At 32.2% G+C, this 40,578-nt stretch carries 36 protein-coding genes; 23 read left to right on the top strand and 13 right to left on the bottom strand.

Annotation, left to right across the window (positions count from 1 at the left end; translation table 11 throughout):
* Positions 1–603: 603 nt before the first annotated feature.
* The gene (locus tag RH82_RS05890) at positions 604–3,582 is read right to left on the bottom strand and encodes a TonB-dependent receptor (RefSeq protein ID WP_034059014.1); all 2,979 of its coding nucleotides are present in this window, start codon (positions 3,580–3,582) and stop codon (positions 604–606) included.
* A gap of 216 nt (positions 3,583–3,798) precedes the next feature.
* On the opposite strand from RH82_RS05890, the gene ychF reads away from it, so the two are divergent.
* The 5 genes from ychF to RH82_RS05865 all read left to right on the top strand — a co-directional run bounded on the left by ychF (position 3,799) and on the right by RH82_RS05865 (position 11,348).
* Positions 3,799–4,893 carry a redox-regulated ATPase YchF gene (ychF, locus tag RH82_RS05885; protein WP_034059013.1) on the top strand — a complete coding sequence of 365 codons (1,095 nt, stop codon included), beginning with the start codon at positions 3,799–3,801 and terminating at the stop codon, positions 4,891–4,893.
* A 55-nt stretch (positions 4,894–4,948) separates the two neighbouring features.
* Entirely contained in the window at positions 4,949–5,440 is a 492-nt protein-coding gene (locus RH82_RS05880; RefSeq protein ID WP_316930898.1) for an SRPBCC family protein, read from the top strand.
* 322 nt (positions 5,441–5,762) lie between these two features.
* The gene (locus RH82_RS05875) at positions 5,763–7,622 is read left to right on the top strand and encodes a DNA topoisomerase IV subunit B (RefSeq protein WP_034059009.1); all 1,860 of its coding nucleotides are present in this window, start codon (positions 5,763–5,765) and stop codon (positions 7,620–7,622) included.
* Positions 7,623–10,346: a DNA gyrase/topoisomerase IV subunit A gene (locus RH82_RS05870; protein ID WP_034059007.1), complete on the top strand. Its 2,724-nt coding sequence runs from the start codon at positions 7,623–7,625 to the stop codon at positions 10,344–10,346.
* A 339-nt stretch (positions 10,347–10,685) separates the two neighbouring features.
* The gene (locus RH82_RS05865) at positions 10,686–11,348 is read left to right on the top strand and encodes an ATP-binding cassette domain-containing protein (RefSeq protein ID WP_034059006.1); all 663 of its coding nucleotides are present in this window, start codon (positions 10,686–10,688) and stop codon (positions 11,346–11,348) included.
* A 41-nt stretch (positions 11,349–11,389) separates the two neighbouring features.
* Here RH82_RS05865 and RH82_RS05860 read toward each other — a convergent pair whose 3' ends face one another.
* The 4 genes from RH82_RS05860 to RH82_RS05845 form a co-directional block, all read right to left on the bottom strand.
* Entirely contained in the window at positions 11,390–12,274 is an 885-nt protein-coding gene (locus tag RH82_RS05860; RefSeq protein WP_034059005.1) for a methyltransferase domain-containing protein, read from the bottom strand.
* Between the two features lie 14 nt (positions 12,275–12,288).
* The gene (locus tag RH82_RS05855) at positions 12,289–13,080 is read right to left on the bottom strand and encodes a TerC family protein (protein WP_034059004.1); all 792 of its coding nucleotides are present in this window, start codon (positions 13,078–13,080) and stop codon (positions 12,289–12,291) included.
* A 16-nt stretch (positions 13,081–13,096) separates the two neighbouring features.
* Positions 13,097–13,501 (bottom strand): hypothetical protein, encoded by a 405-nt coding sequence (locus RH82_RS05850; RefSeq protein ID WP_034059002.1) that lies wholly within the window; start codon positions 13,499–13,501, stop codon positions 13,097–13,099.
* Between the two features lie 109 nt (positions 13,502–13,610).
* The gene (locus RH82_RS05845) at positions 13,611–14,027 is read right to left on the bottom strand and encodes a helix-turn-helix domain-containing protein (protein WP_034059000.1); all 417 of its coding nucleotides are present in this window, start codon (positions 14,025–14,027) and stop codon (positions 13,611–13,613) included.
* Positions 14,028–14,341: 314 nt separating this feature from the next.
* On the opposite strand from RH82_RS05845, the gene RH82_RS05840 reads away from it, so the two are divergent.
* The 3 genes from RH82_RS05840 (at position 14,342) to RH82_RS05830 (ending at position 16,723) form a co-directional block, all read left to right on the top strand.
* Positions 14,342–15,484, top strand: a complete 1,143-nt coding sequence (locus tag RH82_RS05840) for a M14 family zinc carboxypeptidase (RefSeq protein ID WP_034058998.1) — start codon at positions 14,342–14,344, stop codon at positions 15,482–15,484.
* 71 nt (positions 15,485–15,555) lie between these two features.
* Positions 15,556–16,035 (top strand): Lrp/AsnC family transcriptional regulator, encoded by a 480-nt coding sequence (locus tag RH82_RS05835; protein ID WP_034058996.1) that lies wholly within the window; start codon positions 15,556–15,558, stop codon positions 16,033–16,035.
* A gap of 166 nt (positions 16,036–16,201) precedes the next feature.
* Positions 16,202–16,723 (top strand): DinB family protein, encoded by a 522-nt coding sequence (locus RH82_RS05830; RefSeq protein WP_034058995.1) that lies wholly within the window; start codon positions 16,202–16,204, stop codon positions 16,721–16,723.
* 9 nt (positions 16,724–16,732) lie between these two features.
* Here the strand turns inward: RH82_RS05830 and RH82_RS05825 are convergent, their stop codons facing one another.
* Positions 16,733–17,047 (bottom strand): hypothetical protein, encoded by a 315-nt coding sequence (locus RH82_RS05825; protein ID WP_034058993.1) that lies wholly within the window; start codon positions 17,045–17,047, stop codon positions 16,733–16,735.
* A gap of 87 nt (positions 17,048–17,134) precedes the next feature.
* On the bottom strand, positions 17,135–18,202 hold the full coding sequence (gene aroB / locus RH82_RS05820) for a 3-dehydroquinate synthase (RefSeq protein ID WP_034058992.1): 1,068 nt from the start codon (positions 18,200–18,202) through the stop codon (positions 17,135–17,137).
* Positions 18,203–18,295: 93 nt separating this feature from the next.
* Between aroB and RH82_RS05815 the strand changes: the two genes are divergently transcribed.
* Positions 18,296–19,468: a proline dehydrogenase family protein gene (locus RH82_RS05815; protein WP_034058990.1), complete on the top strand. Its 1,173-nt coding sequence runs from the start codon at positions 18,296–18,298 to the stop codon at positions 19,466–19,468.
* 160 nt (positions 19,469–19,628) lie between these two features.
* On the opposite strand, the gene RH82_RS05810 is transcribed toward RH82_RS05815, so the two are convergent.
* From RH82_RS05810 to RH82_RS18775, 3 genes are all read right to left on the bottom strand, one after another.
* Positions 19,629–20,003: a hypothetical protein gene (locus RH82_RS05810; protein ID WP_034059016.1), complete on the bottom strand. Its 375-nt coding sequence runs from the start codon at positions 20,001–20,003 to the stop codon at positions 19,629–19,631.
* A gap of 126 nt (positions 20,004–20,129) precedes the next feature.
* Positions 20,130–21,329 (bottom strand): alanine dehydrogenase, encoded by a 1,200-nt coding sequence (locus RH82_RS05805; RefSeq protein ID WP_034058989.1) that lies wholly within the window; start codon positions 21,327–21,329, stop codon positions 20,130–20,132.
* Between the two features lie 81 nt (positions 21,330–21,410).
* On the bottom strand, positions 21,411–21,623 hold the full coding sequence (locus tag RH82_RS18775; RefSeq protein ID WP_241148011.1) for a hypothetical protein: 213 nt from the start codon (positions 21,621–21,623) through the stop codon (positions 21,411–21,413).
* A gap of 73 nt (positions 21,624–21,696) precedes the next feature.
* Between RH82_RS18775 and RH82_RS19000 the strand changes: the two genes are divergently transcribed.
* On the top strand, positions 21,697–21,828 hold the full coding sequence (locus tag RH82_RS19000; RefSeq protein WP_262494852.1) for a hypothetical protein: 132 nt from the start codon (positions 21,697–21,699) through the stop codon (positions 21,826–21,828).
* A gap of 65 nt (positions 21,829–21,893) precedes the next feature.
* On the opposite strand, the gene RH82_RS18610 is transcribed toward RH82_RS19000, so the two are convergent.
* The 3 genes from RH82_RS18610 to porX all read right to left on the bottom strand — a co-directional run bounded on the left by RH82_RS18610 (position 21,894) and on the right by porX (position 24,517).
* Positions 21,894–22,037: a hypothetical protein gene (locus RH82_RS18610; RefSeq protein ID WP_164483828.1), complete on the bottom strand. Its 144-nt coding sequence runs from the start codon at positions 22,035–22,037 to the stop codon at positions 21,894–21,896.
* A 169-nt stretch (positions 22,038–22,206) separates the two neighbouring features.
* Entirely contained in the window at positions 22,207–22,617 is a 411-nt protein-coding gene (tsaE, locus tag RH82_RS05795) for a tRNA (adenosine(37)-N6)-threonylcarbamoyltransferase complex ATPase subunit type 1 TsaE (RefSeq protein WP_034058987.1), read from the bottom strand.
* Positions 22,618–22,963: 346 nt separating this feature from the next.
* Positions 22,964–24,517, bottom strand: coding sequence for a T9SS response regulator signal transducer PorX (porX, locus tag RH82_RS05790; RefSeq protein WP_034058985.1), 1,554 nt, complete (start codon positions 24,515–24,517; stop codon positions 22,964–22,966).
* A 38-nt stretch (positions 24,518–24,555) separates the two neighbouring features.
* Here porX and RH82_RS05785 point away from each other — a divergent pair, with 38 nt between their 5' ends.
* The 13 genes from RH82_RS05785 (at position 24,556) to RH82_RS05725 (ending at position 40,547) form a co-directional block, all read left to right on the top strand.
* Positions 24,556–25,779, top strand: coding sequence for an HD domain-containing protein (locus tag RH82_RS05785; RefSeq protein WP_034058984.1), 1,224 nt, complete (start codon positions 24,556–24,558; stop codon positions 25,777–25,779).
* A gap of 165 nt (positions 25,780–25,944) precedes the next feature.
* Positions 25,945–26,973, top strand: coding sequence for a UDP-3-O-(3-hydroxymyristoyl)glucosamine N-acyltransferase (lpxD, locus tag RH82_RS05780; protein WP_034058982.1), 1,029 nt, complete (start codon positions 25,945–25,947; stop codon positions 26,971–26,973).
* Positions 26,960–28,366 (top strand): bifunctional UDP-3-O-[3-hydroxymyristoyl] N-acetylglucosamine deacetylase/3-hydroxyacyl-ACP dehydratase, encoded by a 1,407-nt coding sequence (locus tag RH82_RS05775; RefSeq protein ID WP_034058981.1) that lies wholly within the window; start codon positions 26,960–26,962, stop codon positions 28,364–28,366. Before lpxD ends, RH82_RS05775 begins: the two co-directional genes overlap by 14 nt.
* A gap of 188 nt (positions 28,367–28,554) precedes the next feature.
* Positions 28,555–29,340: an acyl-ACP--UDP-N-acetylglucosamine O-acyltransferase gene (lpxA, locus tag RH82_RS05770; protein WP_034058980.1), complete on the top strand. Its 786-nt coding sequence runs from the start codon at positions 28,555–28,557 to the stop codon at positions 29,338–29,340.
* 19 nt (positions 29,341–29,359) lie between these two features.
* Positions 29,360–29,926 carry an elongation factor P gene (efp, locus tag RH82_RS05765; protein WP_034058978.1) on the top strand — a complete coding sequence of 189 codons (567 nt, stop codon included), beginning with the start codon at positions 29,360–29,362 and terminating at the stop codon, positions 29,924–29,926.
* 104 nt (positions 29,927–30,030) lie between these two features.
* Positions 30,031–30,966, top strand: coding sequence for a UDP-3-O-(3-hydroxymyristoyl)glucosamine N-acyltransferase (locus tag RH82_RS05760; protein WP_034058977.1), 936 nt, complete (start codon positions 30,031–30,033; stop codon positions 30,964–30,966).
* The gene (locus tag RH82_RS05755; RefSeq protein WP_034058975.1) at positions 30,967–31,374 is read left to right on the top strand and encodes a nuclear transport factor 2 family protein; all 408 of its coding nucleotides are present in this window, start codon (positions 30,967–30,969) and stop codon (positions 31,372–31,374) included.
* A gap of 117 nt (positions 31,375–31,491) precedes the next feature.
* The gene (sucD, locus tag RH82_RS05750) at positions 31,492–32,364 is read left to right on the top strand and encodes a succinate--CoA ligase subunit alpha (protein WP_034058974.1); all 873 of its coding nucleotides are present in this window, start codon (positions 31,492–31,494) and stop codon (positions 32,362–32,364) included.
* Between the two features lie 189 nt (positions 32,365–32,553).
* Complete coding sequence (locus tag RH82_RS05745; protein WP_034058973.1) at positions 32,554–35,523, top strand: M16 family metallopeptidase; 2,970 nt, start codon at positions 32,554–32,556, stop codon at positions 35,521–35,523.
* A gap of 279 nt (positions 35,524–35,802) precedes the next feature.
* Entirely contained in the window at positions 35,803–36,549 is a 747-nt protein-coding gene (gene fabG / locus RH82_RS05740) for a 3-oxoacyl-[acyl-carrier-protein] reductase (protein WP_034058972.1), read from the top strand.
* 25 nt (positions 36,550–36,574) lie between these two features.
* Positions 36,575–37,609 carry a hypothetical protein gene (locus RH82_RS05735; RefSeq protein WP_156112425.1) on the top strand — a complete coding sequence of 345 codons (1,035 nt, stop codon included), beginning with the start codon at positions 36,575–36,577 and terminating at the stop codon, positions 37,607–37,609.
* 72 nt (positions 37,610–37,681) lie between these two features.
* Complete coding sequence (locus RH82_RS05730) at positions 37,682–39,715, top strand: vWA domain-containing protein (protein WP_034058969.1); 2,034 nt, start codon at positions 37,682–37,684, stop codon at positions 39,713–39,715.
* 16 nt (positions 39,716–39,731) lie between these two features.
* The gene (locus RH82_RS05725; RefSeq protein WP_034058967.1) at positions 39,732–40,547 is read left to right on the top strand and encodes a prohibitin family protein; all 816 of its coding nucleotides are present in this window, start codon (positions 39,732–39,734) and stop codon (positions 40,545–40,547) included.
* Positions 40,548–40,578 lie beyond the last annotated feature (31 nt).

Below are 40,578 nucleotides of genomic sequence, written 5' to 3'. Positions count from 1 at the left end.
TCGGCTTTTTTGATGCTTATATGTTTGTTACGCAATATCTGTCATTTCAAAGACTACATACTCCATTACTCTATCCATTGTAGTAAAATCGAATTCATCAATTTGGAATGAAAAGAAGAATAAAATATAGCAGCTTGTTTTAATAAGAATGTAAAAGCCAAGTCTTTGTTTTCTGTAATAATTGTAGAAGTATTGTATCTATATTCAACAAATCTACTTAACCAAGAAATAGTTGTGGTAGGATTGTAAGAACCTACAACTTGCCAAGCAGATGGGAATTCATCAATCTCTAGGGTGTTATTACTAGAGGTCTCAAAATTTAATAATACCCAAGCGCTTAAATTTCTATCTAAAATTGTTGCAGTTGTTGTTAAGGATTGTCCGCTTCGTCTAGGAGTATAGAAAGACGACTAATCTGTATCATTATATTATTATTATTATTATTTGTTTTATGAACAATAACAAGTTTTAGGACATACTTGTACGTTTATCCATAAAATCGAATGCATTTTAGTGACAAGTTCTATTAACCTTGGCACTATGATCATAAAAAAAATCCCAAGCTAGTTGCTCGGGATTTTTTAAACCAATTAATTTATATGTTTATTTTAAGGTAAAGTTAAGTCTTGCAAATAAAAATCTACCATTATTACCAAATTGAGAAATACGACGTGAATATACAAATTGGTTACTTGAGTTTAAATAACTAGGTAATTCGTCTGGATAAACATCTAATAAATTATTAGCGCCAACTGTAGCTCTAAAAGCATCAGTAAAACTATAAGAGACTGTCAAGTCAGTTACAATTTCTGCTCCAATTTTGGGATGGATTCTATTTCTTCCAAATTCATCTGTCAATGCATTACCACTAGCATCTCTTAACGTGCCTGTGTCTTGAACTTCTCCAAAATATGCATTACGTAAAAATATATTCCAGTTTCCTACTTTATAATTATGTGTAAGGTTTGCTTTAACACTTGGTACAGCTAATTCTAAATATACTCTTGAAGCCTCATCAAAATAAGTATCTAAAAGACCTGCATTTGCTAAAATATCACTTCCTTTTGTAGCTCCAATTTTGTGTGTTTTAGTTATAGAACCTGCAAGGTTATTAGTTAATTGGCCTTTTCCTAAATTTGTTTTGTGTGAAACCACTAAATCTATACCTTGTGTTTCTGTGTCAATAGCATTAGAGAAAAAAGCTGCTCTACCAATACCTAAATTGGTGAAAATATTTGCTAATTGACTACCATCATTTGGGTTTGAGAAGTTACCTGTATAGGTGATTCTATCGTCTATAGCAATAAAATAGCCATCCACTGTAAGTGTTAAATTAGCGTCTGGTATTTTTGTAGTAAAACCTAAGCTTAAATTAAAAGAAGTTTCTTCTTTTAATTCTGGAATACCAAATAATTTTGCAGCATTAGAGTTGTTGGTAAATGTACCAACTTCTTGTGCTACACCTTGATCGTTAAATAAGGTATTAGATTTGCTGTAATACTGTTGGTGTAAAGAAGGAGCTCTAAAACCTGTACTTACTGCTCCTCTAATGTTAGAGTGTGCTCCAACTTTATATCTCATAGCAATTTTACCGTTTAAAGTATTTCCAAAATCACTAAAATCTTCATAGCGCAGAGCTACGCTTACTAAGAATTTTTCAGATAAATCTGCTTCAACATCTGCATAAAAACCAAAACTATTTCTTTTAGCATCTACTTCATTTTCTGGAGTAAAACCAGAAAAAACTTGTGCACCAGCCGATGCTTGTCCACCATAAAAATCTGTGACCTGTAATGTTGGATCTGTACTCGCTGCGACAGTTTCTACTTCACCATTAATATCATACCTAGCATATGAAGATTCCTCACCAGCTTCAATAAAATAATTATCAACGCGATATTCTACACCAAAAGCTAGGTTTAACCCCGAGAATATATCGTCATAGAATTTAGAGATATCAAAGTTTACGGTGTTTTGTTGAAAACCGTTTAATCCTGCGTCAAATTCCGTAGGAGACGATGCTTGCAAATAAAAATTAGTGGTATTAGTAATATTATAAGCGAATTCATTTTTACCCCAAGTATGAGATAAATCTATATTCCAATCATTAATTTTTCCAGAAATACCAAACCCTAAAGATTTGTCAATAATATCAGATTCTATATTAGGTAAAAACCCATTTATATAAGATAAAGTATTACCTCTACCAGAACCATGACCTGGTGTTCTGTAAAACCCTGAGGCGTCTCCATGTCTGTAAGACAAGCCTCCAAAAGCATATAGTTTTGCTTCGTTTACTTCATCACCAATTGGGATTTCTAAATTGCCCATAAATTGTCCTTGTTCTAAGCCAGATTGGCCAACACTCATGTTATAATCGTTCCTAGTTTGACCTCTTGCAGCTAATTCAGAATCTGTAATACCTGATACTCCTTGTAAAATACCTGATCCACTGCTTGTTCCTGTTGTAGTATTGTAACCAGATAGCTCTTCGATAGTTGAAGCACTAGCAATTTGAGATTGTAGCGCAGCATCAAAATATGATACTTGTGACGCATAGCTTTGTATAGCTCCTAAATTTGTTCTTAAATCAGACAAATTAAAACCATCTTGATTAGCTTGCCATTCGATAGCGTTATAGGCTGTAAAAATCTCACTACTGTTCGCTCTAGCCCTAGAGGTACGATTACGTGTAGTAAAAGATCCCGTAAGGTTTACAAAACCACCATCTTTCCCAATTGGAAGACCGTAGTTTAAATCTACTTGAAATTTTTCTCCATCGGTTCCGCCATCATGATCGTTAGAGTTTTTAGAAATATTAGCACCTGAAGTAACAGAAGCTGTTAACTCGTTTATACTATTGTCAAGTACAATGTTTATAACACCAGCAATAGCATCAGACCCGTATTGCGCTGCGGCACCATCGCGTAGTACTTCAATTCTTTTAATAGCTGCCGTTGGAATAGTATTAAGGTCTGTGCCGACACTGCCTCTTCCTGGAGTTCCGTTAACATTTACTAAAGAAGATGTATGTCTTCTTTTTCCATTAATTAATACCAATACTTGATCTGGACCTAGCCCTCTTAATTGAGCTGGGTCAATATGGTCTGTCCCATCAGATACCGTTTGTGTATTAGATGAAAAAGAAGGTGCTACATAATTTAAAATTTGAGTAACAGAAGTTTGAGGTCCTGCCGTAGCTAATTCTTTTATATCAATGACATCTATAGGTACAGCTGTATCTACAGCGGTTCTATTTGGGTTTCTAGAGCCAACTAAAACAATCTCGTCTAAAGCTTCACCGTCAGTCATGGTTACATTAATACTAGATTTTCCGTTGACTTCTATTTCTTGTTTAGCATAGCCCACAGAGCTATAAACTAAAATTGCATTGTCTCCAATATTAATGCTGTAGTTTCCGTCAAAATCTGTAGCAGTTCCGTTTTGTGTGCCTTTTTCAACAATGTTAATACCTGGAAGTCCAGAGCCATCGACATCTGTTACCGTTCCAGTAAGAGATTGTTGGGCAAATGTAAATGCCGAACAGAATAGTAAGGCTAATAAAAAGTTTGATTTTTTCATATGATATGGATTTAGTTGATTAAGGCTAAGCTATGTTAAAGAATTCATAAAATTACTATGTGTCTGTAATAATTATTAAATAGTTATCATTTAAATAGTATTTGTATTGCGTAAATATTAAATAAAATGTTAAAAATGTAAATTTAATTTAATACTATTTTAAATGAATACTTTAGTATATTGTATGTTATATTTGCAGCTTTAAAAATTGATAAAATGAAAGCAGGAATTGTAGGCTTACCAAACGTAGGGAAATCAACATTATTTAATTGTTTATCTAATGCAAAAGCGCAAAGTGCAAACTTTCCGTTTTGTACTATAGAACCTAATATTGGTGTAGTAAATGTGCCAGACCCAAGACTTCAAAAGTTAGAATCGCTAGTAAATCCAGAGCGTGTATTACCGGCGACAGTAGAGATTGTTGATATTGCGGGTTTAGTAAAGGGTGCCAGTAAAGGTGAAGGTTTGGGAAACCAATTCTTAGCTAACATTCGTGAAACAGATGCTATTTTACATGTATTACGTTGTTTTGATAATGATAATATTATTCATGTAGATGGAAAAGTAGATCCAATTAGTGATAAAGAAACTATTGATATAGAATTGCAATTAAAAGATTTAGATACTGTAGAGAAGAAACTTGATAAAGTTAAACGTGCGGCAAAAACTGGAAATAAAGAAGCGCAGAAAGAAGAAGCTGTACTTTTAAAACTAAAAGCAGGTCTAGAAGCAGGAATATCTGTTCGTGCTTTAGAGTTTACAGAAGATGAAGATAGAGAGTTTGTAAAACCATCTCAGTTAATTACAGACAAGCCTGTAATGTATGTTTGTAATGTAGATGAAGCTTCTGCTGTTAATGGAAACGAATATGTAGATAGAGTTAAAGAAGCTGTTAAAGATGAAGATGCTGAAGTTTTAGTACTTGCAGTAGGAACAGAAGCAGATATTACCGAATTAGATGATTACGAAGAGCGCCAAATGTTTTTAGCAGATATTGGTTTAGATGAACCAGGTTCTGCAAAACTTATTCGTTCGGCTTATAAATTGTTAAATCAGCAGACTTATTTTACAGCAGGAGTAAAAGAAGTGCGTGCTTGGACTGTTAACATAGGTGCAACGGGACCTCAAGCAGCAGGAGTAATACATACAGACTTTGAGAAAGGTTTTATTCGTGCAGAAGTTATTGGTTACGACGATTATGTTGAATTTGGTAGCGAAGCCAAAGTAAAAGAAGCAGGGAAAATGAGAGTAGAAGGTAAAGGTTATATTGTTAAGGATGGAGATGTTATGCATTTCTTATTTAATGTTTAATAAGAGCCACTAGCCGTTACCGATTATAGATACAAGAACAAAGTTTAAAAGCGAGATGAAATTTCATCTCGCTTTTATATTTAACTATATTTGGTTTATGCCTCTAATAGAATTAGAAACAAAGATAAATGCAGATATTCAAACCGTTTTTGACTTATCGCGTAATATTGATTTTCATAAAGAATCTCAAGAACATGCTAATGAAAAAGCTGTAGCAGGAAAGACTTCTGGATTAATTGAGTTAAATGAATGGGTAACTTGGGAAGCTGTTCATTTTGGTGTAAAACAACAATTAACTTCAAAAATTACAGTATTTGAATCTCCTAATTACTTTGTTGATGAAATGGTTTCTGGAACTTTTAAAAGCTTCAAGCATGAGCATATTTTTGCTTCCGATGGAGAACAAACAATAATGATAGATAAATTCTATTTTCAATCGCCTTTTGGAATTTTAGGAAAGCTAGCAAATACACTATTTTTAAAACGGTATATGACAAATTTACTTACCATTAGAAATCTGCTTTTAAAGCAAAAAGCTGAAAAGTAATTATTGAGATAAAACTCTGTAAGAACTCTTCGTAATTCTATGTGATTTTCATGAAAGCAGTTAATCATTGAAAATCAGTAAAATACGCACAAAAAACACGATAATACTCACTTAAAGATAAGTAATTAGAAGTGAGGTTTTAAGTTATAAACACATAGTTTTGAGCTAAAAAACAACGTCCGTTTTAGCTTTGTTTCCGATTTCCAATTCGGCTTCAATTTTAATTTCTAATAACTTGTTAATTACTTTATCGACGCAGTGTTTCATTTTTTAAAACGTTATATTATATTAGCTAACTATCTGAAATTTTGTACTCAAATTTATGTCTGAAGAAACTAAATATACCGAAGATAATATACGCTCCCTCGACTGGAAAGAACATATTCGTATGCGTCCAGGAATGTATATTGGTAAATTAGGTGATGGTTCTTCTCCAGACGATGGTATTTATATTCTACTTAAAGAAGTGCTCGACAACTCTATAGATGAGTTCGTTATGGGAGCAGGTAAAACCATAGAGATTTCTGTTCAAGGCACAAAAGTGATTGTTCGCGATTATGGACGTGGTATTCCTTTAGGGAAAGTTGTAGATGTTGTGTCTAAAATGAATACTGGTGGAAAGTACGATTCTAAAGCTTTTAAAAAATCGGTTGGATTAAATGGAGTTGGTACGAAAGCAGTAAACGCATTATCGTCTTATTTTAGAGTAGAATCTTCAAGAGATGGTAGAAGTGCTTCTGCAGATTTTGAACAAGGGAATCTTATAGAGCAAGAGCTTTTAGAAGAGTCAAGCCGCAGAAAAGGAACAAAAGTATCTTTTATTCCTGATGAAATCATCTTCAAAAAATATAAATACAGACCAGAGTACATCGTTAAAATGCTAAAAAACTATGTGTACCTAAATCCAGGGTTAACGATAGTTTTTAATGGCGAAAAATATTTCAGTGAAAACGGTCTAAAAGATTTATTATCTGAAAAAATAGCTGAAAGCGATTTGCTTTACCCAATCATTCATCTTCGTGGAGAAGATATTGAGGTTGCAATTACGCACAGTAAAACACAATATAGTGAAGAGTATAATAGTTTTGTAAACGGACAAAATACAACGCAAGGAGGGACACACTTAATAGCTTTTAGAGAGGCGATTGTAAAAACGGTTCGTGATTTCTTTGGTAAGCAGTATGATGCTTCAGATATTAGAAAATCTATAGTTTCAGCCATTGCTATAAAAGTAATGGAACCAATTTTCGAGAGTCAGACTAAAACAAAATTAGGGTCAACAGATATGGGAGGCGAGCTGCCAACCGTTAGAACATACATTAACGATTTTTTAAAAACACAATTAGATAATTATTTTCACAAGAACCCAGAGACTTCCGAAAAAATTCAGCGTAAAATTTTACAAGCAGAACGCGAACGTAAAGAGTTATCAGGTATTAGAAAATTAGCTAAAGACCGTGCTAAAAAATCAAATTTACATAACAAAAAACTACGCGATTGTCGTGTGCATTTTGGTGATGCTAAAAACCCAAGAAATTTAGAATCAACACTCTTTATTACTGAGGGAGATTCTGCTTCTGGAAGTATTACTAAATCTCGTGATGTTAACACGCAAGCCGTTTTTAGTTTAAAAGGAAAGCCGCTAAATTGCTATGGTTTAACAAAGAAAATTGTTTACGAAAATGAGGAGTTTAACCTATTACAAGCAGCATTAAATATAGAAGAATCACTAGCCGATTTACGTTACAACAATGTGGTCATTGCAACAGATGCAGATGTCGATGGTATGCACATTCGTTTGTTATTAATTACTTTCTTTCTTCAGTTTTTTCCGGAAGTTATAAAAGGAGGGCATTTATATATTTTACAAACGCCTTTGTTTAGAGTTCGTAATAAGAAGAAAACAATTTATTGTTATTCTGATGAAGAAAAAAGAAATGCCTTGGAAGAGTTAAAACCAAAACCAGAAATAACCCGATTTAAAGGACTTGGTGAGATTTCACCAGATGAGTTTGTCCATTTTATTGGTGACGATATTCGTTTAGATCCAGTAATGTTAGATGATAATATGTCTATTGAAGACTTGTTGTCATTCTATATGGGAAAAAACACACCAACGCGACAAGAGTTTATTATTAATAATTTGAAGGTTGAGGTTGATTTAATTGAAGAAGAAAAGTAGATGACAGAAGAAAACGACGACCTAATAAACGAAAACTTAGAAAATCAAGAACCAAAAGAAACCATTACCAGAATTACTGGAATGTATAAAGAGTGGTTTTTAGATTACGCTTCGTATGTGATTTTAGAACGTGCAGTGCCAGCCATAGAAGATGGTTTTAAGCCTGTACAACGTCGTATTATGCATTCTATGAAGGATCTAGATGATGGTCGCTACAATAAAGTAGCAAACATTGTTGGTCACACTATGCAGTATCATCCACACGGAGATGCAAGTATTGCTGATGCGATGGTTCAAATTGGCCAGAAAGATTTATTAATAGATACACAAGGAAACTGGGGAAATATATTAACAGGAGATCGTGCAGCGGCTTCACGTTATATAGAAGCACGAATTTCTAAATTTGGATTGGATGTTGTTTTTAATCCGAAAATTACAGAATGGCAACAGAGTTATGATGGTAGAAGAAAAGAGCCTACCAATCTTCCTGTAATGTTTCCGTTATTGTTAGCGCAAGGCGGTGAAGGAATAGCAGTAGGTTTATCAACTAAAATATTACCACATAATTTTATTGAATTAATAGAGGCTTCAATAAAACATTTACAAGGCAAGCGTTTTACTATTCTTCCAGATTTCCCAACTGCAGGCGTTGCAGATTTTTCTAATTATAACGATGGTTTACGAGGTGGAAAAGTACGTGTTCGTGCCAAGATCTCGCAAACCGATAAGAATACATTAGTAATAACCGAAATTCCTTTTGGTACAACCACATCGTCGCTTATCGATTCGATATTAAAAGCGAATGATAAAGGGAAGATTAAGATTAAAAAAATTGAAGATAATACTGCCGCAAACGTAGAAATATTAATTCAATTACCTTCTGGCTTATCGCCAGATAAAACCATTGATGCATTGTTTGCTTTTACTAGTTGTGAAAGCTCAATTTCACCTTTGGGTTGTGTTATTGAAGATAACAAGCCATTATTTGTTGGGGTTACAGAAATGCTTCGAAGAAGTACAGATAAGACTGTTCAGCTTTTAAAACAAGAACTGGAAATTAAACTTGGAGAGTTTGAAGAACAATGGCATTTTGCAAGTTTAGAACGTATTTTTATTGAAAATAGAATCTATCGCGATATTGAAGAAGAGGAAACCTGGGATGGTGTTATTAGTGCTATTGACAAAGGGCTCCAGCCACATATAAAACATTTAAAACGTGCGATTACTGTTGAGGATATTACACGTTTAACAGAAATACGAATCAAGCGTATTTCAAAATTCGATATTGATAAAGCGCAACAAAAAATTGATGCTTTAGAAGATCAGATTGCTGAGGTGAAAAATCATTTAGCACACTTAATTGATTATGCTATTGCATATTTTACGAGATTAAAAAAGGAATATGGAGAAGGTAGAGAGCGTAAAACGGAAATTCGTACGTTTGGAGATGTAGATGCTACAAAGGTAATAATTAGAAACACGAAACTCTATGTTAATAGGGAGGAAGGTTTTATAGGTACTTCTTTACGTAAAGACGAGTACGTTGGAGATTGTAGTGATATTGATGATATTATCGCATTTACAAATGATGGTAAAATGATGGTGACTAAAGTGGATTCCAAGACTTTTATTGGTAAAGATATAATTCACGTAGCGATCTTTAAGAAAAAGGATAAGCGTACCATTTATAACATGATTTATCGCGATGGAAGCAAAGGTGCTTCTTATATAAAGCGATTTGCTGTTACCTCAATGACTCGTGATAAAGAGTACGATTTAACTAATGGAGCCAAGAGTTCTAAATTGTGGTATTTCTCTGCAAATCCTAATGGTGAAGCCGAGGTGATTTCATTGTCCTTGCGTCAGGTTGGGAGTGTGAAAAAATTAAAATGGGATATTGATTTTACAGATATTTTAATAAAAGCACGTACAAGTAAAGGTAACCTTGTTACTAAATATCCAATTAAGAAAATTGAATTAAAAGAGAAAGGTGTTTCTACGCTTAAGCCACGTAAAATATGGTTCGACGATACTGTTCAGCGTATAAATGTTGATGGTCGTGGCGAATTGGTTGGTGAGTTTAGAGGTGAGGATAAGTTGTTGATTATCAACCAAAAAGGAGTAGTAAAAACGGTAACTCCAGAAGTTACGCTTCATTTTGATGACGATATGATTGTCTTAGAAAAATGGATTCCTAAAAAGCCTATTTCAGCAATATATTTTGATGGAGACAAAGAGAAATATTACGTTAAGCGCTTCTTAATAGAAAATGAAGACAAAGAGGAATCTTTTATTACTGAACACGAAAAGTCGCAATTGGAAATTGTGTCTATAGATTGGAAACCTATGGCAGAAATTGTATTCGCTAAAGAAAGAGGTAAAGACAGAAGAGAAGACGAAACTATTAATATCGAAGATTTTATTTCAGTTAAAGGTCTTTCTGCTTTAGGAAACCAATTAACGAAGCATAAAGTAAACCAAGTTAATTTGTTAGAGCCTTTAGCTCATGAAGTTCCTGAAGACATTCCGGCTGAAGAAATTGAAGTTAGCGATGCTATTGAGGTAGAAAATATTTTCCCTATTGATGATGTTCCTGTTGTTGAGGTTGAAAAGCCGATAAAAGAATTTAAAAGTAAAGAAGATAAAGCTGAAAAAGCTTTAGAAAGAGCGATACAAAAGAAAAAAGATGATCAAGAAGGGAAAGATCAAACTTCATTGTTTTAAATAGAATTAACTTAATTTTTTGATAGTTTAGTTTATAGATAATTAATTTTAAAAATAATCTAAAAAATTAAACCTGAGACTGCTTAAAAATATACTTATATTTCAGAAGAAAATCTTTTTCACTTCTTATATAATTTCAATTCCAATTGCTGTATTCGGGAATGTTGCGCTCTATGGCGTTTCAGTAATGTTGATAATGTTACTATTGCACTATTTTATATATGAAGTTAAAAATCAACACGAATGTTTTTACTATTATAATTTAGGTTTTTCAAAATTGCAATTATGGTTGTCAACTTTTCTTATAGGACTTATTAATGTTATAATTCTCGCCTTAATATGAGTCGTCTTTTTGTAGATAGTGTTACCAAGTCTTATAATAATAGAGTTATTTTGTCTGATGTGTTTTTATCCTGTGAAATAGGAGAGGTTAAAGGGCTTATTGGTAGAAATGGTAGTGGGAAATCTACATTACTTAAAATAATATTCGGTGTTGAAAAAGCCGAAAGCAAATTCGTAAAAGTAGAACGGAACTTAATTAGAAGTACTACAGATTGTAAAGGCTTAATAAGCTACTTACCACAAAATCATTTCTTACCTAATGGAATTAAAATTATAAAAATTATTAATCTATTTCTCGAAAAAAAATATAGAAAAAAATTACTCACAAACGAATTTGTATTACCTCTTCTTGATAAAACGAGTCAAGAACTTTCAGGAGGGCAAAGGAGAATTATTGAAATTTTATTATTAATTCATTCCAAAGCAAAATTCATATTGTTAGACGAACCTTTTAATGGGGTAGGCCCAATCTTAAAGGACTATATCGCAGAATGTATTTTAGAAGTAAAGGAACACAAAGGAGTTATTATTACGGATCATGATTATGAGAATGTGCTAAAATTATCGGATAATATTACATTCTTAAAAGAAGGTTATTTAAGAGAAATTAAGGATAGAAGTCAGTTATTAGAACTCGGTTATTTTGTAAGAATGGACTAATTAGTTTTGCATATTATTCAGGTGTAAAAAGATATTCTAAATTAATTATTTTTTTTCTTTTTAAGTAGAATATTAATTGAGCCTGCTAGAATTTCTTCTTCAGAAAACCCAGTATAATCCTCATGCAAATCTATAGCTTTAAATTTTTTGTACTTATCGCTGCTAGCATCTGTTTTATCATAATTTAAATACACGACGTCAAAACCAGCATTTTCAAAAACACTCAGATATTGCGGTAATCTTAAGCGATTATGATAATCAAACTTTGTTTGGATGCTGTTCCATTCTTTTTTAGAATACTTTAAAAAATCGTAATAAGAAAGAGAGCTATCTGAGTATGCTCTATGATCGCTAGGTGAAATAAGATGTAAAACATAAGTGTCATTAGATATTTCAGAATAAAACTTTTGATGCATCTTTAGTATATCGCTAGGTTTTACGTGTTCTAAAACAAATCTTGAATACACTAAACTTATGTCTTTTGGGAGGTCAGTATCTATTATATTAGTATTAGGGTAGTACTCGATAAATTCCGGCAAATTATATTTATCAGATTGCCTTTTCTTAAAGCTAATATTTTCTTCAGTTTTAAAATAATGATTTAAACGTGTTATATTCTCTAAATTATAATGCGAGTTTAAATCGTAGGTGTAAATAGTTTTGCAAAGTTCTTCAGCTTTCAAAAGATATGGCATTAAAGGGAGCCAGCCAGAACCAATTTCTATTATACTTTTGTTGGTTAAATTAAAATTTACAGAATTTAATATGTGTTTAATAACAGAGCGACTGTTTTTATTAGCAATAATATTTTTTGATATATTTTTAAAAGAACGTTTTTGAATTATGTGGTACAAATAATACCCTAAACTACTTGGTAAAACGTTAAGTGTTTTAAAAACTAATGATTTTTTTTTGTGAAACTTCATAAATTAAAAATAGACTATTTCTTTTTAGTCTTACTTGTTTTTTGGTTTAAAAATTCAACAAATAAAGAGAATGCTATAGCGAAGTATAGATAGCCTTTAGGGGTTGCTCCAACAGTATTTCCGAAGAATTCTGTATGAGATAAGTGTCCAGCTTCTGTTAATAGCATAAAACCAATTAATATTAAAAACGATAATCCTAATATTTGAATACTTGGGTTTTTGTCTATAAACTGTCGAATTTTATTAGCAAAAACAATCATTACTGCAATAGAAATAACTACAGCAATTATCATTAAAATCAGGTTATGGTTTTGATTGTCAGATAACCCATTAGTCATGCCAACTGCGGTAAGGATAGAGTCAATAGAGAAAATAAAATCAATAATTAGTATTTGTACAATAGCTTGTTGGAAAGATTTTATCACTTTTCCTTTTATTTCGTTCTCGTCATGATTTGGAGATTCAACCTTTTCTCTAATCTCTGAAGTCGATTTATAAATTAAAAATAAGCCACCACAAAATAATATTATGGCTTGCCAACTAATTTCAAGATGAAGCCAGCTCGTGTCAATTATTTTAAAAGGCTCAGATAAGCCAACTAAAAAAGACACAAAGAATAGTAGAATGATGCGTTGTACCATGGCGAGTATTAAACCAACGTTGGTTATTTTTCCACGTTGTTCTTCTGGAAGTTTATTTGCCGCAATAGAAATAAATACAATATTGTCAATCCTAAGAATAATTTCAAGAAAAGTTAAAGTTATCAAAGCAAAAATAGCATCCGAAGTTAAAAGGAAATCGAGCATGTTTTTTTAGTATTTATTACTGTGTTATTTTAAATTCTGGAACACGGTAGGCAATACCTTTTTCTACACGCTTTTCCTTATTCTTGTCTGGTGAAGCGTCTTGGTATTGAAAAGTATAGGAGTCTTTGGTTGTTGCAATTATTTTAAAATGAACAGCGCGCTGTTCTGCCATATTTTTAGGGTTTATTTTTTTCTGAATAAATTCACAATCATTAATCCATCGAATAGAAGCAGAGTCTATTTTGCCTTCAAATAAATCTATATTAAGGTTTTTTGTTCTTGCAAACTGTGCAGTTTTTTCTATACCATTGTCTTTAAAGGTAAATTCAAAATAGCCTGTCTTGTAATCTGTGCAATTTCGCTCGATATCTTGGCAACTTGAAAAAAGAAATAATAACAGAATAGTAGTAATAAATCTCATATAAATGATTTTATACAAATTTACTAAATGATGCATTTAAAGTTGAATTTTTGGTAATAAAATTAACGCCCTAAGAATAGCATATTTATTTTTTTATAAATTGTAACGCTTAATTCTCGAAATTTGAAAAACTACCGTCTTTATAGAATATGATGATGCGATCAATTTCTTTTTTAGAATTTGAAGTATTGCTTTTTGTTTCAGAAATTTCTGTTATAATTTTTTTAGTTTTAGTTTCCGGAAATAAATTCTGATTTCCCGGTTTTGGTTTTTCTTCTGTGTTTTGATCTTGAATTTTCTCAGAAGGAAAATTTCCTTTTCCATTCATTAACCAATACAATTCTACTTCAGGAAAAGAGGAGAGGACTTTTAGTACAAATTCTAAACTTGGCTTATTTCTACCTGAAAGGATATGTGAAATACTAGAACGTTGGACATCAATTTTTTCTGCAAAAGAAGAAGCGCTTTCGCCATAATAATCGATAACTTTTTTAAGTCTTTTGGTAAATTCTTCGTTGTTTATCATTGTTATACAAATGTAAACAATCAAACGGACTTGGAGTGTTTACATTTGTGTGTTTATCATTAGTATTTACATATAATTCTTAAATAAAAGCTATTTATTATTAAACCTAAGATTCAATATGAGTATGTTAATTACCTGAAAACAAATAAAATAAATGGTTATTATTTAATTATTACTTATGTATGCTTATCTAGTGATAGATTTAATGCAATATTTATGTTTTGTGGTTACAGTTGTAAATTACAATTGTAACAATTCGTGTTTACAAATGTAAAATAGATATTGTTTACATTTGTAACACAAACAAAACATGTATGCAGGAGAAAGCGTTTAATACTATATTTAAAACACATAAAGAAACTACGATATATGGACGTTATATCCACTCAGAACATATTGAGCCACTTTTAAAAAAACATGCTAGTAATTTCAATATTGAGGTTGTTGGAGAATCTGTTTTGGAAGAAAACATTTATTCGATTAGAGTTGGTTCTGGCGAAAAAAAGATATTAATGTGGTCTCAAATGCATGGAAACGAATCTACCACAACCAAGTCTATTTTCGATTTACTTAACTTTTTTGCGGATAATAATCTTTCAGAATCTATTTTAAAAGCCTGTACAATTGTTATTATTCCTATTTTAAATCCAGATGGCGCTAAAGTTTACACGCGATTAAATGCTAATAATGTTGATTTAAACCGAGATGCTCAAAATCTAACACAGCCAGAAAGTAAAGTGCTTAGAGATGTGTTTATGAACTTTAAGCCAGATTATTGTTTCAATTTACATGGACAGCGCACTATATTTAGCGCAGGAAAAACTAATAATTCAGCGAGTTTGTCCTTTTTATCTCCCGCTCAGGACAAAGACTGTACAATTACAGATAATAGGAAGATTGCTATGTCTATTATTGTAAAGATGAATGCTATGTTGCAAAAGGAGATCCCAAATCAAGTTGGTATTTATGATGATGCTTTTAATATTAACTGTGTAGGTGATACGTTTCAAAGTTTTAATGTGCCAACTATTTTGTTTGAAGCTGGTCACTTAGCTAACGATTACGATAGGGAGGAAGTAAGGCGTTTGGTGTTTAAGTCTTATTTAGTTGCTTTAAATACTATTGTCGATGATGCAATAGATTTAGATGACTATCAAAATTATTTAGCTATTCCAAAGAATGAAAAGCTGTTTTTTGATGTAATTATTAAAGATGTGCTTCATGATAACGAGAAATTAAACATTGCTGTTCAGTATCAAGAAAAATTAATTGATAAAAAGGTGCGTTTTATTCCAAAACTAGAAGAAATCGATAATCTTGATGCTTTTTTTTCTCATAACTGTTTGAATGCTAATGGTAACGTGGTTTTAGACGAACGAAATACGCCTGTTTCAATAGGTCACGAAAACGATTTCGTGATTGTGAATAATGTTAAATTGTCATTAAAATTTGATTAATCTGCGCTTTTGGTGAGGATAATTCAGTAAAATTGTATTATTTTTGCTTTTTATTTAAGAAAATAGACAAAATGGCGAAATTTAAATTAGACGAAATAGATCATCAAATTCTTGATATGTTGATCGATAACACAAGAGTTCCTTTTACAGATATTGCAAAAAAATTATTAATATCTGCTGGAACGGTTCATGTTAGAGTAAAGAAAATGGAAGATGCAGGAATTATTAAGGGTTCTTCTCTTACTTTAGATTATAGAAAATTAGGATATTCATTTATTGCTTATGTTGGTGTGTTCCTTAAAAACACGTCGCAAACAAAATTTGTATTAGAGCGTATTAACGAGATTCCTTTTGTTACTGTAGCACACGTTACTACTGGTAAATTTAATGTTTTTTGTAAAATTAGAGCAAAAAATACTGAGCATGCAAAAGATATTATTTTTATGCTTGATGCTATTGAAGGTGTTTATAGAACAGAGACAATGATTTCTTTAGAAGAAAGTATAAACGATAAAAAACGTTTAATGCACGATATTTTTAATTCTTTATAGAAAGAAAATTATTATAAATTAAAGTCCTTTAGTTATCTTGCTAAAGGGCTTTTTTTTATTAATAAAATTTAGTTTTATGAAATGAGCAGGTTGAAAAAAGCATCAATTAATTGGCTTATTAACAGCTAAACTGCTTTTGGCTATAGAAATCAATAAATAGAAACACATGAGAGTAACGGATTTAAATAAAGGTGAGTATTTACCTTATTTTCAGCCATATATTAACAAAATCGGAGATTTAATACTTCTTGATGGATTAGTAGAAGGTTTGGAGCAAACAATGCGTTTTTTTCAGTCTATTCCTGTCGACAAACTAGAATATAGTTACGAAGCTAATAAATGGACTATTAAAGAAATAATAAACCACCTCATGGATTCAGAGCGCGTTTTTGCCTATAGAGCCTTGCGTTTTGCTAGAAAAGATAAAACACCTGTTGCTGGCTTCGAAGAAAATCATTATGCCTTAGAGAGTAGCGCTAATAATAGAACAATAGAAGATTTGTTAGAGGAGTACGCGCTAGTAAGGCAAGCTACAATCGCGCTTTATAAAACGTTTGGTAGTGATAGCGACATCTTGAAGAGAACTGGTGTTGCAGGAGGAGGAGATGTATCTGTTCGTGCTATTGGCTTTTTAATTGCGGGTCACGAAAAACACCATTGCGAAATAATTAGAGAGCGGTATTTGTAATTTTAGTTGTTACTCTTCTTCTTCTTCTTCTTCTTCTTCTTCTTCTTCGTTATTAAAGGATTCTTCAATTAAAATGTGTCCGTCTTCATTTAAAATTAAATTATCTGAATCACCTAAACTTGCCATTGTGTAATGAAGCTTGCTGCTTATTTTTACTAGATAAATGATGTCTTCAGTTTTAACTTCGACGGCTTCTATGGTTTCGTTTTTATGGTTATCGAATACAAGAATATCGTCATCGCCATAGCCATCAGGATACTTCTGAGTTAACAAGGTCAATACTTTTGGTGTTAGTTTTTTATAATCTACAATAACTCTGTGCATAACAATAAGGGTTTAAGTTAGAGGCTTAATGTAGTTTAGAACTTGTATGTTAATTATAAAATTACAAATTTTTAATTACAAATCGTGTTATGCGTTGTAAAATTTAAAAGCTTCTAGGATAACCTCATTGTCTACTTTACAGTCTGTTTTTGGTTTGCCTATAGTTTCTAGAAGCACAAAATTAATATTGCCATGCTCGTTTTTTTTATCGTATTTTAAAAGTTCGATAATAGGCGAGTGGTCTGCTTTATTAATGTCTACATGACCATAAATAGCCTTAATAACACGTTTAATAGAGTTGTTTTTCTCTTCGGAAAAACCACAATATTTAACCGAAAGATAATTGGCTAGTATAATACCAATAGCAATAGCTTCTCCATGCAGTAGGCGTTCTTTATTAGCGTTCTCCATATAGTAAGATTCTATAGCATGACCTAAAGTATGACCATAATTTAGAGTCTTGCGCAAACCTTGTTCTGTTGGGTCTTGTTCAACAATGGTCTTTTTTATTATAATAGACTCATATATTAAAGCATCTAAATCTTCTAAAGTAGATTGTGATAAATCTTGAAGTCTATTCCAATAGTTTTCATCGTAGATTAAACCATGTTTTAGCATTTCGGCCAAACCAGAGCGCATTTCTAATTGCGGTAAGGTTTCTAAAAATGAAGTATCAACTACAATTATTTTTGGAGTATTAATAACACCAATTTGATTTTTTAAATGCCCTAAGTCTATTCCTGTTTTTCCACCAACGGAAGCGTCAACCATTGCTAATAGTGATGTTGGGATGTTTATAAAATCTATTCCACGTTTAAATGTTGAAGCAACAAAGCCGCCTAAATCTGTAACAACTCCACCGCCAATATTAATAATAACACTTTTTCTGTCTGCTCCGTATTCAGACAAAGTTTCCCAAAGACCTAAACTAATGTCTAGGTTTTTAGATTCTTCTCCTGGATCAATTTCTAAAATGTCGTAGTCAATATCAGTATCTATATTTGCTAGAAAAATAGGAACGCAATCTATATTTGTATTGGTATCACATAAAATAAAAACTTTAGAATAATTAGAATCCTTTAAGTGTTGATTTAGTGCTGTATAACCGTTATTATTAAAATGAATAGTATAACCTTGGGTTGTAATTGAAGTCATTAAAAAGTAAATTAATATCGCGTAAAAGTAAGACCTTTTTGAAGAAATATAACTTAGTTAATTTATATTTGTATAAATAATTATTTGTTTATAATGACATCAAAAAACATATTCGATAATACAGAAGTCGCTTTCTCTTTAAAAAGTGATTCTCAACTAGAGCGTGCTTATTTTTTATTTAAAATGATAGCTAATGAACCTTTGGTTCGTATTGGTACAGTGGCGACACGTTTTGCTTTAAACGCTAAATTGCCGGTGGAAGGTTTAATAAGAGCTACTGTTTTCGATCATTTTTGTGGTGGTATAAACGAGGAAGATTGTTTGCCAGCTATAGATAAGATGTTTTCCGCAGGAGTATGTTCTGTATTAGATTATTCGGTTGAAGGTAAAGCTTCAGAACAACAGTTTGATGAAGCGACAGCACGTTTAGCAAAGATTATTGAATTTTCAGATGAAAAAGAAGCCATGCCAATCGTTGTTTTTAAACCTACTGGTTTAGGGCGCTTTTCTTTATTTCAGAAGAAAGGAGAAGGAAAGACTTTTACCACTAAAGAAAATGACGAATGGAATAGGGTAGTAGTACGTTTTAATACACTTTGTAGTTTGGCAAAATCTAAAGATGTAGAAGTGTTAATTGATGGAGAAGAAAGTTGGATGCAAGATGCAGCAGATGACTTAATCGAAGAAATGATGGCTGTATATAATATAGATAAGCCTATTGTTTACAATACCTTACAAGCCTATCGTTGGGATAGATTCGATTATTTAAAGGCTTGCCATGAGCGTGCAAAAGAAAAAGGTTATACACTAGGATTTAAAATTGTTCGTGGTGCTTATATGGAAAAAGAGCGTGAAAGAGCGCAAGAAAAAGGTTATGATTCTCCAATTTGTAAAGACAAGAAAACTACCGATGATAATTTTAATAAGTGCCAACGTTATATTTTAGATAACCTTGATGCAATTTCTTTATTTATTGGAACACATAATGAAGAAAGCACGTATATGGCTTTAGAATTAATGGAAACCTTAAATATTAGTAAAGAAGATAACCGTGTCTGGTTTGGGCAGTTGTACGGTATGAGCGACCATATTAGTTTTAATCTTGCTAAAAGAGGCTATAATGTAGCAAAATATTTGCCTTTTGGACCTGTAAAAGATGTGATGCCTTACTTAATTCGTCGTGCTGAAGAAAACACGTCTGTTGCAGGACAAACAAGTCGCGAATTGTCTTTGATTAAGAAAGAACGTAAACGTAGAAAAAAATAATTTTTTTTTTTGATTCTATCCTAGAGAAAGCCTTGCTGGAGTGAATACCTTGTTTTCTTATATATAAAAAAATAAAATCCTGTAGTTTAGATTCCCATTTTCATGGGAATGACAATTTCAACGGAAACCTCAAGGTAGAGTCTAGAAGAGTTTTTTGCGATTAATCTAAAAACTCTACGGACTTTAACGTAGCAGTAGTTTCGCAGTTTTCTATGGTAAGGCCAGTATCTAAACCATCTATATTACCTTCAACAAAATAAAGCCCACAAGGTTTTTTTCTAGTATCGCTTTTAGAAAAGTTAATATCGCCCTTAAATAAAATATAATTTATTTTAGTAGTATCGATACCTTTTGAAGTCATAAATAATTCTGCATCAGCAGAATATACTAAAGATTTGTTTCTTATATTCTTTAGTACTCTAGCATCTGGACCATAATCGCAAGAGGCGTTTTTTCCATTTAAAAAAAAGGCTAAAAGTACCAAGCCTATTGCAAAACCTCCAAAATAATAACCAAACCTTTTAAGTAAACTCATTGAATATATATTCTTGCTTTCAATTTGGTACATTAAAATTATCAAAATGCATTTGAAAACCAATTATCGTACAAAATTGGTAAATAAATCTCATTTATTATAGTAAAAAACTATTTAAAGTAGAATTTAGAAAATTAGAAGATTTATATCGTTATAATTCATGTCAAACCATTCGCCAACAGCGCGATTGGTTAAAATACCATGGTAATAGTAGAGCCCGTTTTTAAGTCCATGATCCATACGTAGTGAGTGTTCTAAACCACCATCTTCGCCAATTTTAAGCAAATATGGAGTAAAAATGTTACTTATAGTAGAAGATGCTGTTCGTGAGTAACGTGCAGGAATATTAGGCACACAATAATGTATAACACCATGTTTCTCGAACACTGGATGTTTATGTGTGGTAACATCGCTAGTTTCAAAACAGCCACCCATATCTATACTCACATCTATAATTACGGCTCCTTTTTTCATTTGCTCTACCATATCTTCTGTAACAATTACTGGAGAACGGTCTTTGCCGCGAACGGCTCCAATAACTACATCACAGCGTTTTAGAGCTTTTTTTAGATGCTTTGGTTGAATAGTAGACGTATAAAGTGTTCTACCTAAGTTTGTTTGTACACAGCGCAGCTTGGTAATAGAATTATCAAATATTTTCACATTTGCACCTAGGCCAATAGCGCTTCTAGCAGCAAATTCACCAACGGTTCCTGCGCCAAGAATAACAACTTCTATTGGTGGAACACCACTAATATTACCAAACATTAAACCGTTACCATTTGTTGTATTACTTAATAATTCTGAAGCAATTAATACTGCAGCAGTTCCAGCAATTTCGCTTAATGCACGAACGGCAGGATAAGCGCCATCATCGTCGCGAATAAATTCGAAAGCTAGCGCTGTAATGCGCTTGCTTGCTAGTGTTTCAAAATATTTTTTAGATTGTGTTTTTAATTGTAAAGCTGAAATGAGTACGGTTTGCGGATTTATTAATTTCAATTCCTCGAGAGTAGGTGGTTCTACTTTTAAAATCATTGGGCAACCATAAACCTTAGCAGCATCGTTGGTTATTTCTGCACCATTTTCGCTGTAATCTTTATCGCTAAATTTCGAACCTTTTCCTGCGCCAGATTCTACAAGTACACGATGGCCATTATTTACAATAGCCGAAACAGCATCTGGAGTTAAGCAAACGCGCTTTTCTTGAAAAGCTGTTTCCTTTGGGATTCCAATAAATAGTGAGCTTTTCTGCTTTAAAATTTCTAAAGTTTCTTCTTGTGGCAAGAGTTGTGCCTTAGAAAATGGAGTAATGGATTTTGCCATGTGTTGCTATTCGTTTTTCAAACATTCAAATTACGAATAAATAATAAATTAACAATCATTAAAAGGTATTAATGAATACGATTAGAAAAACTGTTTCATTTTCCCTAAAATATTTTTAGGTTTAAACTTTAGTTCATCTTCAAAATCTTGAGCAGATTTATTAACGGTATTTATTTTGTTAAAAATACGAGCTCTTAATAAATAAATTGAAGGTATTACCATGATCATTATTGGAAGTAGGTACAAAACATTAAGCTCGTCTACATAGGTAACATCATCATTCAAAATACCCATAATTTGGTAGATGTAAAGTCCTATTGGAACTAATAGTGAATGATACCACCAATGTCTATTGGTGAAAAACCAAATGATAAGTAGTAGTAGAGGTATTATTTTACCAGATAATAACCAAATTGCAGTGTTTGCATTTTCAAAACCACTGCTGTTATATGTAAATAGAAAAGTGTCCCAGATTTTAGTTTCTGGAACACTTTTATAAAATTGGAAATAAAAAGGTGTTAAAGCTATAATGGTAGCTAAAATAGAACCTATAATTATTTTTTTTTATCCATGTGTTGGAACTTTGACTTTTGATTTATCAATTTGTGTTTCTATTTGGTCATTTAAATCAATAATATTCGTTGCGTTTGCTGTAAATAAAACGCCTCCGAAAAGTGCTAATGCGAGTAAATATTTTTTTGTTTTCATTTGGTAGGGATTTAGATTAATTACTCAAATCTAAATAAAACTCTATTCGCATTTTACGCTAAATGTTAAAATTATGTTAAAAAAAGCTTTTTTGCTCTTTTTCATTACGGTAAACACCGTAAAACCCTCGAAAAAGGACCTTTTGAAGCGAAAAAAAAGTGTTAAAATTTCACTTTTTTGTCATTTTTAGAGTTCTAGAAGTGCCATTTATTAATTCAATTTCAATACTGTGATAATTATCAAACATGCTTTTTGCTAATTCTGGCCATTCTATAAATAGATGGGCATTGGTGTTTAAATAGTCTTCAAAACCAAAATCGTAAAGCTCGCTTTCGTCTTCTAAACGGTATAAATCAAAATGATAAATAGTTTCAGTCTCAGATTGGTACTCATTGACTAAAGAAAAAGTTGGACTGTTAACAGTATCATTACAGCCTAAAGCTTTAACTAAAGCTTTTATTAGAGTTGTTTTACCAGCTCCCATTTCGGCTTTAAAGAGAAATGCTTTAGCAGTTGCATGTTCTAAAATTTGCTTTGCAACATGATCTATATCTTTTAATGTGTATTCTATTTCCAGCATAACACAAAATTAAATGTAAATTCTAAATAACAAAAACATAATTACAGAAATCTTAAATCCATAAAACTAAAAAAATCCAAAAAGCCAAAAGGATTTGTCATTGCGAGGACGCTGGACGTGGCAATCTGATTAATGGACTTATTTTAATAAATTTCAATGTCCGTAATCGGACTTTATTAATTAACTATGGTCTCTCTCTCTGTATCTCTGTCGAACGCTACGAAACTCAGTGCAATTCATGAGATTACCCATTTTTGCTATTGTTTTTTATTGGGTTTAGTAAATGCAGAGCATAAACCACAGTTATTCAATTATAATCGAAACACCTTAGCAATGACCTGGACTATTATTTCGGATTCAATACCACGAAAGGAATAATCATTTCTTCTAACGAAACACCTCCATGTTGATAAGTGTTCCTGTAATAACTTACATAATGATTGTAGTTATTTGGATACGCAAAAAACAAATCACTTTTAGCAAAAATAAAAGAGCTGTTCATAGACATAGAGGGCAAGAGGATGGTTTTTGGGTCTTTAGCGGCCAAAACATCTTTCTTTTCGTAGCTTAAACTACGTCCTGTTTTGTAACGTAAGTTTAAACTCGTATCGCGATCTCCAATAACTTTAGATGGGTTCTTTACATTAATAGTACCATGATCTGTAGTTATAATTAATTTGAAGCCCATGTGTTGCGCTTGCTGAATCATTTCTAAAAGCGGAGAGTTTTTAAACCAACTCTGCGTAAGAGAACGATACGCCTTATCATTAGAAGCTAATTCTTTTACAACATCCATTTCTGTTTTAGAGTGCGATAACATATCTACAAAGTTGTAAACGACAACCGTTAAATCATTGTCTTTAGTGCCTTTAAAATTATCTGCTAATTTCTTGCCATTTCTTAAGTTGGTAATTTTGTAATACTCGTGCTTATAGTTTGAAAGTCCTAAACGCTTCATTTGCGCTTTTAGAAAATCGTTTTCATGCATGTTTTTACCACCTTCATCTAAATCATTTTTCCAATATTCAGGATGAAGTTTTTCCATATCACTAGGCATTAGTCCTGAGAAAATGGCGTTTCTAGCATATTGCGTAGCGGTAGGTAGAATACTAAAAAAGGCACTTTCTTTTTCTTTTTTGTAATGGTTGGTTATAAAAGGCTCAAAAGCTTTCCATTGGTCGTAACGTAAATTATCGACCACTACTAAAAGTGTTGGTTGCTCTTTACTTAGTTCTGGTGCTATTTTGTCTTTAAATAAATTGTAAGATAATGTTGGTGCATCTACATTAGGTTGAAACCAAGAAGGGTATTCTTTGTCAATAAACTTTCCAAAAAGAACATTGGCTTCGTTTTTTTGTGATTCCAAAATCTCAAACATCCCAGAATCTTCAATATCTTCCAGTTGCATTTCCCAGTAAATAAGTTTTTGGTAGAGAGCAACCCATTCTTCGTAGCTATTTACCATGGCCAGATCCATAGCAATTTTTCTAAACTCTTGCTGGTAATTAGAGGTTGTTTTCTCTGAAACTAGTCGTGAATGGTCTAAATTCTTCTTTAAACTGAGTAAAATCTGATTCGGATTTACAGGTTTAATAAGGTAATCGGCAATTTTATTACCAATAGCTTCCTCCATTATATATTCTTCCTCACTTTTGGTAATCATAACCACAGGAAGCGTGTCTTGCTTTTCTTTTATTTCATTAAGCGTCTCCAAACCTGTAAGTCCAGGCATGTTTTCGTCTAAAAACACAATGTCGAATTTTTCTTCTTCTAAAATTTCTAAGGCTTCAGTGCCGCTATTACATTTGGTAACTTTGTAGTTTTTTAGCTCTAAAAAGATAATATGTGGTTTTAGTAAATCGATTTCGTCGTCAACCCAAAGTATTTTTATTTTATCCATGTATATTTGTTTATCTAAATCATTGAAAAATTATCAGTTTGCAGAAAAGTAACAAACTTAAAATATTAAACGACCCAATTTACGGATTTATTACAATCCCTAATTCTTTAATTTTCGATTTAATCGAACATCGTTATTTCCAGAGGCTTCGTCGTATCACTCAAATGGGAATGAGCTACCTTGTTTATCCAGGTGCTCACCACACACGTTTTCATCATGCTATTGGGTGTATGCATTTAATGCAAAAAGCTGTTCAAGTACTTCGTTTTAAAGGTGTTGAAATTTCTGAAGAAGAGAAAAACGCACTCTATATAGCTATATTGTTACACGATATTGGTCACGGACCATTCTCTCATGCTATGGAGCATAGTATTGTTAATGGTGTTTCTCATGAGCATATTTCTATGCTTTTTATGGAGAAATTGAATACGGAATTTAACAACGATTTAACGTTGGCGATACAAATATTTAAAGGCGAATATCCGCGACAGTTTATGTGCGAGCTTATTTCTAGCCAAATAGATATGGATAGAGCAGATTATTTAAAGCGTGATAGTTTTTACACAGGAGTTGCCGAAGGAAATATTAACAGCGAGCGTTTAATTACTATGCTTAATGTAAAGGATGATAAATTAGTTGTCGAAGATAAAGGTATTTATAGCATAGAAAAATTCTTAGTTGCCAGGCGATTAATGTATTGGCAAGTGTATTTGCATAAAACAAGTTTAACAGCAGAACAATTGTTAATTAGAGTGCTAAAACGCGCTAAAGAATTAACGAAAAGAGGTGAGGAGCTACCGGCTAGTAAACCGCTTCAGTATTTTTTAAATGAAGAGATATCCCTTGATAATTTTAATACTGAAAGTCTTGAAACCTTTTCAAAATTAGATGATTATGATATTGTTTCAGCAATGAAAGAATGGCAATATCATAGTGATTTTGTATTGAAAAACCTCTGTGGGATGATTATTAATAGAGATTTACTGAAAGTTAAAATCAAGAAAAATGAGATTAAACCTTCTTTATTGATTCGACATAAAAAAGAATTAATGGAAAAGTATTCTATTTCTGAGGCAGAAGCTGAATATTTTGTATTCACTGGAAAAATTTCAAATCAAGCGTACACTAGAAAAAAACAAGGTATTAGTATTTTACACAAAAACGGGAAAATTGAAGACATAGTAAAAGCTAGCGACCAATTAAATCTAAAGGCTCTGGCTAAACCTGTGACTAAATATTACATTTGTTATCCTAAAGAATAGTTTGGCGTATTAGTTTAAAGCCACGGTGTTTTAACATATTTATAAATAAAAAAACATAAATAATAACGGTGCAACCTATGACTGAGAGGCTTTTCTCTTTAATAGAAACAAACAACTCTTAAACAACTTACAATATATGGTACATTTTTTCTATTTTTGCGAGAGATGAAATTTACAGCAGAACAAATAGCTGGTATTTTAGAAGGAGACATTGTTGGGAATCCACAAGCGGAAGTTTCTAAATTATCAAAAATAGAAGAAGGTGTAGAAGGTGCTTTAACCTTTTTAGCCAATCCTAAATACACGCCATATATATATAGTACAAAAGCATCTATTGCAATTGTAAATAAAAATTTTGTACCAGAGCAACCAATTACAACAACCTTAATTAAGGTTGACGATGCTTATGAGTCATTTTCAAAAATTTTAGAATATTACAATCAAGTAAAACTTAATAAGTTTGGAATAGAGCAACCATCGTTTATTTCAGAATCAGCATCAACAGGAAAAGATATTTATGTTGGTGCATTTTCATACATTGGAGAGCATGTAAGTATTGGTGATAATGTAAAAATTTTCCCTGGTAGTTACATTGGAGATAATGTAGTTATTGGCAATGATACAGTATTGTTTGCTGGAGCAAAAATTTATTCGGACTGCATTATCGGTAAAAACTGTGTTATAAATTCTGGAGCAATAATTGGAGCAGATGGATTTGGTTTTGCACCAAATCAAGACGGAGAGTTTTATAAAGTACCGCAAATAGGAAATGTAATATTAGAAGACTTTGTAGACGTTGGAGCAGTAACTACAATAGATAGAGCCACTTTAGGTTCTACAATCATTAGAAAAGGTGTTAAATTGGATAATCAAATTCAAATTGGTCATAATGTCGAAATTGGTAAAAACACAGTAATTGCAGCACAAACTGGTATTGCTGGTTCTACTAAAATTGGCGAAAATTGCAAAATTGGTGGTCAAGTAGGTTTTACAGGACATTTGGTAATTGGTAATAATGTTAGCATACAAGCACAGTCTGGAATAGGAAAGAATGTAAAAGATAATGAAGTGTTGCAAGGCTCACCAGCTTTTGGTTATGGTGACTGGAACAAATCTTACATTTGTTTTAAAAACTTACCTAAACTAGCAAAAACTATAAACGAATTAGAAAAAAAAGAAAATGGCAATAGTTAATTCCGAAATTAGACAAAAAACCATAGATAAAGAAGTGTCTTTAACTGGTGTTGGTTTGCATACAGGACGAGAGGCTACCTTAACTTTTAAGCCTGCTCCAGCAAATTCTGGATTCTCTTTTAAACGTATTGATCTTGAAGGTAGTCCAATAATTGAAGCAGATGCTAACTACGTTACCAATACGCAACGTGGTACTTGTTTAGAAAAAAATGGTGTAACCATTCAAACATGTGAGCATGTTTTAGCAGCATTTATAGGTTTAGATATCGATAATGCAATTATAGAATTAGATAACTCTGAGCCCCCAATTATGGATGGTTCCTCAAAATTCTTTGTTGAGGCTATTGAAAAAGCAGGTATTGTAGAGCAAGAAGCTTTTCGTGAAGAATATGTTGTAAAAGATGTTATTTCTTATGTAGACGAAGAATCTGGTAGTGAGATATTAATAATGCCTGCAAAACAATACCAAGTCACTACAATGGTAGATTTTGGAACTAAGGTCTTAGGAACTCAAAATGCTACGCTTAATCGTTTATCAGATTTTAAAAAGGATATATCCGACTCTCGTACTTTTAGTTTTTTGCACGAATTAGAATCGCTTTTAGAACACGGTCTAATAAAAGGAGGTGATTTAAACAATGCTATTGTTTATGTTGACAAAAAACTGTCACCAGAAACAATGGAGAAGTTGCAAGTTGCTTTCAATAAAGATAAAATAGCAGTAAAGCCTAATGGCATTCTTGATAATTTAACTTTGCACCATCCTAATGAAGCAGCGAGACACAAGTTGTTAGATGTCATTGGAGATTTAGCATTAATAGGAACACGTTTGCGTGGAAAAGTAATTGCCAATAAACCTGGACACTTTGTAAACACTCAGTTTGCAAAGAAAATGTCTAAGTTAATTAAAAACGAAAGACGAAATAACGTTCCTGAGATAGATTTAAATCAGCCACCATTAATGGACGTCAATCAAATAATGGAAATGTTGCCACATAGACAACCTTTTTTACTATTAGATAAGGTTTTCGAATTAACAAATAGTAAGGTTATTGGTATGAAAAACGTGACCATGAACGAAGAGTTTTTTAGAGGTCACTTTCCAGGTTCACCAGTAATGCCGGGTGTTTTAATTGTTGAGGCTATGGCGCAAACAGGTGGGATTCTAGTATTAAGTACTGTTCCAGATCCAGAAAATTACTTAACCTTATTTATGAAGATGGATAAAGTAAAGTTCAAACAAAAAGTAGTACCAGGAGATACCTTAATTTTTAAATGTGAATTAATATCACCCATTAGAAGAGGTATTTGTCACATGCAAGGTTATGCGTATGCAAACGGGAAACTATGTGCTGAAGCCGAACTGATGGCGCAAATATCTAAAATAAAATAATAGTATTAAACTAATACGAAAGGCTGAAAATTCATGAATATATGGGATTTGTATAAAGTGTATCGTACTAACACATTTTTACAGCTTAAAATAATATTACAAAAATGAACCGAGCAAATCTTGATCATTTTTCAACAAGAAACAATAAAAGCGAACACATTTTTATAGCTTAAAATAATATTACAAAAATGAACCAACCTTTAGCATACGTACATCCAGGTGCAAAAATCGCAAAAAATGTGGTTATTGAGCCTTTTACAACTATTTATAATAACGTTACCATAGGAGAAGGTACTTGGATTGGAAGTAATGTAACCATTATGGAAGGTGCACGTATTGGTAAAAACTGCAGTATTTTTCCAGGTTCTGTAATTTCTGCTGTACCACAAGATCTAAAGTACGATGATGAGGATACTTTAACTATTATTGGTAATAATGTTACTATTAGAGAATGTGTTACCATAAACAGAGGTACAACAGATAGAATGAAAACCGTTATTGGAGATAATTGTTTAATAATGGCATATTGCCATATTGCACACGATTGTATTGTTGGTAATAACTGTATATTTTCAAATAATAGTACACTAGCAGGACATATTACAATAGGTGATTATGTAATACTAGCAGGAATGACTGCTGTGCACCAATTTTGTTCTGTAGGAAATCATGCATTTGTTACTGGAGGATCTTTAGTAAGAAAAGATGTACCGCCTTTTGTAAAAGCTGGTCGCGAACCTTTATCTTATGTTGGTATTAACTCTGTAGGGTTAAGACGAAGAGGTTACAAAACAGAGAAAATTAGAGAGATTCAAGATATCTTTAGAATATTATATCAAAAAAATTATAACAATACACAAGCTGCTAGTATTATAGAAGCAGAAATGCAAGCAACTACAGAACGCGACGAAATTCTTCAATTTATTAAGAATTCTCATCGTGGTATAATGAAAGGTTACTTCAAATCAAATTAATAAAGCAAAATTAGAAATTATGGCTAGTACTTCAGATATAAGAAACGGATTATGTATTAAATACAATAATGATATTTATAAAATTATTGAATTTTTGCATGTAAAGCCAGGAAAAGGCCCTGCCTTTGTGCGAACAAAAATGAAAAGTGTTACCAACGGAAAAGTTTTAGATAATACATTTTCTGCAGGTCACAAATTAGAAGATGTGCGTGTAGAGACTCATAAATTTCAATTTTTATATAACGATGGTGATTTCTATCATTTCATGAATAATGAAGATTACACTCAAATCCAGTTAATAGAAGCGGCTTTAGATAAGCCTGAGTTAATGAAAGAGGGTCAGGTTGTTACAGTGACAATTAATGCTGAAGACGATGCGCCTTTATCTGTAGAGTTACCCGCTAGTGTTGTTTTAGAAGTTACTGGAACCGAACCTGGAGTAAAAGGAAATACAGCAACAAATGCTACAAAGCCAGCTACGGTAGAAACTGGAGCAACAGTAAATGTACCTTTATTTATTAATGAAGGTGATAAAATTAAAGTTGAAACAGAAAAAGGAACGTATAAAGAGCGTGTAAAAGAATAAAATAGTAGATAGTCTTCAGTTTGCAGTTCACCCAAAATGAGAACACTGAGCGCTGAATACTGAATACTGAACATTGAACACTGAACACTGAACACTGAAAAAAAATGAAATTTCCAAATCCACAAGCTTTAAAACAAGTTGCTCAAATAATCGGTTGTGATTTTGTGGGAGCAGAAGATTTTCAGGTTTTAGGAATGAATGAAATTCACGTCGTTGAACCGGGTGATATTGTATTTGTAGATCATCCTAAGTATTACGATAAAGCATTACAATCTGCGGCTACTATTGTTTTGATTAACAAAGATGTGGCCTGTCCAGAAGGGAAAGCACTTTTAATAAGCGACGACCCTTTTCGCGATTTTAATAAACTAACACAATATTTTAAACCATTCCAAACGTCCAATGTTGCAATCGCATCATCTGCTAAAATTGGAAAAAATACAATTATTCAACCTAATTGCTTTATAGGTAATAACGTAGTAATAGGTGATAACTGTATTATTCATTCTAATGTTAGTATTTATGATGATACCATTATTGGAGACCACGTTACTATTCATGCTGGCACAATATTAGGAGCCAGTGCGTTTTATTATAAAAAGAGACCAGCAGGTTATGATCGATTAAAATCTGGTGGACGCGTAATTATTGAAAACAATGTAGATTTAGGAGCGCTTTGTACAATTGACAAGGGTGTTACAGGAGATACTATTATAGGAGAAGGCTCTAAATTAGACAATCAAATCCAAGTTGGACATGATACCGTAATTGGAAAAAAATGCTTAATTGCATCGCAAGTAGGCATTGCAGGTTGTGTAATCATTGAAGATGAAGTTACTATTTGGGGTCAAGTAGGAGTCACCAGTGGAATAACCATTGGAACAAAAGCAGTGATTTCTGCAAAAGCAGGAGTAAGTAAATCGTTAGAAGGTCATAAAAGTTATTTTGGTGTTCCTGCAGATGATTTTAGAAGTAAATACAAAGAAATTGCAGCGATTAGAAAAATCCCTGAAATTCTTGAAAAATTAAAAAACTTATAGATGTCAGCAAAAGAAATTGTTAAAGCCTTTTATGATTCAGATTTAGCCAACGATTCCAATATTGTACCCAAGTTTTTTCACAAGGATTGCGAAATGCATTGGAATAGTAGTCATGGCTATATGGTTTTAAAATATAATGATATTGTTGATTTTTTTGAAGGCACTCGAAAATCATATAATACTTTAAGATTCCAACGTAGTCATCTCTTAGAAGATAATGAGTTTGTAACTAGCAGGCATACATTATATGCTCAAACTATAGAAAACCCTGATCATGAAGTTGCATTGGCGCATTTCATATCTATTTGGGAGTTAAAAGATGATAAATTGTATCGTTGTCATGAAATAAGTCATCAAGCCGACGATAAAACTTTAGAATCAAATTCATTTTCAGAAATAAAGTTATAAATTCATTTAAAAATTAGCCACCAAAAACTTACTTTTGTGGTAAATAAATAAAAACAAATCCATTTTTGTTTCCCTTTGGGAAATGTCTGTAAAGACAATGGGACAAAAAACATACAAATGAGCGTTTTAGTAAATAAAGATTCGAAAATTATAGTTCAAGGATTTACTGGTAGTGAAGGAACATTTCATGCTGGACAAATGATGGAATACGGAACAAATGTTGTTGGTGGAGTAACTCCAGGAAAAGGAGGTCAAACGCACTTAGATAGACCCGTTTTTAATACAGTTGAAGAAGCTGTTACAAAAGCAGGAGCAGACACAACAATTATTTTTGTGCCACCAGCTTTTGCTGCAGATGCTATTATGGAAGCTGCAGATGCAGGAATTAAAGTCATTATTTGTATTACAGAAGGAATTCCTGTTGCAGATATGATTGTCGCATCAGATTACATAAAAGGAAAAGATTGTAGATTAATAGGCCCTAACTGTCCAGGAGTTATTACTCCAGGTGAAGCTAAAGTTGGTATTATGCCAGGCTTTGTTTTCAAGCAAGGTAAAGTTGGTATCGTTTCAAAATCAGGAACATTAACTTATGAAGCTGCCGATCAAGTTGTAAAACAAGGTTTAGGTATTACCACTGCAATTGGTATTGGTGGTGATCCAATTATTGGAACGACAACAAAAGAAGCAGTTGAGTTATTAATTAACGATCCAGCTACAGAATGTGTAGTAATGATAGGTGAAATTGGTGGGCAATTGGAAGCAGATGCTGCAAACTGGTACAAAGCTAGTGGAAGTAAAAAACCAATTATTGGTTTTATTGCTGGAGAAACTGCACCTGCAGGACGTACAATGGGACATGCTGGAGCAATTGTTGGAGGAAGTGATGATACTGCACAAGCTAAAAAAGAAATTATGAGAAGTTGTGGAATCCATGTAGTAGATTCTCCTGCTGAAATTGGTAAAAAAGTTGCTGAAGTTTTAGGATAGAAACTTTAAGTGATTCTATATTTTAATAGTTTAATTCTGTTAAAGTATTTGTAATATAATAACGTTATAAGTTCGTTGGCTGTACATTAGCTAACGAACTTTTTTGTTTTAAAGATAACTAGTCTTTAAAATGAATATTGAACTCGGTTCAGTTCTATATAAATTTTTAACTAATCAAAAAAACCAAAAATGAAAAACTTAAGATTGGTTGTTATTCTTTTACTTATAGCTTTAGTATATAGTTGTAAAGAAGAAAGCAACAAAACAATGGCTTACAATGTAGAAAGCCTTACAGATGCTAGCGGATTTGCATACGAAACCGTAGAGAACGATCCAACAGGTCTACGTTTATATACTTTAGACAATGGTCTAAAAGTGTATATGAGTAAAAACACAGATGAACCTAAAATACAAACCTACATTGCTGTAAGGGCAGGTTCTAACTATGATCCAAAAGAATCTACAGGACTAGCTCACTATCTTGAGCACATGGTTTTTAAAGGTACCGATGAAATTGGAACGATAGACTATGAAAAAGAAAAGGTTTATTTAGATAAAATTTCAGATTTATATGAGCAGCACAGAGCTGAAACAGATCTTGACAAAAAATTAGAGCTTTACAGAGAAATTGATAAGGTGTCTTTAGAAGCTTCTAACTACTCTGTTGCTAATGAGTACGACAAGATGACGAGTTCATTGGGGGCAACAGGTACTAATGCGCACACTTGGTTTGAGGAAACTGTTTATAAAAATAAAATCCCCGCGAATGAGCTAAGTAAATGGTTAGCGTTAGAAGAAGAGCGCTTTAGTCAATTAGTACTGCGTTTATTTCATACAGAATTAGAAGCGGTTTTCGAAGAGTTTAATCGTGGGCAAGATAGCGATGGAAGAAAACGTTATGCGGCAATGCTTGATGGTTTGTTTCCTAATCACCCTTATGGGCAACAAAAAACAATAGGTACAGCAGAACACTTAAAAAACCCGTCTTTAGTAGATATTAATAACTATTTCGACAAATATTATGTGCCTAACAATATGGCAATGGTACTAGTTGGAGATTTAGATTTCGATGCTACCATTACGGAAGTTGAAGCGACTTTTGGAAAACTTAAACGTAAAGAAGTAACACATCCTACGTTGCCAAAAGAGCAACCTATAACTAGTGTGTTAACTACAGAGGTTTTCGGGCCAACATCAGAGAGTGTTTCTATAGCATATCGTGCAGCGGCAGTAAATTCTAAAGAAGAAAAATTAGTGACGCTTTGCGACATGATTTTAGCAAATGGAAACGCTGGATTAATCGATTTAAATTTAAATCAGAAGCAATTAGTGCAATATGCAAGTTGCAGCCCAACCTTCTTAAACGATTATGGTTACCATAGTTTTTCTGGCGCTCCAAAAGAAGGTCAGTCTTTAGACGAAGTAAAAGATTTAATTTTAGAACAGATTGAAAAACTTAAAAAAGGAGAATTTGAAGATTGGATGATTGAAGCTGTAGTAAACGATTTAAAAAAATCTCAGTTACAGCAATACGAAAGCAGTACAGCACTAGCTTCAGCTTATTTCGATGCTTTTATTCATAGAGTAGATTGGAATGATAAAGTTAGTTTCTTAAACGATATAAAGAAAATCTCAAAACAGGAATTAGTAGATTTTGCAAACACATTTTACAAAGATAATTACGTTGTAACTTATAAGCGTAAAGGTGAAGATAACAGTATTGTAAAAGTTTCTAATCCAGGAATAACACCTGTAAAACTTAATAGAGATCAATCTTCAGACTATATAAAAGCCTTTAATGCTAAGAAATCAAAGCCTCTAGCGCCTTTATATGTTGATTATGCTTCAGCCATAAAAAAGACAGAGACTAACAACGGTTTAAGTGTCTCTTATATAGAGAATGAAACTAACGATTTATTTACTATGAATATCATTTTTGATATGGGAAGTGATAGCAATAAAAAATTAGGATTAGCAGTTGGTTTTTTAGAGTATTTAGGAACTGAAAAGTATGCACCAGAAGCTTTAAAGAAAGAATTCTATAAATTAGGAATCGATTATTCTGTAAATGCAGGAGGAGAGCAAACTTTTGTTGGTTTAAGCGGATTAAAAGAAAACTTACCAAAAGGGTTAGAGTTATTAGAACAGCTTTGGGAAAATGCTGTACCAAATAAAGAAGCTTACGATAAGTATGTAGAATCTATTGCCAAAGGAAGACAAAATAACAAAACAAATAAAGGTAGTATTTTACGCTCTGGTTTAATGAATTACGCGAAGTATGGTGAGAATTCAAGATTAAGAAACATTATATCTGTTAGCGAATTAGGAGAAATAGACCCTCAAGAACTTGTAGATTTAACAAAAAACTTAAAGAGCTATAATCAACGTATTTTTTACTACGGAAAGGATGTAGATGGAGCAGTAGACGCTTTAAATACATTCCATAATGTGCCAGAGAAATTAGCTGATTATCCGGAGACTATGGTTTATACAGAGAAAGAAACTGGAGGTAACGTTTATTTTGTAGATTACGATATGGTGCAAAGTGAGATGATGTTTTTAGCAAAAGGAGAGCCTTTTAAGCCAGAAAACATGGCAGCTTCTACATTGTTTAATACGTATTTTGGAGGAGGTTTATCTTCAATTGTATTTCAAGAAATCCGTGAATCTAAGTCTTTAGCATATTCTGCTTGGTCTAATTATTCAATGGCAAGGAAAAAAGACGATGCTAATTATGTTATGGCTTACATTGGAACTCAAGCTAATAAAATGCCACAAGCGGTTGAAGCTATGATGGATTTAATGAATGATATGCCTGAAGCCGAAGAGCAATTTAATGCTGCAAAAGAAGCGACGTTAAAGAAGTTAGCAGCACAACGTATCACGAAATCAAATATATTCTGGAATTATGAAAGACTTCAGAAGTTGGGAATAGATAAGGACAATCGCGAAGAAATGTACAATGCTATTCAAAACATGACAATGGCCGATTTGCGTGCTTTTTTCAATAAAAACATTAAAGGTGAAAACTATAATGTAATGGTTGTTGGTAATAAAAATGATATTGATTTTTCTGCACTTAAAAAATTAGGTGAAGTGCAAGAGATGGATATCGATTATCTATTTAACTACGAAAAAGCCGAAGAGGTTAAGCTGTAACAAACTTTTTTATTATTAAGTCTTGAGTTGAACTTGTTTCAGTAAGGCAGGAATCCATTTTATTAAAACCTCATAAATACTATAATTTATGAGGTTTTTTTATTCCGAAGAACCTAGTAATTACTATATTTGATTTACTAAAAATAAATCTTCCGAAAACTATCGGAAACGTAACAAAACCAATTTTTATATGAAACGCGCAAGCTAAAAAGTTTATCGCCTAACGGAATGACTAATAGCGAACAGCATGTGACTTATAAAAACAATAAATAGATACATATGAAACTTTTAGAAGGTAAAACAGCTATAATTACAGGAGCAAGTAGAGGTATTGGAAAAGGTATAGCAGAAGTATTTGCACAACAAGGAGCGAACGTCGCATTTACTTACAGTTCATCTGTAGAAGCAGCAAACGCATTAGAAATAGAATTAAACGCTTTAGGTGTTAAAGCAAAAGGATATAAGAGTAATGCAGCAAGTTTTGACGAAGCTCAAAAATTAGCTGAAGATGTCTTAGCGGAATTTGGTAGTATCGATATCTTAATTAATAATGCAGGAATTACAAAGGATAATTTGTTAATGAGAATGGCAGAAGAAGACTTCGATAAAGTAATTGAAGTGAACTTAAAATCTGTTTTTAACATGACAAAAGCTGTAATGCGTCCAATGCTTAAGCAACGTAAAGGTTCTATTATTAATATGAGTTCTGTGGTTGGTGTTAAAGGAAATGCTGGGCAAACTAATTACGCAGCATCTAAGGCTGGAATTATTGGTTTTTCTAAATCTGTAGCTTTAGAATTGGGATCAAGAAATATTAGAAGTAACGTCATTGCACCAGGTTTTATAGAAACAGAAATGACTGCAAAGTTAGATGAAGAAACGGTTAAATCATGGCGTAATGCAATCCCTTTAAAACGTGGCGGAACACCAGAAGATATTGCAAATGTTTGTGTGTTTTTAGCTAGCGACATGTCTGCATATATTACCGGGCAAACGCTGAATGTTGATGGTGGAATGTTAACTTAATCAAGGCGTTAATTCAATATATTATATGAAAAAACAATTATTATTTTTAGCATGCTTATTTATGCTATCAACTATGAGTGCCCAAGTAAGTATTGGTCCAAGACATATTGGAACTTCTAAAAATTTCCCAAAAGGGCGCTTAGATAAATTTAAAGGAACGGAAACTATATTTGTGTTATCAGATATTATTGATAGTGCTACTTACGAGAAAATACTAAGTGATTCTTGGAATGTTACGCCTTATAAATTAATGAATCGTAAAGATTTTAAGATACTTGATTACAACAACGGTAAATATTCTTTTGCAAATTTAGAAGGACATCATGTAGAAAAACGAATGAAATCGGGTGCTATTGTAGACTATTTATACATATATATTAAGTTTTTTATGCTTGATACAGAAAGTTTAACAAAGGATTTAAGTAAGTTGAAGAAAAGTAGTAAGAAGTATAAAAAGAGACTAAGAAAAGCGATAAGTTCTAATAAAGAGAATTTAGCGAGAGTAGATTTGTTTCCAAAAGATAATTTCCTGCCTACAGCATTAAGTTCAAAATCATCTGTTATTATGGATACTATTTATAGTAAAGATGTTTTCTATAATTATAAATCTGGATTTCTTAAGAATTACTTTCAGAAAGTTAATAATCAATTAAAGGACGGCGAGGAATATTGGATGTATGAAAATGATTTTCTGCCAGAATTAAAGAAACTTGCAAAAAAGACCTTGTACATACCAAATTATCATTTAATTAAATTTAATCCTTGGAAGATGAAAAGCACCAAGGATAAAGATGGTTTCGATAAGGTTTTTGAAAGTTATGAGCATAAATTTGAATTTCAAGATGAAAACGAAATTGATAGAAGAATACTAGCAGGAGAGGAATTTTATTATCTGCGTTTCGTTAGGGTTAATTCTCAGAAATTCGTTCACATTATTAATTCTAAGACCGGTGAGATCGTATATCGTAACTATGTAGCTGGAATGTTGTCTTCATACAATTTAAAATCAAGACATATTAAGGATATTAATAGTAAAATTAAAAAGGCATTAAAAAAATAATCTAGTAATATAAACAGACTAGCAGTCATTTTTTTGATGATTAAAATTTAAAGAATTAATCAATAAGTAACTTTGTCTACACAAACACTATTATTAATTATACTTGCTGGAATTGTAGCGCTTTTATTAGCGCTATTCCAATATAAATACAAGTCAAAAGGAGCATCGAAAAAAAATTCAGTTTTTGCTCTTTTACGCTTTTTAAGCATTTTTGGTATGCTGTTATTACTTATCAACCCTAAGTTTGAGCAAATAAACGTTTATAACGAAAAACCAAACCTCGTAATAGCTATCGATAACTCTAATTCGATTAAATATTTAAACCAAGAAGAGAATGTTACAAAAATAGTACAACGTATTAGTAGTAATGAAACATTAAGAAATAAGTTTAATATCGATGTGTTTTCCTTTGGAAATACACTTAACACCTCAGATTCATTATCGTTTACAGAGAATCAAACCAATATAGATAAGGCTTTTAAAGAGTTAAATCAAGTATATAAAAGAACCGTTTCTCCAACCATTATTATTTCCGATGGTAATCAAACCTACGGAAACGATTATGAGTATACCGCTAAAAAATACAATCAGCCAATATATTCAATAGTTGTGGGTGATACCGCACGCTATTTAGATTTACAACTGAAACAGCTTAACGTAAATAAGTATGCGTTTTTGAAAAACAAATTCCCTGTTGAAGTCATTTTGGTTTACAATGGAGCGGAAAACGTAAACACTAAATTTGTAGTTACTTCTGGAAAAAACACTGTGTATTCTAAGAATTTAAGTTTCTCAGAAACTGATAATTCTAAATTTTTAAATTTCACATTACCAGCAAATAGTGTTGGCGTAAAAAGTTACAGTGCAAGTATAATACCTATTGCGACAGAGAAAAACAAAGCCAATAACAGTAAGAATTTTGCAGTAGAAGTTGTAGACGAAAAAACAAAAGTAGCGATTGTTAGTGCTGTGTTACATCCAGATTTGGGCATGCTTAAAAAGAGTATTGAAACTAACGAACAGCGTAAAGTGATATTCTTAAACCCACAAGATGCCATTGAGCAATTAAATGATTTACAATTAGTTATAGTCTATAATCCAAACAATACATTTAGACGCTTGTTTGAGGCTTTAAAACTTCAGAATAAAAACAAATTAGTAATTGCTGGGCCTAAAACGGACTTCAATTTCTTGAATACAGTTAGTGAAAATTATCAGCATGATATCACTTCGCAAACCGAAGATTATCAACCAATACTTAATGTAAACTACAGTTCGTTTATTATCGACGATTTGGATTTTGACTCATTCCCACCGCTATTAGCTAATTTTGGAGCGCCTACTTTTTCTGTGCCTTTCGAAAGTATTTTATATAAAAAAGTAGGAGCGATAAATACAGAAGAACCATTATTGGCCACTTTTGAAATTAATGGAAGACGGGAAGCTGTTTTATTTGGAGAGAATCTTTGGAAATGGAGAGCGCAAAGTTTTATTAACACTAAGAGTTTTAATGCTTTCGATAATTTTACAGGAAAATTAATTCAATACCTTGCCTCTAATAAACGAAAAAACCGATTAAACTTAGACTACGAATCGTTTTACCAAGGCAGCAGTAATATAGTAATATCTGCTCAATTCTTTAATAAAAACTATGAGTTTGACGTTAACGAAAGTCTTAAAATTATAGTAACAGATAAAATAAGTAAAACGTCCAAAACAATTCCTTTTATCTTAAAGAATAATAACTACCAAGTAGACTTAAGTACTTTACCAGCTTCAGAATATGCCTTTACAGTAAAGGCAGCCAATGAAAACATTTCAAAATCTGGTAATTTTAAAATATTAGAGTATAATATTGAGCAGCAATTTTTAAATGCGAATGTTTCAAAATTAAAAGCAATTGCAGACCAGAGTAATGGAGCCAATTATTTTGTGAGTAATTATAATACACTAATAAATGAATTAGCAGAGGATAATCGTTATAAACCAATACAAAAAAGCAATAAAAATATCGTACCTTTAATCGATTGGAAATACCTTCTTGCGCTAATAGCATTAACACTTGCAATAGAGTGGTTTATGAGAAAATATAACGGATTAATATAAATAATAAATAAATAAAATGGAAAAATTACCAAAAATTGGATTGCCAATAATTATAGGAGTAATACTATTAGTATTTCTATTCGCAAAATCTGCTGTTACTATAGATTCTGGAGAGGCAGGAGTCCTTTTTGAGACTTTTGGAGATGGAGTAGTTATCGATGAGCCACCTATGGGAGAGGGTTTTCATATAGTAGCACCTTGGAATAAGGTATATGTTTATGAAGTACGTCAACAAGAGTTATTTGAAAAAATGAAAGTGTTATCATCTAATGGATTAGAAATTCAAATTGATGCTTCTGCTTGGTATGAGCCAGTTTATAATCAATTAGGTAATCTTCACCAATCTTTAGGACAAGGTTACTTACAACGTGTTATACAGCCAGCTATTCGTTCTGCTGCTCGTAGTGTTATTGGGCGTTATACTCCAGATGATTTATATGGTGACAAACGTGATGCTATTCAAGATGAAATTTATGTGGAAACAAAAAAAATTCTTGATAAACAATACGTTCAATTAAATGAAATTTTAATAAGAGATATTACCTTACCAAAAACAATTAAAGATGCTATTGAACGAAAATTAAATCAAGAGCAAGAATCTTTAGAATATGAGTTTAGATTAGTAACTGCTGCAAAAGAAGCTGAAAAAGTAATTATTGAAGCAAAAGGAAAGGCTGAATCTAATAGAATTTTGAGTGCTTCATTAACTGATAAAATTTTGCAAGACAAAGGTATAGAAGCTACCGTTAAATTGGCAGAGTCACCTAATAGTAAAATAATTGTTATTGGTTCTGGAGATAGTGGGATGCCTATAATTTTAGGGAATCAGTAGAGACTCTAGATTTTAAATTATATAAAAAAAA

This window comes from Lacinutrix jangbogonensis, from assembly GCF_000797445.1.
In the GTDB taxonomy this organism is placed as follows: Bacteria; Bacteroidota; Bacteroidia; order Flavobacteriales; family Flavobacteriaceae; genus Lacinutrix; species Lacinutrix jangbogonensis.
Note: the sequence above shows the minus strand (reverse complement) of the source record. Positions and strands in the feature narration are given on the sequence as shown.

Coding starts and splice junctions, on each gene's coding strand:
- RH82_RS05890 (WP_034059014.1), bottom strand. CDS start 3,582: ATGAAAAAATCAAACTTTTTATTAGCCTTACTATTCTGTTCGGCATTT.
- ychF (WP_034059013.1), top strand. CDS start 3,799: ATGAAAGCAGGAATTGTAGGCTTACCAAACGTAGGGAAATCAACATTA.
- RH82_RS05880 (WP_316930898.1), top strand. CDS start 4,949: ATGAAATTTCATCTCGCTTTTATATTTAACTATATTTGGTTTATGCCT.
- RH82_RS05875 (WP_034059009.1), top strand. CDS start 5,763: ATGTCTGAAGAAACTAAATATACCGAAGATAATATACGCTCCCTCGAC.
- RH82_RS05870 (WP_034059007.1), top strand. CDS start 7,623: ATGACAGAAGAAAACGACGACCTAATAAACGAAAACTTAGAAAATCAA.
- RH82_RS05865 (WP_034059006.1), top strand. CDS start 10,686: ATGAGTCGTCTTTTTGTAGATAGTGTTACCAAGTCTTATAATAATAGA.
- RH82_RS05860 (WP_034059005.1), bottom strand. CDS start 12,274: ATGAAGTTTCACAAAAAAAAATCATTAGTTTTTAAAACACTTAACGTT.
- RH82_RS05855 (WP_034059004.1), bottom strand. CDS start 13,080: ATGCTCGATTTCCTTTTAACTTCGGATGCTATTTTTGCTTTGATAACT.
- RH82_RS05850 (WP_034059002.1), bottom strand. CDS start 13,501: ATGAGATTTATTACTACTATTCTGTTATTATTTCTTTTTTCAAGTTGC.
- RH82_RS05845 (WP_034059000.1), bottom strand. CDS start 14,027: ATGATAAACAACGAAGAATTTACCAAAAGACTTAAAAAAGTTATCGAT.
- RH82_RS05840 (WP_034058998.1), top strand. CDS start 14,342: ATGCAGGAGAAAGCGTTTAATACTATATTTAAAACACATAAAGAAACT.
- RH82_RS05835 (WP_034058996.1), top strand. CDS start 15,556: ATGGCGAAATTTAAATTAGACGAAATAGATCATCAAATTCTTGATATG.
- RH82_RS05830 (WP_034058995.1), top strand. CDS start 16,202: ATGAGAGTAACGGATTTAAATAAAGGTGAGTATTTACCTTATTTTCAG.
- RH82_RS05825 (WP_034058993.1), bottom strand. CDS start 17,047: ATGCACAGAGTTATTGTAGATTATAAAAAACTAACACCAAAAGTATTG.
- aroB (WP_034058992.1), bottom strand. CDS start 18,202: ATGACTTCAATTACAACCCAAGGTTATACTATTCATTTTAATAATAAC.
- RH82_RS05815 (WP_034058990.1), top strand. CDS start 18,296: ATGACATCAAAAAACATATTCGATAATACAGAAGTCGCTTTCTCTTTA.
- RH82_RS05810 (WP_034059016.1), bottom strand. CDS start 20,003: ATGAGTTTACTTAAAAGGTTTGGTTATTATTTTGGAGGTTTTGCAATA.
- RH82_RS05805 (WP_034058989.1), bottom strand. CDS start 21,329: ATGGCAAAATCCATTACTCCATTTTCTAAGGCACAACTCTTGCCACAA.
- RH82_RS18775 (WP_241148011.1), bottom strand. CDS start 21,623: ATGGGTATTTTGAATGATGATGTTACCTATGTAGACGAGCTTAATGTT.
- RH82_RS19000 (WP_262494852.1), top strand. CDS start 21,697: ATGATAAGTAGTAGTAGAGGTATTATTTTACCAGATAATAACCAAATT.
- RH82_RS18610 (WP_164483828.1), bottom strand. CDS start 22,037: ATGAAAACAAAAAAATATTTACTCGCATTAGCACTTTTCGGAGGCGTT.
- tsaE (WP_034058987.1), bottom strand. CDS start 22,617: ATGCTGGAAATAGAATACACATTAAAAGATATAGATCATGTTGCAAAG.
- porX (WP_034058985.1), bottom strand. CDS start 24,517: ATGGATAAAATAAAAATACTTTGGGTTGACGACGAAATCGATTTACTA.
- lpxD (WP_034058982.1), top strand. CDS start 25,945: ATGAAATTTACAGCAGAACAAATAGCTGGTATTTTAGAAGGAGACATT.
- RH82_RS05775 (WP_034058981.1), top strand. CDS start 26,960: ATGGCAATAGTTAATTCCGAAATTAGACAAAAAACCATAGATAAAGAA.
- lpxA (WP_034058980.1), top strand. CDS start 28,555: ATGAACCAACCTTTAGCATACGTACATCCAGGTGCAAAAATCGCAAAA.
- efp (WP_034058978.1), top strand. CDS start 29,360: ATGGCTAGTACTTCAGATATAAGAAACGGATTATGTATTAAATACAAT.
- RH82_RS05760 (WP_034058977.1), top strand. CDS start 30,031: ATGAAATTTCCAAATCCACAAGCTTTAAAACAAGTTGCTCAAATAATC.
- RH82_RS05755 (WP_034058975.1), top strand. CDS start 30,967: ATGTCAGCAAAAGAAATTGTTAAAGCCTTTTATGATTCAGATTTAGCC.
- sucD (WP_034058974.1), top strand. CDS start 31,492: ATGAGCGTTTTAGTAAATAAAGATTCGAAAATTATAGTTCAAGGATTT.
- RH82_RS05745 (WP_034058973.1), top strand. CDS start 32,554: ATGAAAAACTTAAGATTGGTTGTTATTCTTTTACTTATAGCTTTAGTA.
- fabG (WP_034058972.1), top strand. CDS start 35,803: ATGAAACTTTTAGAAGGTAAAACAGCTATAATTACAGGAGCAAGTAGA.
- RH82_RS05735 (WP_156112425.1), top strand. CDS start 36,575: ATGAAAAAACAATTATTATTTTTAGCATGCTTATTTATGCTATCAACT.
- RH82_RS05725 (WP_034058967.1), top strand. CDS start 39,732: ATGGAAAAATTACCAAAAATTGGATTGCCAATAATTATAGGAGTAATA.